A 57,434-nucleotide genomic window follows, 5' to 3' on the forward strand; every position below is an offset into this window, starting at 1 on the left:
AGCCTCGAAAGGCGGCCGAGTCACGAGAGCGGAGACCGGATCGCCGGCCAAGGATCGGATGGACGTCGCCTCGAGGGATGCTTCGACGGGAAGATCCGGCAGAAGTCCGGGGAGTCGTTCGGCGAGCATCGTCTTGCCGGCCCCGGGCGGCCCGAGGAGGAACAGGTGATGACCGCCCGCCGCAGCGATCGTGAGTGCCTCGATCGCTTCTTCGTTGCCCACGATGTCTGCCAGATCCAGCGAGGACGAGTCATCGTCGTCGGCCGCCGTCGCCGACACCTCCCAGGGTTCGACGGGCACGGGGTCGAGGTCCGAGCCGTGCGCGATCGCCGCTTCCCGCAGAGACGACACGGCCAGCACCTCGATGTCGGGCACGAGACGCGCCTCAGACTCGTTCGCCGCCGGCACCATCACGCGTCGCATCCCCGCCCGCGCGGCGCCGATCACGGCCGGCAGGACACCCGGCGTGGGTCGGAGCCTGCCGTCGAGCCCGAGCTCTCCGAGGTGCACCGTTCCGCCGACGGAATCCGCGGGGACGTCGCCCGCTGCTGCGAGTGCCGCCATGGCGATACCCAAGTCGAATCCGCCGCCGTGCTTCGGCAACGCCGCAGGCGACAGGCTCACGGTGAGCTTGCGGGACGTGATGGGTAGTCCGGAGTTCGCCGCCGCCGCTCTAACCCGATGGCGGGCCTCGCCGAGCGCGGCGTCCGGAAGTCCGATCACCCAGAAGCCGGGAAGACCGGGCGAGATGTCGGCCTCGATGTCCACGACATGCGGCGTGATGCCGACCAGTGCGATGCCGCGCGTGCGAGCGATGGCCATCAGCACACACCGACCAGATGCTCGATGAGCACCTGGGAGTCGGCGAGTCCCGGCGGAGCCAGCACGGCGACGGCGTCGATCCGAAGGCTGTCGGCCGCGCGTCCGGTTTCGTCGCACCACTGCGCGGCGAGGCGTCGCAATCGCGCGGCCTTGACGGGTGTGATCGCGTCGAACGGATGCCCGAACAGTGTCGACGATCGCGTCTTGACCTCGACGACCGCTACGGCTCCAGCCCGCTCGGCGACGATGTCGATCTCGCCCTGCGTGCAACGCCAGTTCCTCGCAAGGATCCGGTACCCCTGCTGCCTCAGATAACGGGCCGCGAGATCCTCGCCGCGCCGTCCCAGCTCATCCTTCTTCGCCATCGCTGCCTCCCCCGCCAGAGTGGCGCAGGGCGAAAAGGCGGATGACGCGGATGTGCCCTCTGCGAGACATCCCGCCAGAAGGGCAGGTTGTGGAGGACTAGTACGCGGCGGTCACGGACGAAGGTCGACCTCCGGACGGCCGATGCGTCGCGGACGGCTGCGCCGTCACTCGTCGAGCGCGAGCTCCTTCGGGAGCTCGAACTCCTTGCTGGAGAGCTCCTCGATGTTGACGTCCTTGAACGTCAACACTCGTACCGACTTGACGAAGCGGTCGGCACGGTAGACGTCCCACACCCAGACATCGTGCATGGTGATCTCGAAGTAGAAGTCGTTCGCGGTGTCCCGCCGCACGAACTCGACCTCGTTCGCCAGGTAGAACCGGCGCTCCGTCTCGATCACGTACTTGAACTGCGAGACGATGTCGCGGTATTCGCGGTACAGGGCCAGCTCGACCTCGCGGTCGTAGTCGTCGAATTCGTCCTCGTCCATTTGCGTCAGAGTCTACGCTGTGGCGCCGCGGCGTCAGGCCGCGCGCTCGGGGCCGAGCCATGGATGGCGCCAGCAGGCTCGCCCGATTCGAACTCGACGGTCTCGGCATCCGATGGGCCCATCTCGAGCACGTCGAAGGCCAGTTGCACCGACGTGCGCTCGGGCTTCAACCAGGTGCGGCGGTGCAACTCGTTCGGTCCCAACTGTCGGATCGCCTCGAAGTGCGCCTCGCTCGAATACCCCTTGTTGCTGGCCCAGGAGTAGCCGGGATGAACGGAATCCTGCTCGATCATGATCGCGTCCCTGTGCACCTTCGCGATGACGGATGCCGCCGCAACAGACGCGCAGGACTGGTCGGCCTTGATGCGCGACACGACAGGTACCTGCATCGGGAGGGCCCTGGAGAGGTAGTCGTAGTTGCCGTCCAGGATGATCGTGCTCGCCGTCAGCGCGGCTCCCGCCTCCTGCAACGCGGCGAAGGCTCGGGCACCGGCCATGCCGAGGCACGCCATGATCCCGTACGCGTCGATCTCCTCTGCTGAGGCGAGTCCGACGGCGTGGTGCCGAACCCACTTCATGCAGAGCGGGGCCAGCTCCTCGCGCTTCGGCTCGAGGAGCAGCTTCGAGTCGCGCAGGCCCTTCGGCCAGCGCCCCACCTGGGCGTCGACGACCACCATTCCCACCGCGACTGGCCCGGCGAGGGCGCCGCGGCCGACTTCGTCGCATCCGATGACGCTCATGCTGCCAGCCGAGTAGAGCTCGGCCTCGAAGCGGTAGTTGGGCACGACCGGACGCTTGCGCTTCGCCTGCTTCGTGCCTGCGGCGTTCGGGGTTCTGGTCGTCGTGCTGGCTGCCACGTCTTCGACGTTACTGCTTGTCGTCCTCGGCGCCGCGGAACACGTCGGGATAGTTCGAGAGCCAGGTCCAGTGGCTGATCGGCCAGCTGATCAGGATGGCGCGCCCCACGACATCCTTCTCCGGCACGAAGCCCTTGCCAGGCAGATTCTGGTTGCGGGAGGAGTCCTGGGAATCCCAGCGGTTGTCCCCCATGACCCACAGCTCGCCCTTGGGCACTGTCACATCGAAGTGGACGGATGCTGCATCGGTCTCGCCCGCCGCGAGCTTCACATACGGCTCGTCGAGCGGCGATCCGTTCACGCTCATCTGCCCGAGCGCATTGCAGCACGTGACCTTGTCACCCGGAAGGCCGATGACCCGCTTCACGAGGTGATCGTCGCTGTCCGGCGCCGCCAGTCCCACCAGCGAGAGGACCCACTCGATCGGATTGGTCGTCGACTTCTCGGTCGATGGCGGCAGCCATCCACCCGGGTCGGTGAAGACGACGACGTCACCGTGCTGGATGGGCATCAGGTTCGGCTCCAGCTCGTTCACCATGATCAGATCGTTGATCTGCAGGGTGTTCTCCATCGACCCCGACGGAATGTAGAACGACCGGACGATGAACGTCTTGATCAGGAACGAGACGAGGATGGCGACCAGCAGGATGATCACCAGGTCGCGCACGAAGAGCTTCACGCTGCGCTGACGCGACTGCTTCGCCGAAGTCGCGTGCCCTGACCCTGTCGGCAGAAAGTCGTCTGTCATCTGTCCCTGAGATCCCGCCGTTCGGTGGCCGCCCGTGCGGCGCCGAGGAGTTGCACCTGGCCGGCCGAACCCCGTTAAGCGGCCGAGCTCCCGACCCAGGATAAGGGATCGGGAGCTCGGAACCGGCTGCGAACCGCAGCCACGAAATAGGGTCTACGCGTCGCGCTTTTCCTTGATCTTCGCCTTCTTGCCGCGCAGCTGGCGGAGGTAGTACAGCTTCGCGCGACGAACGTCACCACGGGTCACGACCTCGATGTGGTCGATGACCGGCGAGTGCACGGGGAACGTGCGCTCGACGCCGACCTGGAAGCTCACCTTGCGGACGGTGAACGTCTCGCGAACGCTCTCGCCGCTGCGGGCGATGACGACGCCCTGGAAGACCTGGATGCGGGACCGGTTGCCTTCGGTGATGTTGACGTGCACCTTGACGGTGTCGCCCGGGCGGAACTCCGGGATGTCGGACCGCAGCGAAGCGGCGTCGACGGCATCGAGGATGTGCATGATAATTCGCTCTCTGCGCCCGCCACCGGTCGAGCACGGATCAAGTGGATGAAGTATGGGTGTGCGTGCCGCTCGCATCCGTCACGATCGGACGGAATGCAGTGCGTGACTCCCCGGAGGCAGAGCACGTGCCGCGGCACAGCTTTCTATTCTGCCATGAACGCGGTGGGGGTCCAAACCGGCTGAGTCCGGGCACGACGCATTCAGCATCCGTTCATCGGGTATCGAAGACGCGATCAGTGACCGGTCTCATGCACGATGATGACGCCCAGGTCTTCGGGCGGAGGCCTACGGCTCTGGGGCGTTCCGTATCCGCTCGATGCCTGCGCCATGGCGCCCGACACTCGTTCGCGCCACTCGCGCATCAGCTGCCAGACCGTGAGCCAGAACGTCGCCAGCCCGAGCACGACGGCCGCGATGCCGAAGACGACACCCGTTGCACCGAAGAAGCCGAGGCCGATGACGGCGAGATGGAAAGCGGCGGTGGCCACGACATCCCACCAACCGACGGCGCCGGTGGAGCGGACCGCCGGGCGCAGCCGGGTCAACCCGGCCAGCGTCGCCAGGAAGAGGAAGAGCACGCCTGCGCCGAGGAAGAGCAGGAAGAATCCACCGGGACCTCCGAAGACCCCGAATCCCACCATCAGCCAGAGCGGCAGCACGGGCACGGCGATGAGCTGCCACCTCAGAAGAGCTCTGCGCGCGATCATGCTGTCAGGTTAGGTGCGCCTTCGTGCGGATGGGCTGGGAAACCGTACGAGTTCGCCTACGGCGTGATCAGTCCTCGTCGAGCAGATCAGGGCGCACTCGCCGGGTGCGCTCCAGCTGCTGTTCGCGCCGCCAGCGTGCGATCTCACCGTGGTTGCCGCTGAGCAGGACCGGTGGAACGTCGAGGCCGCGCCAGACCGGAGGCTTCGTGTACGACGGATACTCGAGCAGCCCGTCCTCGTGCGACTCCTCCACCAGGCTCTGCGGATTGCCGACGACCCCGGGGATGAGCCGGGCGATGGCCTCCACCATCGCGATCACGGCGACCTCTCCCCCGTTGAGCACGTAGTCGCCGAGGCTGACCAGCTTGACCCTGGCGCGGGACCACGTGTGCTCGAACACCCGCTGATCGATGCCTTCGTAGCGTCCGCAGCCGAACACGAGGTGGCGTTCCTCGGACAAGTGGCGCGCCATGCGCTGAGTGAACACCTCGCCGGCGGGCGACGGGAAGATCACGACGGGGTCGTCGGCGGCATCGAGAGCGGCATCCAGCGCCTCTCCCCACGGTTCGGGCCTCATGACCATGCCGGCCCCGCCGCCGTACGGCGTGTCGTCGACCGTGCGGTGCCTGTCGTGCGTGAAGTCGCGCAGGTCACGCACGGTCAGGTCGATGATCCCGTTCTGCCTTGCCTTGCCGAGCAGCGAGACGTCGAGGGCATCGAAGATCGCGGGGAAGATCGTCACGATGTCGATGCGCACATCGACGAGTTTAGGCAGCCGGCGATCGCAGGCAGTCGCAACGCCCGTCAGCGCGGGGCATCCCGGTCAGCGCAGTGTCATGCCGCCCGCGGCATCCCGGTACCGGCGCACCACGAGTTCGACCAGCGGAGCCGGTGGTGTCACGCCAGGCACGAGGAGCGTGCGAGCGACCACATCGCCGCCGGATGCTGCGGCGAGATCGGCGAACATCCCCGGCGCGAGCAGATACGGTCCGACGAGCAGACGGGAGGAGGGATGCAGTCGACGCATCGTCTCCACCGCCGACGACAAGTGCGGTACTGCTGCCGTGAGGAATCCCGCTGTCACCTGGCGCTCCAACACGGATGCCAGGCGACGGCCCGTGTCGAGCACGTCGCGAACCGCACGGTGATCGCTCGATCCGGCCGCCGCGAGCACGACGACGTCGTCGTCGCGCAGCCCCGCCTGACGCAGCCGCATCGCCAGAAGGTCCATCACTGCGTCGTCGGGTACGAGGAGCTCCGAGACGCGCACCGAGCGTCCGGTGCTGGCGGCTAGTGCGTGTGCGAGTTCCGAGTGCACGCGGTATCCGGTGGAAAGGAGGAGTGGGACCACGACGGCCGAGCGATCCGGCCGCAGGCTGTTCAGAGCCTCGGACAGATCGGGCTGTTGGACGTCCACGAAAGCTGCAACGGCATCCACCCCGCCAAGGCGCGTCTCGACAGCGGCCTTCAGCTCGCCGACGGCGCGGCGTCCATCTGCATCGTTGCCGGAATGGGCCACGAGCACGAGGGCGGGCTGCAGGCTCGACGGCGCTGCTGAGGCGTCGCCCGGGCTGTCGGTCGTCAACGTCACTCGACTCCCCCGGCGACATCCTCGGCCGCGATGAGCCCTCTCCGTGCCACGAACGTCATCCGCCAGCCCCTCTCCGTGCTCACACGGTAGGCAGCGCGTATTTCGGCGTGCGGCCGAGGGTGTTTCGCGCGCGTGAACACGGCCGCACGCCGTTGACAGTGCCGTGTGGTGCACGGCGCGGGCAGTGCGCTGTGGCGTGATGCGGGCAGTGCGCTGTGGCGTGATGCGGCCGTCTGCATCCTCACGCGCGGGAGAGGATGCTCCCCACGTCGATCCCACCGGGCAGCGTCCCGTAGAGCGCTGCACGGTCCTGCCCGAGGCGGGAGGCGCAGAACGCGTCGGAGACGGCGTCCGGAGCGCCTGTGACGAGCACGGCCGCCTGCAGAGCGACCGCGAGGTCCTCGGCGAGACGGCGGGCGTCGAAGGCGACGTCATCCGGATCCCGTCCTGCTGCCGAGGCCAGCCGCGCGTCGATCGAACGGAGAGACTCAGCGAGCCGGCGGTCGGCCGACGCTGCGGACGCGAGCTCGTCGCGCACGGAGGCGACGGCGTCCGGTTCCCGCGCGAGCACCCGCAGGATGTCGAGAGCGATGACGTTGCCGGAGCCCTCCCACACGGCCATGACCGGTTGCTCACGGTAGCGCCTGGCCAGCGGATAGTCCTCGGTGTAGCCGTTGCCGCCGAGGCACTCGAGCGCCTCGTAGGCGTGGCCAGGGCCTCGCTTGCAGATCCAGTACTTGGCGACGGCCGTTGCGAGCCGGCGGTAGGCGATCTCGGCGTCGGAGGCGTCGTCGTCATGTGCCCGCGCCAGCCGCATGGCCAGTGCCGTCGCGGCCTCGGACTCGAGCGCCAGATCGGCGACGACATTGCGCATCAGCGGCTGATCGATGAGCGTGCGCCCGAATGCCGCACGGTGGCGCACGTGCCAGGCGGCTTCGGCGACCGACTGGCGCATGCCTGCCGCAGTGCCGAGCACGCAGTCGAGCCGCGTGCGGGCCACCATCTCGATGATCGTGCGGATGCCGCGCCCCGGCTCCCCGACGGCGTACCCCAGCGTCCCGTCGAAGTCGACCTCGCTCGACGCGTTGGAGCGGTTGCCGAGCTTGTCTTTGAGGCGTTGGATGCGGAACACATTGCGGCTGCCGTCGTCGAGAACACGCGGCACCAGGAAACAGCCGATGCCCGCGTCGGACCGACCGTCGTCGATTCGAGCGAGCACGAGGAATGCATCGCTCATCGGAGCGGAGCAGAACCACTTGTGGCCGGTGATCAACCAGGCATCGCCGGCAGGAACCGCCCTGGTCGTGTTGGCGCGTACATCGCTGCCGCCCTGCTTCTCCGTCATCGCCATGCCGAAGAGAGCACCTCGCTTACCCGGCACGAGGCGGCCGTCGTAGTCGCGGCTGAGGAGGCGCGGCATCCAGCTGACGGCGATGTCTGGCTGCTGTCGGAGCGCGGGGACGGCTGCGTGGGTCATCGAGATGGGGCAGGCGTGTCCCGGCTCGATCTGCGCGAAGAGCATGAAGGCGGCGGCGCGGGCGACGTTGGCACCCGGCCGAGGATCCGCCCACGCCGAGGTGTGTGCCCCGGAGGCGACGGCCGCGCCGATGATGCGGTGATACGAGTCGTCGTACTCGACCTCGTCGATGCGCACGCCGTGCCGGTCGAAAGCGTGGAGCACGGGCTCATGCACGTTCGCCAGCACCGCATCGCGCTGGAAGGCTGCGGACCCGACGTGGTCGCCGATCGTGGTCAGCTCGTCGAACGCCCAGGCCGCGTCGAAGCGGGCGACGCCCTCCACGAGGGGCGCGTTGGTCGTGAACTCGTTCAGTCCGACGCGATCCGGCGCCTGGTTGGCGACGTCGTGCGTGAGGTGCGGTGCCGGTTTCGCCATCGAAACCCGTCCTTTCGGCCGAAGCGGGAGCACTCCCATCCTCGCCCACCGGGCGGCCTCGGGATGCGCACTCGCGGCGCAACGGGACGCGCTCGGGTGGAGATCCGGAACGCGCACTCTCATGACCGGAGCCGTGCACTGTCGAAGCGGAGGCGCACTGTCGAGCGGAGAAACGCGCACCCTCAGGAGGACGAACGTGCACTCTCGGGAGGGAAAGGTGCACGGTCGCAGGCGGGGGCAGCCTCGGAGGAGTAACGCGCGCTCTCGGGAGGAGAAAGGCGCACCCTCGAGAGGAGGAACGCGCACCCTCGAGAGGAGAAACGCGCACCCTCGGGAGGAGGAACGGGCACCCTGGGGAGGGGGCGGGTCAGGAGGCGGCGGCCTCGATCTCTACGTAGCCGGAGACGACCCGCGTGCGGTACGTCGCGAGCGACGGACCGGACTCGCTGAGACACTCGCCCGTCTCGAGGTCGTAGACCTGCTTGAGCAACGGCGACGCGACGGTCGTGCGGTCGCCCTTGGATCCGACGATCCCGCGGGCGATCACGGGCGCTGCCGTCTTCGGATCGATGTGGTCGACCGCGTACAGCTCGCGGTCCCCCACTCGGAACAGCGCGACCTGGCGCTCCGCCAGCAGAACCGCCTCGCCCCATCCGGGCTCGAGGTCGTCCACTCGGCAGACACGGCTCCAGTTCCGCGATCGAGCAGCGGCGATCAAGCGAGCGGATGCCGTCTCCCTGGAGTCTGCGCGTTCGATCATCAGCGTCATGATGTCCTCGTTTCGTCTGCCTGCCGTAGGTCGGATGCCTCGGAGTCCGACCTGCTGGAACGTCAGCCGTCCTGTGCGTCGTTGCCGAGAGTACGAGCGCCGTGTTACGCGTGATCGCCCTCGTGTTTCGACGCGGTGAAGTCCTCCTCACCGCGGCTGCACGCAGGCGGAGGGGTGGCGTAATGACCGTTCACAGCCACGAAAGAAGGCCGAAACAACCCGTTCTTAGGCTCGCAACGTGCTTCAACGCATCGACCGGGAGGAACGCCATGGCGCCGACGAACCAGCCGAACACGAGTGACGAGCAAGGTGCAGTCGAGCAAGGTGCAGTCAAGCCGGCTGCGGTCGAGCAAGGTGCGGTCGAGCAGCGACGGGTCGTCGTCATCGGAGCGGGTCCCGCCGCACACCGGCTCGCCGATGCCGTCGCCGCCCGCGACGCCACTGCGAGGCTGCGCCTCACCGTGATCGGCGAGGAGGCGCACGCGCCCTATGACCGCGTGTCGCTCAGCCACCGGCTGCATGGTCCTGAGGACCTCACGTTGCAGCCGTCCGCGGTGTGGGAGGACGAGAGCATCCGGCTGCACGCGGGCGTGCGTGCGGTATCCATCGACCGTGACGCCAGGGTCGTGCAGACGGACGATGGTGCAGCGCATCCGTACGACGAGCTCGTGATCGCGACCGGATCGAGTGCGCCGGTTCCCGTAATCCGAGGCAGTGAACACGCCCGGGTTTACCGCACGATCGATGACGTGGATGCGCTCGTCGCGGAGTGCGCGGCGATCCGCGAGCGCACGGGCCGAGCGCCGAGGGTGCTCGTCGCGGGTGGCGGATTGCTCGGGCTGGAGGCGGCCGGAGGGCTCGCATCCCTCTCCTTCGACGGAGTCGGCGTCGAAGCCTCCGTCGTGCACTCCGGGAGCTGGCTCATGTCGGCTCAGCTCGACGAGGGAGCCGGCCAGGCGCTGTCTCGGCTGATCGCCGCCCGCGGCATCCACCAGCACCTCGGCACCCGGCCGCAGGAACTGCTCACGCGCGACGGTCTCGTGCACGCCGTCAAGCTGACGAACGGCGAGAGGGTGGACGCCGACGTCGTCGTCTTCGCGATCGGCGTCGCACCGCGCGACGAGCTCGCCCGTGACGCCGGGCTCGCGCTCGGCGAGCGCGGCGGGATCGTCATCGGCACGGACTGCCGCACGTCAGATCCGAACGTGTACGCGATCGGCGAGGTGGCAAATGTGTTCGGCCGCTGCGTCGGGCTCGTCGCTCCCGCGAACGCGATGGCCGAAACGGTCGCCGACAGGCTGCTCGGCGGCGACGCCGAATTCACGACCATCGACGATGCAACGAGCCTGAAGCTCTCCGGCATCGACGTGGCGAGCTTCGGAGACGCACTCGGGTCGACCGACGGCGCCCTCGAGATCGTCTACGCCGACCCGGCGCGGGGGCTCTACCAGAAGCTGGTGGTCTCCGACGACGCGAAACGGCTCCTCGGCGGCGTCTTCGTGGGCGACGCGGCGCCGTATTCCGCGCTGCGTCCGCTGCTCGGCCGTGAACTGGCGGCGGAGCCTTCGGCATATCTGTCCGCGGGTGGCGAAGTTCCGGACAGCGACCTGCCTGACGACGCGCTCGTGTGTTCGTGCAACAACGTGAGCGCCGGCGCCGTGCGCGCCGCTGTCGCCGAAGGCGGCGACGACGGGTCCGGATGCCACGACCTCGGCTCCCTGAAGGCGTGCACCAGGGCAGGCACGCAGTGCGGCTCCTGCGTGCCGCTCGTGAAGAAGATCCTCGACAAGGAGCTGACAGCGGCGGGCATCGCCGTCTCGCGGGCGTTGTGCGAGCACTTCCCGGTGAGCAGGCAAGAGCTGTTCGACGGGATCCGCGTGCTCGGCATGGTCTCGTTCGACGACATCATCGAACGATTCGGTACGGGACGCGGGTGCGACGTCTGCAAGCCGGCCGTGGCATCGATGCTCGCCAGCCAGCACGGCGGATACATCCTCGACGACGGCCGCGGCACGCTCCAGGACACCAACGACCGAGCGTTGGCGAACATGCAGAAGGACGGCAGCTACTCGGTCGTTCCGCGCATCCCTGGCGGCGAGATCACGCCGCAGAAGCTGGCCGTCATCGCCGCCGTCGCCGAGGAATACGGCTTGTACACGAAGATCACCGGCGGTCAGCGCATCGATCTCTTCGGGGCGCGTCTCGATCAGCTGCCGGACATCTGGCGCCTGCTCGTGGACGCGGGCTTCGAGTCCGGCCACGCATACGGCAAGGCGTTGCGCAACGTGAAGAGCTGCGTCGGATCCACCTGGTGCCGGTTCGGCGTGCAGGATTCGGTGGGCATGGCCATCCGGCTCGAGCTGCGGTACCGCGGGCTGCGGGCGCCGCACAAGCTGAAGATCGGCGTCTCCGGATGCGCGCGGGAGTGCGCGGAGGCCCGCGGCAAGGACGTGGGCGTGATCGCCACTGCCGAGGGCTGGAACCTGTACGTCGGCGGGAACGGAGGTCTGCAGCCGGCGCACGCGCAACTGCTGGCGACCGACCTGGACGACGAGACGCTGATCCGCTATATCGACCGGTACCTCGTGTACTACATCCGCACCGCGGACAGGCTGCAACGCACGGCGCGCTGGATCGAGGACATCGACGGCGGACTCGAGCACGTGCGCAGCGTCGTCGTCCACGACTCGCTCGGCCTGGCCGACGAGCTCGAGGCGACCATGCACCGCCACGTCGACGACTACCAGGACGAATGGGCGGCCACCCTCGCCGACCCCGATCGCCTGCGGCGGTTCCGCTCCTTCGTGAATGCGCCTGACGCGCCGGACACCGGACTCCCCCGCGTCGTCGAGCGCGGCCAGCTGCGTCCCGCTCGGGGCGACGAGACGGAGAATGTCGTCGGGCTAGGGATGCCGGCGATGCGACGGCCCGGCGGCGACCTCGAGTCCGCCGACGCCGAACGCAACGCCACCATGCTTGGCCGGGCCGGAGTGCTGACGGGGTCGGCCGGGGCATCGGGTATCGAGAACGGCGCCGAGGCATGAACGCGATGGGCGAGGTGACGCTCGTCGGCGGCGGCCCCGGCGACCTCGATCTCATGACCGTAGGCGGCATGAAGGCGCTGCGCGCCGCGGATGTCGTGCTGTACGACCGGCTCGCGCCGCACGAACAGCTTGGCGAGCTGGCGCCGGACGCGATACTGATCGACGTCGGCAAGCGTCCTGGGCACCACGCCGTCGAGCAACGCGAGATCGAACGGATGCTCGTGGAGCACGCCCGAACCGGATCCCGCGTCGTGCGCCTCAAGGGCGGCGACAGCTACGTGCTCGGTCGCGGCGGCGAGGAGGTCGCCGCCGCTCGCGCCGCCGGCGTCCCGGTTCGGGTCATCCCGGGCGTGACGAGCGCGACGTCCGTGCCGGCTGCGGCCGGCATCCCCCTGACGCACCGCGGAATGAGTCACCTCTTCACGGTCGTCTCGGGTCACGCGCCTCTCACGGACGACGAGCTGCTGCATCTCGCGGGGCTCGGCGGAACCATCGTCGTGCTGATGGGCGTCGGGACGCTGCCGTCGCTCGTCGCCGGACTGGCGCGTCACGGCATGGCGGCAACGACGCCCGTCGCCGCAGTGGAACGCGGCTTCACGGACGGGCAGCGCACCACCGTCTCCGACCTGCACGGTATCGTGACCGCCGCGGGTGTCGCGGGCGTCACCTCACCCGCCGTGATCGTGATCGGAGAGGTCGTGCGGCTCGCCGCCGACGGGGACGACGCTGCCGCCCGGCAGCTCGCACGAGCGCAGGAGTTCGCAGGACCATGACCGAGGACGGCGTCGAGACGACGGAGACCATTCCGGGCTTCCGTCCCGATCAGCTGCAGGGTTTCCGCATCGGCGTCACGAGCGACCGTCGCAGCGGAGACCTGATCGACGCGTTCGAGCGGCGTGGGGCTCAGGTGATCCATGCGCCCACCATCCGCATGGTGAACGCGGATGCCGACGACCCGGTCATCGCGGACACGCGGGCGATGATCGCGGCGCGGCCCGACATCCTGCTGGCGACGACGGCGTACGGCATCCGCCGCTGGTTCGAGGTGTCTGACGCGGCCGGGCTCGGCGAGGACCTCGTCGCCGCGCTGTCCAGGGCGGAGATTCTGGTGCGCGGCCCGAAGGCGCGTGGCGGCATCCGCGCTGCCGGGCTCGACGACGCCGGCATGAGCGACGAGGAGACGACGGCATCGCTCGTCGACCGCGTGCTCGCGTCCTATCCGCCAGGCCGGACGGTGGCGGTGCAGGTGCACGGCCGCATCGACGAGCCGCAGCTGGAGCGCCTGCGCGCAGCCGGACACCGGGTGCTCACCGTCGCTCCGTACAGCTGGCGCACGACCGACGACTCCGACCTCCGCGTGCAACGGCTGATCGAGGCCGCCTGCTCCGACCAGCTCGACTGCATCACCTTCACGAGCGCGCCGGCTGTGGAGGCGCTCTTCGACGCGGCGGATGCCCTTGGTCGTCGTGACGACCTCCTCGACGCGATGACGGAGCGCGTCGTGCCCGCCGTTGTGGGTCCGGTGACCGCCGCTCCGCTCCTAGCAGCGGGGCTGAGCCCGCTCCAGCCAGACCGGTTCCGGATGGGCGCCCTCATCCGTCTGGTCTGCGAGCACCTCGAGCGCACGGCGTCGGACGGCCTTCGCACACCGCACGGCCGCGTGCAGTTGCGCGGAACGGTCGTGCGGATCGGAGACCGTCGCGTCCCTCTCACGCCGGCGCAGGTCGCCGTCTTCGGGCCGATCTTCCGCGCTCGCGGCGCGGTCGTTTCGCGAGATCAGCTCTCGCGCATCCTCGTCGGCACCGTCGACGACCACGTGCTCGACATGGCGCTCAGCCGGCTGCGCACGGCACTGGGCGCCCCAGGCCTCATCACGACAGTGGTGAAGCGCGGCTACCGCATCGACGTGCTCGAGGCGTGACGCCGTCCGGCATCGAGCGGTCGCGGCGAGGTCTCTCCTCCACGACCTGAGTACCTCGAATCGCGATCAGTCGCCTGCTGGACGACGTGCTCGATCGATCATCAGACGCACGCCGCGACTGGCACCGGCGACCTTCAACTCCACCTCGGGGTGATCGCGCTGCCACACCCTGAAGAGCTCGTCGGCGAATCCCTGGCCGATGAGGTCGAGTCCCTCGAAGTCGAGGGTGACGGTCTCGAACTTCTCGAGCCCGGCGGCGAATCGCTTGGCCTCGCTGCGGCTGATGAAGTCGCCGGAGTACGTGACAAGGCTGATGCGTGGCTCGGTGCGGGTGAATCCGCCCAGACCGTCTTCGTCGACAGGAGCGAACTGCTCGAACACGGAGGTCAGTCCGCGATCGGTGTCCAGGTGAAGCCGCAGCGTCACGACCGTGCCTGCATTGCGGGAGGAGCCTGACGCGAACCTGTCGGTGCCCTCGGCCTGCGACGCAGCGAGCACGTATCCGTTGGCCGACACGGTGGCGTAGTCGACGGCGCGCAGCGTGAAGAAGAGCCCCTCCCCTGCGTGCCGATCCGGCGCCGTCGTGCGCTTGCCTTTCGTCAGCTCCACCAGGGCTGCCCCGGCGTCAGGGAGACCATGGCCTTTCCTGATCGTCTCGAATGCACCCACCCCGTCGTCGGCGATGCGCACGTCGATGATGCGGTCGCTGACGGCGGCACTGACCTCGACCAGGGTTCCGCTCGAGTGGTCGATGGCGTTGTTCACCATCTCGGTGACGGCGTAGGCGAGGATGCCGTGCGCGTTCTGCGGGATGTCCACCCCGACCTCGTCCCGCATCCTCCCCCAGACGAACGATTCGTCGAGACCGGCCAGGTCGAACGCGTCCGACCACCCGGGGCGAGCCGGAGTGGCGTGACGGAATGCCGCCCACTCGTTCAGCAGCACGCGCTCATCGAAACGGCGATGCCCACCCGCGGTGGTGGCGGAGGTGAGCACCCCACGGTCGGCGAGCGTGCGCACGTAGCTGGCGGAGATCCCGAGGAGTTCGGCGGCCTGCCCGATCCCGAGTTGCTTCTGATCGTCGATCACAAATCTATTATAGATTGCGAAGGCAAACCTGCACAGAAGCATCCGAAAGCTACTCTTGGCGCCTCGAAACCTACACAGTGTAGATTTCGGCGCATCGCCCGTGAGCCCAGTCGACGCGCGAATCGGGCCGCCTCGGCGTTCCGCACGCCTGGTCACCTCCTCGGACGCGATCCCGATGCCGCACTAACCCTCGCGGAAACATCCGGGTGCGTTCGGGGGTTTCCCCGATGGTGTCGCCGACCGGTCGGAGCGACGCTGGGTGCATGAACACTCTCGAACGTCCACTCGAAGGCCGTGTCATCGCCGGCGTCTGCGCCGCACTGGCTCGTCGCTTCGGCATCCGGCCTTTCACGGTGCGCCTGATCTTCCTGCTGTCCTGCCTCTTGCCCGGCCCGCAGTTCATCGCGTACCTGGCGATGTGGATCATCATCCCGGCCGAGCAGCGCCGTCCCGTCGTCGTCTAGGACGACGACCGCATCCGGATGACGGCGTCATTCCGCCCGGATCGACGCCCGACACCGGCCCCGACGGTCCGCCCCCACGCGGACCGTGGGGTGTGCGCTTCAGCCGTCGGCGCCGGACACTGCGCCCGTCTGCGACGTGACGCGGGCCAGACGTCCATGCGTACTCTGCTGTCTCGCACCCGAAGCATCGGCCGTCAGCGGGCCGGCAGCGGTCGAAGCTTGAAGATGAGGATGCCGAGGTACTTGTTCAGGACGGCCTGCTTGTGCGGATACCGGCGCCGGGCATCCTCGGAGAGCTGAGGCTCGATCGCCTGCTCGATCCAGAGCCCTGCCGCACTGAACAGATTGATCAGATCGGACACTGTGTAGGCCTGCTTCGTGAGTGCGATCCGGTCGTTCCAGTTGTCGTGGAAGTAGGTGTACGACGCGGTCGAGTAGTACTCCTCGCCGAGACTGGTCCCGTTCTTCTCGGCCCGCTCGACGGCGTAGCGGATCGGATGAGTCCTGGTGAGCAGGATGAAGCCGTCGTCGGCCAGCATCGCTCGCGCCGCCTGAAGCGTGCTGACAGGGTCTTTCGCGTACCCGATCGATTGCAGGAACGTGATCCGGTCGAACTTCCGGCCGGTCAGCGCGGGCACGGCATCCAGTTCGGAGAGATCCCCTTGGATGAGTTCCATGCCTGGCGGGGTGACGCTCACGAAGTTTCCGCTGATATCGACGCCGACGCAGTCCCTGGCGCCTGCCTCCACCAGTTCGGCCAGCTTCGCACCGTTGCCGCAGCCGAGATCGAGCACCGACCGCCCCGCGACGTCCCCGAGGAGGTCTCGCTGGGCGGGCCATTCGACCAGTCGATCCAGTGAGTCCTCCCTGGCACGGGCCAGCTCGTAGTCCTCGGCGAGCGCCAGCCACGGCAGGCTCGCATCTCCGGTGGACTGCCCTGCGGAACGCGTCGTCTCAGAAGGCTCGTCGGTGTGCGCCACACCGCAGAACATAGCCGATCGCTCGGCACCCGTCGCGCGCCCGAACACTCACCTCACCGTGAGCGGATGTGCTCGTGGGGACAACGTTCCACCGCGGTTACGGGCAGCGCGGTCCTCCGAAACAGCGCATTCGTACCGTCGGAACATCCCATTCGACGCGACAGCGCACAGCTGGAGGATGACATGACGGAAACCCTCGACGCCGCTCCATCCGCGAATCCGACGCAGCCTCTATCCAGCACGGCCGACGCGACGGCGGCCCGGCACACCGCCGCGATCGGCGCGTCGCTCACGCAGCGATCCGGCCGCTGGATCGATGGCTGGAATCCCGAGGATGCCATCCAGTGGGCCGCGCAGGGCCGGGCCATCGCCCGCCGCAATCTCGGCTGGTCGATCTTCGCCGAGTTCCTCGGATTCGTGGTCTGGCAGCTCTGGTCCATCGTCGTCGTGCTGCTTCCCGGAGCGGGATTCCACCTCAGCACGAGCGAGAGCTTCTGGCTCATCTCACTGCCCAGCCTCGTCGGGGCGACCCTGCGCATCCCGTACTCGTTCATGGTGCCGTTGTTCGGAGGGCGCAACTGGACCATCGTGTCGGCGGCACTTCTGCTCGTGCCGACGATCGGGCTCGCCCTCGCCGTCGGCAACCCTGCTACGCCCTTCTGGGTCCTCCTGACCGTCGCGGGTCTCGCCGGATTCGGCGGCGGCAACTTCGCCAGCTCCATGTCGAACATCACGTTCTTCTTCCCACAGCGTGAGAAGGGATGGGCGCTCGGCCTGAACGCGGCCGGCGGCAACCTCGGCGCCGCCGTCGCCCAGCTCGCGGTTCCGGTCGTCGTCGCGCTGACGGCGGGTGCCGGTCTCGGCCTCGGTATCGCCGGATGGATGTGGGTGCCTCTGATCGTCGTGGCCATGGTCGGCGCATGGAGGGGCATGAACAACCTGGCAAACGCGAAGACGGACTTCGCAGCATCCGCCTCCGCCATCAGAGAGCCGCACCTGTGGCTGCTCGCACTGCTGTACATCGGCACCTTCGGGTCGTTCATCGGCTTCGCTGGAGTGTTCCCGAAGCTCATCGCCGACCAGTTCCCGGCCTTCGCGACGATCCCGATCGGACCGGCGGCGATCTCTCTGGCGTTCCTCGGTGCCCTGGTCGGATCGCTCGCACGCCCGTACGGCGGACGCCTCGCCGACCGGTTCGGCGGCGCGGCGATCGCGGCGCTGTCCTTCGCCGCCATGGGCGTTGTCGCGTTGGCCGTCGTGCTCGCACTGCCGATCGGGTCTTTCTGGCTCTTCCTCGCCTTCTTCCTAGTGCTGTTCGTGGCCAGCGGCATCGGCAACGGTGCGACGTACCGCATGATCCCGACGATCTTCTTGGTCGCCAGCGGCGCATCCGGCCCTGACGACCGAGCTGCGCAGGACGCCCAGCGCCGGTCCGCCGCGGCGCTCGGCATCATCTCGGCGATCGGCGCGTACGGCGGATTCCTCATCCCTCAGGTGCTGAACCTCTCGTTCACCGCAACCGGCGGCTACGAGTCCGCCTTCCTCTGGTTCGTCGCCTGCTATGCGGTGCTCTTCGTGGTGACGCTCGCGGTGTACCTCAAGCCGCGCGGTCGGCTCGCCGGACACCGCATCTGATGCACGTTCTCATCGTGGGCGCCGGTCCGGTGGGCGCGCGGCTGGCAGAAGGCCTCCTGCCGGCCGTGCGGTCCGGCGTCGTCGAGGTCACCCTCGTCGGCGCCGAACCGGTTCCCGCGTACAACAGGGTGCTCGTGGCGGAACACGCCGTCGGCGGCATGAGCCTCGACGAGATGCTCGTGCACGACGTCGACGAGCTCGCGGATGCCGGTGCCGGCGTGCGCCTCGGCACCAGAGTCGTCTGTGTGGATCGAGACCGTCGCGCGGCGACCCTCGATGACGGATCCGTGGTCGCCTACGACCGGATCGTGTTCGCCACCGGCGCCAGGGCGAACATCCCCACCCTCGACGGAGTGCCGCGCACGGCTCGGGACGCCGCATCGCTGCGCCGAACCGACGCAGCCGCGACGGGCCTCGACGACCGCCTCCCCCGCGGCGTCACTGTCCTCAGGGACCTCGAGGATGCCGCCCGGGTCGCCGCCGCCGTTCAGGCCAGGCAGCGGGTCGTCGTGCTGGGCGCAGGCGTGCTCGGTCTGGAGCTCGCCCTCCTGCTCGCCGGAGCCGGGTGCGAGGTCGTCGTCGTCCACCACGGCCCCACCCCGATGCCGCGGAATCTCGACCGCGGGGCCGGACTCACGCTGGCCAGCTCCCTGCGGAACGCGGGCGTCGGCGTCGTGGCGCACTCCAGGGCAGAGGCCGTCGCGATGCGCCGCGACCCCGACACCGGCGAACCGCACTTCGATGCGCTCGTGACCGCGGACGGCAAGCACGTTCACGGAGCCTTGCTCGTACTCTCCTGCGGAGTGGGGGCGCGGAGCGAACTGGCGACGGCTGCTGACCTGCCCGTCGAGGCGGGAATCCTCGTGGACCGCACGATGACGTCGTGGACGGATCCGTCGGTGCACGCGATCGGCGACTGCGCGCACGTGGCCGATCCACCCGTGGACGCGCGCACGTGGCTCGAGGCCGGCGGGCGCGCGGGAGGCGGACCGAGCGGCCTCATCGGGCCGGGCTGGCAGCAGGCGGACTGGCTGGCAGCGAGGTTGACGGCCGAGGCATCCGGAATTCCGTTCGCGCTCGAACCACCGGACGAGCGCGCCGCGATCGTCATGCTCAAGGGCGAGAGCGTGGACTGCGTCGCCGTCGGCGACGTGACGCCGGAGCCGTGGGACCTGCTGGACGACGGCCGTCGAGTGGCGCAGTGGGCTGATCCCGAGCACGGCGGATACGTCAAGACCGTGACGAGAGCCGGCGTCCTCACCGGATTCGCGGCCGTCGGCATGCCGCGAACGGCCGCCGAGCTCACCCTCCTGTTCGAGCGTGGAGCCGAGCTGCCCGCCGACCGATCACTCGTGCTGAGGTTCGATGGCGTCGACCACGATCCCGCGGCCGAATCGTCGGCGATCACCCCTGACACCACGATCTGCTGGTGCAACGGCGTGAGCGCCGGCCGCATCGGCGAGGCGATCTCGTGCGGCGCAGCGACCGTGGCCGAGGTGGGCGGGGCGACCCGCGCGGGCACCGGGTGCGGTGGCTGCCGGGAACGTATCCAGGGCATCCTCGATGATCGCTCGCGCGCGGTCGTCGAAGTGTGAGACGAGAGAGAGACCATGACCATCGCCGACGCGACGCCCGTCGCATCCGACCGAAGCACTCCGCCCGAAGCCGACGGGCAGGGCATCGCGACCCACTGCCCGTATTGTGCGCTGCAGTGCGCGATGACCCTCACCCGGCCGGTGCAGCGCCTCGACGGTGCTCCGCTTCTCGACGTCGCTGGACGATCCTTCCCGACGAACCGTGGCGGTCTCTGCAAGAAGGGCTGGACGTCGCCCGTCGTGCTCGACGCTCCCGGACGTCTCACCGCACCTCTCGTCAGAGGTCCGGACGGCGAGTTCGTGGAGACGTCGTGGGAGGACGCTCTCGACCTGGTCGCGCACAGGATCCGCGACGCACAGGCGGCCGGAGGCCCGGACGCCGTCGGGGTGTTCGGCGGAGGCGGACTCACGAACGAGAAGGCCTACCAGCTCGGCAAGTTCGCTCGCGCAGCACTGCGCACGTCCCGCATCGACTACAACGGTCGGTTCTGCATGTCATCCGCGGCGGCCGCGGCGAACCGTGCGTTCGGCCTCGACCGTGGTCTGCCGTTCCCGGTGACGGATCTCGACGCAGCGCGCACGGTCCTCATCCTCGGATCCAACATGGCCGACACCATGCCTCCCCTGCTCGGGCACCTGGAAGGCGCACGTTCGAAAGGCGGCCTCATCGTGGTCGATCCGCGACGGTCGTCGACGGCCCGGCTCACCGAGGACGGAGCAGGGATGCACCTCGCCCCGGCGCCAGGGACGGATCTGGCTCTCCTCCTCGGCCTCGCCCACCTCGCGATCGCCGAACACCTCGTGGACGACGACTACGTCGGCTCCCGGACGACCGGCTTCGCCGCCTTTCGCCGCAGCGTCGTCGAGTGGTGGCCGGACCGCACGCAGTCCGTGACGGGTGTGCCGGCAGAGCGCCTTCGACAAGTGGTGCGTCGACTTGCGGAGGGCGAGGCGTACATCCTCACCGGCCGTGGCGTCGAGCAACACGCAGACGGCACCGACACGGCGACCGCTGCCATCAACCTCGCGCTGCTGCTCGGCCTGCCAGGCACGACGGGATCCGGCTACGGCACCATGACGGGTCAGGGGAACGGTCAGGGCGGCCGCGAACACGGTCAGAAGGCCGATCAGCTCCCCGGATACCGCTCGATCACCGACCCCTCGGCACGCGACCACGTCGCGGGCGTGTGGGGCGTCGAGCCGCAGTCCATTCCGGGGCCCGGCATCCCTGCAGTGCAGCTCCTGGAGACCGCGGGATCGGCGGCCGGCGTGCGGTGCCTGCTCATCCACGGCTCGAACCCGGTGGTCTCCGCGCCGAACGTCGAAGCGGTGCGCGCGGCGTTCGACCGCCTCGACACGCTCGTGGTCTGCGATTTCGTGATGAGCGAAACCGCGGCACGAGCGGATGTCGTGCTCCCCGTGACCCAGTGGGCCGAGGAGGACGGCACGATGACGAATCTCGAGGGCAGGGTCCTGCGTCGGCGTCGTGCCATCGATCCGCCGGGTGAGGCGCACAGCGAGCTGTGGATCCTCGCCGAGCTCGCCGGCCGGATCGCACCCGGCGTGCGATTCGACGACGATGCCGAGACCGTGTTCGACGAGCTCGGGCGGGCATCCGCCGGCGGAAGGGCCGACTATTCCGGGATCGACTACGGCATGCTCGACGGCGAGGAACCCGTGCACTGGCCGTATCCAGCGGGCGGAAGCTCGACGCCGAGACCCTTCGACCAGCGCTTCGCACATCCGGACGGCCGCGCACGCTTCGTGTCGGTGCGACGACGTCCGAATCCCGAGGCGCCGCGCGGATCCGAACAGCTGTGGCTGGTCACCGGACGGCTCCTCGAGCACTACCAGTCCGGCGCGCAGACCCGCCGCGTCGCCGAACTCGTCGCCGCCAGACCCCGGCTGGAGCTCGTGCTGCATCCTGCCGCGGCGGAGGCTCGCGGCCTCGCGGACGGTGATGTCGCGCTCATCGCGAACGACCGCGGACGCGTCACCGCGCCGGTCACGCTGGATGCCGGCATCCGCATGGACACGGTGTTCCTGCCGTTCCACTTCGCGGATGCCGACAGCGCGAACCTGCTCACGAGCGACGCCGTCGACCCCGTCTCATCAATGCCCGAGTTCAAGACCGCTGTCGTCACGGTGACCCGCGCCTGACCTGAACTGGCGACCACGCGTCTCGGCGAGGGAGCGCCCATCGTCCCGAGACGCCAGAAGCGCGTGCCCAGACCCGGGCCGGCCGTATTCAGGACATGCGGCGAGATGTCCCTGGTACGTCGACACGTGACCGGATGTCCTGAAATCGGCCGCTGCAAACGGACGGATCCGATGCACGGCTCAGCCAGGTCGACGGATGCCCGACCCCCGGCGCTTCAGACCAGCGACGTCAGACCAGCGACTTCAGCACATCGACCTCGGCGCCCGGCATGAACGCGTCGAATCCGTTCTCCAGCAACCACCGGATCGCGAGCAGGCATCTCACCGCCCACCATGCGCGGATGGCATCCACGTCGACGTCGACGTCGGCGCCGTAGCCGGCCACTACGTCGGCGAGTCGCTCCTCGTGGCCCAGCGTGAGCGTGGCGAGATCGAACAGGGCGTCGCCCGTGCCCGCCTCCGACCAGTCGATCACGCCGGTGACCCGGTCACCGTCGACGAAGACGTGTTCGACCTGGAAGTCGCCGTGCATGAACACCGGCTGCGAGGGCCGAAGCGCCGCATCGGCCATCCGACGGCCTCCTGAGACCAGCTCGGCCGGCAGGATTCCGCCAGCGGTCAGCGCCTCGCACTCGGCGTCCAGGCGCGATGCGACGTCGATCAGGCTCCGACCCTGCCATGGCGGCAGTGGCGCCTCGTGCAGCGCACGCGCGGCGGCGCCCGCCGCGGCCCACGCTGCAGGTGAGGCGACGGACGGCGCGCCGAGGTGGCCGAGCGGCTCTCCGCCGACGGCGGCCATCGCCAGCACCGGCGGGGTTCGCCAGAGGATGGTCGGTGTCGGGATCGGTGCGAGACGCATCGCCGCGACCTCACGGTCGCTCATGCTCTGGTCGGAATCGACCTTGAGAAACGTGTCGCCGACACGCAGGGTCGCGCGCTCGGAGTGCGCGACGACGACGGAGACTGTGTCCACGACGGCCATCCTCGCAGGACGCCGCCGTGGCGGGTGCTCAGTCGGCCGATTCGTCCGAATGTGCCGAGGCTGCGGCCTCGTCGGGCTCAGCGGATGTCGCCGACACGTCCAGCGGCTCGCTTGCGGAATCGTCGGTGACGTCGTCGTCGTCATCCGTCTCGGGGATCTCCTCGAAAAGCCCGGTCGGCGGGGTGACGGTGACGGTGCCGGCCTTCACGTCGACCTCGGGCACGATGGCCGAGACGAACGGCACGAGAACCTCACCCGATCCCGTCTTCACGGCCAGCAGATCCTGCGCGGGAAGGTGGTCGACGCGGGCGATGGTGCCGACCTCGACGCCGTCGCGCAGCACGCGCAGGCCGACGAGCTGGTGGTCGTACCAGGCATCCTCTTCGACGGAGTCGTCCTGATCCACCCAAAGGATGGCCTTGACCAGCGTCTCCGCCTCAGTGCGGTCGCCGACGCCCTCGAAGAAGCCGACCGCGTGCCCGTTGTACCAGCGCAGCTCCGCCAGAGTGAGGGTCTTGCCGTGCCACTTCGATCCCGAAGGGACCTGGAGCGAGAACTCGGCACCTGGCACGAATCGGTGCTCAGGATCGTCCGTGAAGAGTTCGAGCTTGATGGCGCCCTTGAGACCGTGCGCCTTGGTCAGTCTGCCGACGCGAAGCTGCTGCTTCGGCTGATTCGGCTCCGATCGCGTCCCGCTCACCGCGTCAGTCGATGAGATCGACGCGGACGCGCTTGCCATCGGCCAGCGCGCTGACGACGGTGCGCAGGGCCTTCGCCGTGCGGCCGGATCGTCCGATGACCCGGCCGAGGTCCTCGGGGTTCACACGAACCTCGAGGACCTCGCCGCGCGGAGATTCCTTCGCCACGACGTGGACATCGTCGGGATGATCGACGATGCCCTCGACCAGATGTTGCAGAGCAGGTGCGAGCAAGGTGATTACGCCTCGGTCGTCTCGTCGGCGGACGCGTCAGCCTCCGGCTCGGCCTTGGGGGCCGGCTTCTCGGACTTCGGCTTGAGCACCGGCTTCTTCTTCTCGTCGGCGACGAACGCGACCTTGGCCTCGGGCGCCTTCACGGTGCTGACGGCGTTCTTGTCGCCCTTGAAGGTTCCCCAGTCGCCCGTGAGCTTGAGGATGGCGAGCACCTGCTCGGTCGGCTGGGCGCCGACGCCGAGCCAGTACTGCGCGCGGTCCGAGTCGACCTCGATGAACGAGGGGTTCTCGGTGGGGTGGTACTTGCCGATCTCTTCGATGACACGACCGTCGCGCTTGGTGCGCGAGTCGGCGACGACGATGCGGTAGTAGGGGGCGCGGATCTTTCCGAGCCGCTTGAGGCGGATCTTGACAGCCACAATTCTCCAGGTGAGTTTGAAATGTTTCGCGCGAACTGACTGCCGAGGGCGTGGGGCACACGCGGCAGGAGGTCTGATGGAGAGCCGCAGCACGGTCTGATAGAGGGTCGTCCCGTGCGGACTCGACCCACCATTCTTGCAGATTCGGCCCTCGAACGATAATCCGTCCGCGCGGGGAGCCTGTCTCCTACCGTGATTCGCTTCGGCACCGCAAGCGATGGCGTCGAGCGCCGATCACGGTCATGATGGGCGCAGGCGCGGCCGCATCGCGGTCGAAGACGGTGAGGGGGACCGATGCGCATCGATTTCGCAGCATCTGATCGCTCGACGATCGGCATCGAGTGGGAGCTGGCGCTGGTGGATCGGGACACCGGCGACCTCGTTCAGATCGCCGACCAGGTGCTGCCGCTGCTCGGTCCTGGCGACGGCAGCGAGCATCCGCAGATCACACACGAACTGCTCCTGAACACCATCGAGCTCGTCAGCGGCGTGCACAGGAGCGTCCCGGATGCCGTGGCCGACCTCGAGGAGCTCCTCGCCCGGGTGCGCGCCGCGACCGACCCGCTCGGAGTCGAGCTGATGTGTGCCGGCACCCATCCCTTCGCCCAGTGGTTCGATCAGAAGGCGACGCCGTCGGAGCGCTACGAGCACCTGCTAGAACGCACGCAGTGGTGGGGCCGCCAGATGCTCATCTGGGGCGTTCACGTGCATGTGGGCATCGAGGACCGCGACAAGGCGCTGCCCATCTTGAACGGACTGCTCACGTTCTCTCCGCACCTGCAGGCGCTCAGCGCGTCGAGCCCGTTCTGGGCAGGTGTCGCGACGGGATACGCCTCCAACCGCGCCCTCATGTTCCAGCAGCTGCCCACCGCCGGTCTCCCGTGGCGGCTCGAGCGGTGGGCGGACTACGAGGACTACGTGCAGGACCTGATCACCACCGACGTGATCCGGGACTACAGCGAGGTGCGCTGGGACATCCGTCCGTCTCCCCGCTGGGGCACCGTCGAGATGCGCGCGTGCGACGGCGTGTCGACGGCCACCGAGCTCGGCGCGCTGGCGGCGCTCATCCACTGCCTGGTCGAGCGGATGTCCAGCCAGCTCGACCGTGGAGAGCAGCCCCTTGCCCTCCAGCCGTGGTTCGTGCGCGAGAACAAGTGGCGCGCGGCGAGGTACGGCATCGACGCGGACATCATCCTCGATCCCGGCGGCGCTCAGGGAGCCGTGGCTGACGGCCTGCACGAACTCGTCACGGAGCTCGCTCCGACGGCCGAGCGCCTCGGCTGCTCGGCCGAACTCGACGACGTGCGAACCATCCTCGGCAAGGGGGTCAGCTACCAGCGGCAGCTCGCCGTCGCGGAAGCGAACGGCGGCAGCCTTCCCGCAGTCGTCTCCTCCCTCACGAAGGAGCTGCGGAGCGGGCTCGGCTGATCGCTCGGAGGTGCTTCGACGGATACTCAGCGAGGAAGCGCGTCGAAGGGCGCTTCGCTCGCTCAGCGAACCAGCGGGAGGCCGCGAGCGAGCGTGATCAGCGGCGGCCGAAGAGCTTCTGCACCGCGGCGAGGTCTTCGCCGCTCGGTGCCTTCTGGCCACCGAGCCCGAAGCCCGATCCGCCGGAGGTCTCCGCACCTGTCGACGGCTTGACACCGGATGCCAGCGCCGCGTTCTCCGCCGCGCGCTTGGCCGGGTTGCCCGACCGCGACGACTTGCCCTTCTTCTGCTGGAGCTTGCGTCCGCCGTAGCCCGCACCGGGGATCGGTCCCATGCCCGGCACGTTCGGAACGCCGCCCTTGGCGACGGTCTTCATCACCTTCGAGGCCTGATCGAAGCGTTGCACGAGCTGGTTGACATCCGTGACGGTCATGCCGGAGCCCCTCGCGATGCGGAGCCGACGGGACCCGTTCAACAGCTTCGGATTGTGTCGCTCCGATGGCGTCATCGACTGGATGATCGCCTCGGTGCGCACGATCTCCTTCTCGTCGAACTGGTCGAGCTGCTGACGCATCTGGCCAGCGCCGGGCAGCATGCCGATCATCTTCTTGATCGAGCCCATGTTGCGCAGCTGCTGCATCTGCTTCAGGAAGTCGTCGAGCGTGAAGCTGTCGGTCGCGAACTTCTCGGCGACCTTGCGGGCTTCCTCCTCGTCGAAGGCCTCCTGCGCCTGCTCGATCAGGGTGAGAACGTCACCCAGGTCGAGGATGCGGCTCGCCATACGATCCGGGTAGAACGGCTCGAAGTCGTCGAGACCCTCACCCGTCGACGCGTACATGATCGGCCTGCCGGTCACGGAGGCGATCGACAGGGCGGCACCGCCTCGCGCGTCGCCGTCGAGCTTCGAGAGCACGACGCCCGTGAAGTCGACACCCTCCTGGAAGGCGCGCGCCGTGTTGACCGCGTCCTGACCGATCATCGCGTCGATGACGAACAGCACCTCGTCGGGGTTCGTCGCCTTGCGGATGTCCGACGCCTGCTTCATGAGCTCGGCATCGATGCCGAGCCGGCCGGCGGTGTCGATGATGACGACGTCGTACTGCTGACGCTCGGCCTGCTTGACGGCATCCTTCGCCACTCGCACGGGATCGCCGACGCCGTTGCCGGCCTCGGGCGCGAACACCGGGACTCCGGCCTGCTCTCCGACGATCTGGAGCTGGTTCACCGCGTTGGGACGCTGCAGGTCCGCCGCCACCAGCATGGGCGTGTGGCCGTCCTTCTTCAGCCACTTGGCGAGCTTTCCGGCCAGCGTCGTCTTGCCTGCGCCCTGGAGGCCGGCGAGCATGATGACCGTCGGCGGGTTCTTCGCGAACTCGAGCCGACGCTGCTCGCCGCCGAGGATGGCTATCAGCTCCTCGTTGACGATCTGCACAACCTGCTGCGCCGGATTCAGCGCCTGGTTGACCTCATCGCTGAGGGCGCGCTCGCGCACCGTCGCGGTGAACTGCTTGACGACGTCGAGCGAGACGTCCGCTTCGAGCAGCGCGCGACGGATCTCGCGGACGGTGCCGTCGACATCCGAAGCGGAGAGCTTGCCCTTGGTGCGGAGGTTCCTGAAGGTCTCTGTGAGACGGTCGGAGAGAGTGCCGAAGGTAGCCATGGTGGGTCAATCGTAATGCGCGCTGGAGCTTGAAAGCGGAGGCCACCCCTGGCCTCCGCCGCGACGCCAGCGCCGTTGGCCGTCTCGGCCGTCGGTTTGCCAGCGGATTCTCAGGTCTGCCCGTCGTCGACCGCGACCACGTCGCCGCGGTCGTCGAAGCTCACCTGGAGCACGGCATCCGTCTCGTCCGGATCGATCGAATAGGTGAAGACGGCGAACGCGTCGTCGTCTTCCGTGTGGTCGGGATGCAGCGCCACCTGCAGCAGCTGCAGTGAGCGCAGCACGTCCATCGCGATGTCGCCCGAGTTGTGCACGAGCAGATCGAGCAGCGACTCCCCCATGTCGTCGACCCGCTGGTCGATGTACTGCGTCGTGACAGACTCGCGCTGGCTCAGCTCGGCGATGAGCGCGTCGCGAGCACGGGAGTCGAGACCCTCGAGCGAGCGGATGACGGCTGCAGCGGCATCCAGTCCGCTCTCGGCGACCGCAGCCGCGTCATCCGCGGTGAGGGTGACCTCGACGGCCTGCTCCCCCACGTCGACGGTCTCCGACCAGTACAGCCCGCCGGACGAGTCCTCGTCGACGACGCCGAAGAAATCGTGTTCGATGGCCACCGTTGCTCCCCTGTCGATGTGTGGTCGGTCGATCCGGTTCAGCCGACCAGCTGCTGGGCGAAGACGTGCGGCGTGAATCCGGTGAGATCGCCGATGCCCTCGCCCTGGCCGACGAGCTTGATCGGCAGGCCCGTGCGCTCCTGTACTGAGAGCACGAATCCGCCCTTGGCGGAGCCGTCGAGCTTGGTCAGCACGAGACCGGTGACTCCTGCGTGCTCGATGAAGGCCTGCGCCTGCGCGAGACCGTTCTGTCCCGTCGTCGCGTCGAGCACGAGGAGCACCTCGGCGATCGGCGCCTGCTTCTCGACCACGCGCTTGATCTTCGACAGCTCGTCCATCAGGCCGCCCTTGGTGTGCAGGCGGCCGGCGGTGTCGATGATCACGATCTCCGTTCCGGTGTTCTTGGCGTACTCGATGGTCTGGAATGCGACGGATGCCGGATCCTGCCGCTCCTGCTGCGGCCGCACGATCTGCGCACCCGCTCGCTCGGCCCAGGTGGCCAGCTGCTCGACCGCCGCTGCGCGGAACGTGTCGGCCGCACCGACGACGACGGATCGCTCGTAGCCGCGCAGGAACCGTGCGAACTTGCCGATCGTGGTCGTCTTGCCCACGCCGTTGACGCCGACGACCAGCACCACCGCCGGACGCTCGGAGAGATGCAGGGTGGGGTCGAAGCGGGCGAGGCGCTCTTCGATGGTCTCGCGGAGCATCCGCTGGAAGTCCTTCGGATCGGTGGTCGCGTAGCGGTCCACCTTCTCGTGCATCTCCTCGACGATGGCATCGGTGACGTCGGGGCCGAAGTCGGCAGTGATCAGTGCCGTCTCGAGGTCGTCCCACGTGCTCTCGTCGATGGTGGGTTTGACGAACATGCCGCGCAATGCGCCGGCGAGCGACCAGGAGCGTTCAGCCATGTCTCAACGATAGGGGCGATTGAGGCTCGGGGTGCGAGCTCGCTCGCGCCGCGGACCTGATCGGCCCCCTGACCCGCGCAGCCGCGACACGGGGATCAATCGGTGTGGACCCGCACCCGGGACGATGTCGGGGGTGCCGAATAGGTTCGCACCATGCAGACACCCTCCGCGCTCCATGACGTCCGCGCTCGTCTGGCCGGCGAGCTCCTTCTTCCCGACGACGACGGATACGACACGGAACGCCTCGCCTGGAACCTCGGGGTCGACCAGCGTCCGACAGCGGTGGCCGTGCCGGCGGATGTCGCCGACGTGCAGGCCGTCGTCCGTGCGGCAGCGGCGGCGGGGCTCGGCGTGCTCACCCAGCCCAACGGGCACTCCGCCGGGCTCGACCTCGACGACATCGTGCTGATCAGGCCTCGCGCGTTCGACGAGATCTCGGTCGACGTCCCTGCACGCACGGCCCGAGTCGGAGCCGGAGTGAATTGGGGTCCCGTCCTCACCCGTCTCGACGCGACGGGTCTCATCGCCCTCGCGGGCAGCAACCCCGAGGTGAACGTCGTGGCGTATTCCCTCGGCGGAGGACACTCGCTCTTCGGGCGCACATACGGCCTCCAGTCGCCTGCTGTCACGGCCGTCGAGCTCGTGGATGCGTCCGGCGAGTTCGTGCGCGTCACCGAGACGAGCGATCCCGAGCTGATGTGGGCGCTGCGCGGCGCCGGATCCCTGTTCGGCGTGGTCACGGCCATCGAGTTCTCGCTGTTCGACGGCGACGAGCTGTACGGCGGCAAGCTCACGTTCGCGCCCGCTGACGCCGCCCGACTCCTCGCGACGACGTTCGAGGTCGCGCAGTCCGAACCGACACTCGGTCTCTCGTTCGGCATCATCGCGTTCCCCGACGCACCCGTCGTGCCCGAGCCGATCCGCGGCAAGACGCTCGCGTCCGTCGACGTGCTGCACATCGGCGGCGCGGACTCCGGCGCGCCCCTCCTCGACCCGTTGCGCGCCATCGGCACGCCGATCGCCGACACGACGCAGGTGTTCGGCATCGCCTCCGTCGCCGCCATCGCGGCGGAGCCGACCGAGCCGATGGCGTACTTGGATTGGAGTGCGACGTCCAGCGGATACGACACCGGGTCGGCGGAGGGCCTCCTCGCGGCCTTCGGCGAGGCGAGCGCACGAGGCGTCACCCGCCTCGAGGTGCGGCCGTTCGGCGGCTCTCTGCTGCGCGGCGATCGCACTCGCGCGGTCGCCGCGCGCGTGGATGCTCCGTCCTACCTGGGCTCCAGCGTGATCGCTCCGAACGCCGCGGCACTCGAGGGAGCTGACGCCGCGTTCGATCCCCTGCGTGCGGCCGTGGCCACCACGCCGGCAACCGGCAATGTGCCGACGCTTCTCGATCACCACTCGACACTGGCCGACTCGTTCGACGCGGATGCCATCGCACGACTCAGCGCACTGAAGGACGCCAGGGATCCGAACGGCGTGATCCGATCCGGACGGCGCCTTCCGGCGTAGCTTCGCGGTCCGCCTGCCTCTCGTGCCGCACGGGCCGGGGTCAGGCGGACTGGCGTTCGTCCTCGGCTTCGAGAGCGCGGACGTCCTCACGACCACGGGTGTTCTCCCGGGTGCTGGCGTCCCGCTCCTCGACTCGTTGCCCGACGACCGCCGACACGCCGTCCTGCCGCATGGAGACACCGTAGAGCGCGTCTGCGATCTCCATCGTGCGCTTCTGGTGGGTGATCACGATGAGCTGGCTGTCGGCGCGCAGATCCTCGAAGGTCGTCAGCAGCCGGCCGAGGTTCGCGTCATCCAGCGCCGCCTCGACCTCGTCCATGATGTAGAAGGGGCTCGGCCGGGCCTTGAAGATGGCGAGCAGGAACGCCACGGCCGCGAGCGAACGCTCGCCGCCGGACAGCAGCGACAGACGCTCGATCTTCTTGCCAGCAGGACGCACGGACACCTCGATGCCCGTCGTGAGCAGGTCGTCCGGATCCGTGAGACGGATGCTGCCGCTGCCTCCGGGGAACAGCACGGGGAAGACCTCGGAGAACGTACGTCGGGTGTCCTCGAACGCGTCAGCGAAGATGCCCTGCATCCGCTCGTCGATGTCCGCGATGATCGTCAGGAGATCCTTGCGCGTGTTCGTGAGGTCGGTCAGCTGCTCAGTGAGGAACTTGTGCCTCTGCTCGAGCGCCGCGAACTCCTCGAGCGCCAGAGGGTTCACGCGACCGAGCCTCGCGAACTTGCGCTCGGCATCCTGCAGCCGCTTCTCCTGCTCTGCTCGCACGAACGGACGCTCTTCGCCGTCCTCGGTCTCCGGGGGGATCGGCGCCTCTGGGCCGTACTCGGCGACGAGCACGTCTTCCACGAGCCCGAGCTCGTTGCCTGCACGCTCCAGCAGGCCGGAGAGGTGCAGCTTCTTCTCGTAGATCTGAAGCTCGAGGCCGTGCACGCTCTCGCTCACGGCGTGGAGCCTGTCGCGCAGGGATGCCTCATCGCGGCGCAGCGCGACGAGCTCCTCGTTCTGGCCCGCGCGCGCCGCCTCGGCCGCGGCGAGTTCCGTGCGTGCCTGGCTCACGGAGCGATCGACGGAGTCGAGCACCTTCGGCAGGGCGGAGATGACTCGCTCCGCAGCGGCCACCTGGTGCCGTCTGATGACCTCGCGGCGAGCGGCCTCCGCCGCCGCAGCACGCTCCGATCCCAGCCGTCGCACGAGGGAAGCGGTGCGCGCCTCTTCGGCCCGCACGCGCTCCCGAGCGGTCTCCGCCGCGAGTCGCGACTGCACCTCTGCCTCACGGCACGCCTCGAGCCTCGCGGACACCGCGTCCCTCTCGCTGACGTCGAGGATCGGTCGCGGCTTCGACGCATGGGTTTCGTGCGCGCGTTTCGCGGCCGCTGCGGCGTGATCCGCCTCCTCGACCTTCGCCTCGGACTCGGAGATCCCGCGCGCGATGCGCTCTGCTTCGGCGTTCGCCGCCTCGAGCTGGGCGGTGAGCCTGCTGGACTTCTCCGACTGCTCGGCCAGCTGGGCGTCGTACGCGCGCAGCTGCGTCAATGCCGCAGCGGATGCCTGTTTCGCGGCCTGCAGAGCGTCTCGCTGCCCGTCGTGCTCGGCCTTGGCCGTCGCGATGGCGGTCTCCAGCTCCTCGAGGCGAGTGGCGGCGGCGTCCCGCTCGGCCAGCAGCTCGATGCGGCCCGCGCCCTTGCCGGATCCACCCCTCAGCGTGTGAGCGGACAGCACCTCGCCGGTGCGGGTGACGAGCACGATTTCAGTGCCCTCGAGACCTTCCCAGACGCGCTGGGCGTCGTCGAGATCGTCCACGACGGCGACATTCCGCAGCAGTTCGCGGATGCCGGGGGTCCCAGCCAGCAGCAGCCCGTCGGCCGGGCGCGCGGTGTCGGGCAGCGCAGAACCCGACAGCACGGCATCTGCGGATTCGATCCGTGCGGAACCGGATCCGGATCCGGATCCGCCTGCGGCTTCCCCTTCCAGCACGAGTTCGATCGAGCCGAGATCCTCCGCGCCGGCGTACCTGGCCGCATCGACGGCCGCATCCCGGTCGGCGACGACGACGGCATCCGCGAGGGACCCCAGCGCTGCACCTATCGCCGTCTCGTATCCCGGCTCGACCTTGATGGTGTCGGCGACCCGTGCCTTGACCCCGGTGCGTCCTGCTGCGAGCAGCGCGGCGGACCCGTCACGAGCCTCCAGTGCCCGACCGAGCGCGGTGACCTGGCCGGACAGCGCGTCACGCTCGCGCTCCAAAGCGCGCAACTCGTCACGGAGCCGCTCGATCTCGCCCTCCGCCTCGAAGACGGATGCCTGGGCCAGCTCGTACGCTTCTGCCAGCTCGCCCTGAGCGTCCGGTCCGAGCGGCGAGTCGCCTTCGCTGTCGGCCAGCGCTTCCTCCGCGACCGCGCGCCTCTGGTCTGCGGCCTCGAGCTGGTTGCGCTGGCGCAGAGACTCCCCGCGAAGTGCGGCGAGACGTTGGGCGGCGGCGTCCACCTGGCCTGCCAGCTTGGTGAGCTCCAGGTCGTGCTGCGACACGAGGGCGCTCTGTGCGGCGATCTGCTCGTCGAGGGCGTCGAGGCGGCCGCGCGCGGCTCGGGTGGCGGTCTGCGCGGTGGCGACAGCGGCATCCGCTGCGCCCACGCCGTCGCGGAGCAGAGCGGTCTCGGCCTTCGACGCCTCGATCATGTCGGGTGTCACGGTGCGTGCGGACTCGCTGAGCTCGCCCTGCGAGCCGAGCAGCGCCAGCCGCTGGTTCGCAAGCGTGAAGAGCGAGCGCAGACGCTCCTGTGCCGACTCGAGCGCGAACGCGGTGCGACGCGCGGCGTCGACGGCGTCGCCGACCTGCTCCTGCTCGATGCGCGAGATGCGCAGCTGCTTCTGCTCGAGCTGCTCCTGCAGCACGATGCGCTCGCTGTGCCGTTGCGTCTCATCGCGCGAGTAGTCGCCGAGTGCCGCGCGCAGGCCGACCACCTCGTCGGCGAGCAGTCGCGCGCGGGCATCACGCACGACAGCGGCGATGGTCTGCGCCTCCCGCGCCACTTCGGCCTGGGCGCCCAGCGGCTTCAACTGGCGGCGGATCTCCCCGGCCAGGTCGCTCAGACGCGTGAGGTTCGTCTGCATCGCCTCGAGCTTGCGGAGGGTCTTCTCCTTGCGCCTGCGGTGCTTGAGGATGCCGGCCGCCTCCTCGATGAAGCCACGACGGTCGTCTGGGCTGGCGTGCAGAACGGCATCCAGCTGCCCCTGTCCGACGATGACGTGCATCTCACGGCCGAGACCGGAGTCGCTGAGGAGTTCCTGCACGTCGAGCAGCCGGCACTGCTTGCCGTTGATCGCGTACTCGCTGCCGCCATTGCGGAACAGAGTGCGACTGATCGTCACCTCGGAGTACTCGATCGGCAGGGCGCCGTCCGAATTGTCGATGGTGAGCGTGACCTCAGCGCGTCCCAGCGGTCCGCGCGTCGACGTGCCGGCGAAGATGACGTCTTCCATCTTGCCGCCGCGCAGCGTCTTCACACCCTGCTCGCCCATCACCCAGGCGAGCGCGTCGACGACGTTGGACTTGCCGGACCCGTTGGGTCCGACGATGCAGGTCACACCTGGCTCGAAGGCGAACGTGGTCGGCTGTGCAAAGGACTTGAAGCCCTTGAGCGTCAAGCTCTTCAGATGCAACCGCCGCCCCCTTCACAGATCCGTGGCCCGAACTGCTCGCCGCGAAGCCGTCTCTACGGTACCCGACAGCGGTGCTCGGTCCGGGCAGCGGGATAGGGTAGTCGGCTGATTGGCACGACGGCGGGTCGACGCGAACGCCGTCCGGACAACCGGGGGAACAGCAGTGACAGCTCACATGCGCGTGACGATCGACCGAGTGGCGTTGCCGGCGTCAGCCGATGATGCCGACGCGACGGACTTCCGCGACTTCGTCGACGTCGGGAACGCCTGCTCCCTCGACCTGTGGGGATCAGACGACTTCGTGTACGACGCGGCCGATCAGCTCGCCTGGTTCAGGCCGAGCGAGTTCAGCATGCGGATGCTGTACCTCGCGCGCCTCGACGGCCTTGCTGTCGGCCGCCTGCTCATCCGCCTTCCCCTCGACGAAGACGCGACCGGTGCGGAACTCGAGGTGCTGGTGCTGCCGACGGCGCGGCGGCATGGGATCGGATCCGCCCTGCTCGCGCAGGGCGAGAGCGTGGTGGCCGATGGCGGACGCGTGGACATCTCCGTGTTCACAGAACACCTGCTCGACGGCATCCGCCCCGACGCGGCGGTCGTCGAGGCGGCGGACGGCGATGTCGGCCTCCCGGAGGACGATCCCTTCGTGCGGTTCGCCGTCTCCCACGGCTACCGCCTCGGCCAGGTCGAAGTCGTCAGCGAGCTCGCGCTGCCTGCGGCATCCGCTCGCATCGAGGATCTTCGAGCGGATGCCGTCGCGCACGCAGCCGACTACGAGTTGTGCAGCTGGTTCCCGCACTGTCCAGACGACCTCGTCGACAGCTACGCCGCCGCCATCGAACGCATGACGACCGACGTGCCGCACGAAGGGATCGCCGTGGACACCGAGAAGTGGGACGCCGCCCGTGTACGGGCGATCGAGCAGCGCGGCATCGATCGTGGCAAGCCGTGGCTCACCACCGCCGCGATCAGTCGCGCAGACGGCCGCCTGGCCGGCTACACCGAGCTCGAGATTGCGGATGCCTCACCCGTCGTCGAGCAGGGCGACACGCTCGTCACACCCGAGCACCGAGGGCACCGCCTCGGGATGCTCATGAAGCTGCACAACCTCGACCGACTCGCCGACGTGGCACCCCACGTTCGCCGGGTGATCACGTGGAACGCCGAGGAGAACGGCCCGATGCGCGCCATCAACGAGGCGATCGGCTTCCGCACCAACGCCTTGACCGGCAACTGGCAGAAGACCCTGGGATAGTCCTCACGCCCCGCTGGTCGCCGTCGACGACGGCGTGCCGGTGGGAGTGGAGGTCGAAGGAGCCGCTGCGGGCGATGACGGGCTCGGCGACGAGGACGATCCGGTTCCGGAGCTCTTCGATCCGTTCAGCCGCGTCACGCACCGGTCGAGACGCGTCTTGAGCTTGTCTGAGACATCCTTCACCCGGTCGCCGTAGCCACCCGACTCCGCTTTCGTCAGGATCGCTTCGAGGTCGGAGGCCCGGCTCGAGCCGCTCGCGGCCTTCGCCTTCTTCAGGTCGCTGCTGAGCGAAGACGGCAGTCTGTCCCAGGCGTCCACGACGCCGTCGAGCTTCTTCTTGTCCTTCGCCGCGGCCTGGATCGCCGCTCCGTACCCGCCGGACTGCGCCTTGGAGAGCACCTTCGCCAGGGCATCCTTCTTTGCCGACGCCGACGACTGCTTGTGGGCGGCGGCGATGTCGCTGCGCATCGCGGACGGCAGCCGGTCGTAGTCGTGGCGGAGCACCAGCAGATCGACGCCGCACCAGGTCGCCGGCGAAGCGTGCGGGGTGGAGGCGGCCTGTGCCGACGCCGCGGCGGGCAGCGGCGCGGCGGCCACTCCCCCGATGACGGCGAACGCGACGGCCGCCCCAGCGGCGGCGAGGCTCAGCCTTCCGATGCGACGAGGAGCCGCTCCGGCGTCATGGTGGCCCGAATCGGCCCCCGGGATGCTGGTCGTTCCTGTCCTGATGATCCGCGTCTCGTGCATGACGGCTCCTTGTCGTCGTCGCGAGCGATGCCCGTTCCGGTCGCTCTCGTGTCCGCTCGACGACTGCGCCGCCGAGGTGATGTCTTGACGAGTCTGCGGTGGCCGTGTGCGGCATCCGTCGCGCGCATGTTCGGGGAATGTAAGGGTTCGCTGTGACAGAGGTCCGCGCGGATGACTTCGCAGCTTGGATCGCTTGAATGAGCGGCATGGATGCTCAGGTCGGACTCGTCGTCATCGTGGAGGACGAGCACGCCATCGCCGACGTGGAGCGTCTCTATCTGACGCGCGCCGGATTCGGTGTGGAGACGGTCGCAGACGGTGCAGCCGCGATCGGCGTGATCAGGGCTCGCCGGCCGGTAGCGATCGTGCTCGACGTCGGCCTGCCGGGCATGGACGGCATCGAGCTGTGCCGCCGCCTGCGAGCCGAGGACGACTGGACGCCGATCATCTTCGTGACGGCCCGCGACGACGAGATCGAGAAGCTCGTCGCACTCGAACTCGGCGGAGACGATTACCTCACCAAGCCGTTCTCGCCGCGCGAACTGGTCACCCGGCTGAAGGTCGTGCTCCGGCGCACCCATGGCCCCGCATCGAGGAACGGTATAACGCTCGGTGCGCTGACCCTGGATCCGGATCGGCGCTCGGCGACGCTCCGCGGTGCGGACCTCGTGCTCACGGCGACGGAGTTCGATCTGCTCGCGTACTTGGCCCGTTCGCCGGGCCGGGTCTTCACGCGGGAGCAGCTCCTGGCATCCGTGTGGGGTCAGGCAGACTACGCATCAGGCCGCACGGTCGACGTGCACATCGCCCAGCTGAGGTCGAAGCTGGGTGCCGGCTCGGGCATCCGCACGGTGCGCGGCGTCGGGTACGCGCTGGACCAGCCTGCGGATGTCGCATCCCATGCGGTCCGATCGGCCGTCTGACGTGCGCGCCGCAGGCCGCTTCAGGCTGCTGCCCCGCACGCTCGTCGGACGCATCGTGTTCACGACGGTCATCGTCGCCGTCGTGGCCGTGGTCGTCGCGGGCGCCGTGTCCTTCGGCCTCGTGCGCACGGCATCGCTCGGCGACGCCCGCACGGTGGCCGCGTCCCTCGCCGACGAGTTGGCCACGCTCCCGCAGAGCACGCTCGATCGGCGCGCCGCCGAGGCTCCGACGGGGTCGGGTCAGCCGAAGATCGCCGTGATCGAGCCCAGCGGCACCGTCGTGGGATCCGTCGGTGTCGTGCTGCGCCCGAAGGTGCAGAAGAAGCTGGCGACGGGATCCACCCTCTCAACGACCATCGACATCGGCGGCCATCGATACATCGTCGAGGCCAGGCCCACATCGGCGGGCGGGACGGTCGTGGTGGCTCGATCCGTGGCATCCGTCGACGCACAGGTTTCGGCAGTCGCCGGGCAACTGGTCGTCGCGCTGCTCATCGGGCTGGCCATCGCGCTGGCCGCCGGATTCCTGCTCGCCAGAGCGGTCTCACGTCCGCTCTCGCGTACGGCGGGCGCCGCGCGGCGACTCGCCGCAGGTGAACGCAACGTCGAGTTGCCGCAGTCGGGAACGGTCGAAGTCTCCGACGTGGTGGACGCCCTCGCAGAGCTGGACACGGCACTCACGGTCAGCGAGGCGCGCCAACGCGAGTTCCTGCTCTCCATCTCGCACGACCTGCGCACTCCGCTCACCGCGGTGCGCGGCTACGCGGAGGCGCTGGCGGATAGCATGATCCGTCCGGACGAACTGCGCGATGTCGGCTCGACGATGCTCGCCGAGACGCGCCGTCTCGACCGTTTCGTGGCCGACCTGCTCGAGCTGGCCCGCCTCGAGGCGCACGATTTCCCGCTGGAACTCGGACCGGTCGATGTCGCTGCCGTGCTCGCCGAGGCGGCAGCCGCATGGCGCGCCGTCGCAGAGTCCGGCGGCGTCGCCCTGACGACGACCGTGCCATCGGGTCTGGTCGCCGGGACCGACGCGCACCGGCTTCGCCAGGTGATCGACGGCCTGCTGGAGAACGCACTGCGCGCGACCCCGGCGGGCGGGTTCGTGACGATCACCGCGCGGCCGGACCTCCCGAAGCTTGCGCCCTCCGCGACTTCGGGAGGAGTACGCATCACGGTGGCGGACTCGGGGCCGGGGCTCACGGCATCCGATCGCGACGTCGCTTTCGAACGAGGTGCGCTGCACGGCCGCTATCGCGACTCTCGACCCGTGGGAACGGGACTCGGGCTCTCGATCGCACAGCGCCTGACGGCCAGGCTCGGCGGCGAGCTGCGCGTGGTCGCGCCCCGGCAGGACGCGCCCGCCGGAAACACGGCCGCTACGGGAGGTGCAGCCTTCGAGCTCGTGCTCCCGGCCGCAGCAGCACCATCCCGGTAGTCGAAGCGACGATGCGCCTCGGCTCGATCGCAATGCTGCCGGGCACGCCACGTCCATGACGCCTTCACGCGAACGGTCGCAGGCGTCTCAGTTCGCCGCCGTCCTCGGCGTACGAATCCGCTGGCACCGCGGGCAATAGTGCGACGACCGGTTCATGAACGCAGCCCGCACCATCGGCGTGCCGCACCGAGGGCACGGCAGTCCCTGCCGCCCGTACGCATTGAGACTGTGCGCGAAGTACCCGGACGCCCCGTTCACGTTGACGTACTGCGCATCGAAGCTCGTGCCGCCCTCCGCGAGCGCCTTCTGCAGCACCGCCCGCACCTCGAGCAGGAGCTCCTTCCCCTTGCGTGTCGACAAGGTCGCGGTCGGCTGGTCGAAATGGATGCGGGCGGCCCACAGCGCCTCGTCCGCGTAGATGTTGCCCACCCCGCTGATCAGCGTCTGGTCGAGCAGCGCCCGCTTCACGGCCGTGCGTCGTGACGACAGCGCGCGGAGAAAGGCGGCGTCATCGAACGCCGGATCCAGCGGATCGCGCGCGATGTGCGCCACCTGACTCGGCACGGCCGCGAGCGCCACGCCATAACCGCCTGCCGCGCCGTCCGGCGTCCCAAGGAGTCGGTCGACGGCGAGCGAGCCGAAGGTGCGCTGGTCAACGAAGTGGACAGCGAGCTCGCCGTGCAGCGGATGCTCCAGCACCAGTCGAACGCGCGCATGCCGTTCCAGAGGTGCTCCCGCTTCGCGCAGCAGCACCTGTCCGCTCATCCCGAGGTGCAGCAGTAGCGCATCCTCGGCGGATCCGCCTGACACGGCATGAACCGAAGATCTCGCGGATGTCGCGGATCGCACCTCGAGCGGCAGCCACAGGAACTTGCCCCTGCGCGCCGCGCCGAGCATCCGCCGGCCGGTGAGGAGATCGGAGAGGTTGCCGCGCGAGGGATCGTGCCTGGTGAGTGCGCGCTCGTCGAGCACGTCGACGGAGGTGATCAGCGATGAGGTGACGGCCGGTTCGAGACCCGCTCGCACCACCTCAACCTCGGGGAGCTCTGGCACCGGAACGATCGGCGTTGGCCATCGACCACGCTTTCAGCGCGGCGGCCATCTCGGCGTTCTTCTTGCTCGTCCCCTCACCGGAGGCAGTGACGAGGCCTTCAACGATGACGGTGGCGTGGAAGGTCTTGTTGTGGTCGGGACCCGTGTCGGTGACCAGGTACTGCGGCGGCGGGGCGTCGTTGTGCGCCGCCAGCTCCTGCAGGCTGGTCTTGGGGTCCATGGCCGCGCCGAAGCGGTCGGGGTCGTCGAGGAGCGGCTCGATGAGCCGCAGCACGAGTGCGGTCGCGACGTCGCCTCCCGCATCCAGGTAGACGGCGCCGATGATGGCCTCGACGGTGTCGGCCAGGATCGACGACTTGTCGGCCCCGCCGCTCTGGAATTCACCGCGACCGAGCAGCACGTATGCACCGAGGCCGATGCCGCGCGCCACTTCGGCGAGCGCGACGCTGCTGACCAGTGACGCGCGGCGCTTGGCGAGTTCGCCCTCGTCGAGCCGCGGATAATCGCGGTACAGCTTCACCGTGACGGCCTGGCCGAGGATCGAGTCGCCAAGGAACTCGAGGCGCTCGTTGTTCGGAATGCCGCCGTGCTCGTACGCGTATGAACGATGCGTGAGGGCGAGCTCGAGCAGTTCAGGATCGATGCTCACACAGAGCCGGTCCTGCAATTCCGCTGGATCGGCCGATTCCTCCGAAGCACGACTCAGGCGCGCATCGTTGTCGATGCGCGCCTGGGGCTCCGCACGCCGTTCGGCGTCCGGCACGTGACTAGACGTCGGCGACCTTGCGGCCCTTGTACTCCAGGAACAGCGGGGTACCGGCCGAGTCCTCGACGACCTTCGCGTGATGCGGAAGGCTGTAGGTCACCTTGCCGTTCTCGACGGTCTTGACGAGGTTGGGAACCTCCGCCTTCCACTGCGAACGACGGGCGTGCGTGTTGGCGCGCGACTTCTTCCGCTTGGGAACAGCCATGTCTCTACTCTTCTCTGTCTGGGGAGCCGGCCCGACCAGCATTGCTGTTCTCAGCACTACTGCCCTGGCCGACGGCGTCATCGGAAGCCGGGAATTCCGCGAGCGCAGCCCATCGTGGATCGATGGTCTTCGTGGGTTCGCGATCCGGCAGATCGGCCAACCGCTCGCCGGTCTCGGGATCGAGACCAGGGCAATCCGGTCGGCACACCGGCTGGAACGGCAATGACAACACCACCGCATCCCTGACCAGAGGTTCAAGATCCACGTGGTCGTCGTGAACCTCGAAGTCAAAAGCTTCCCCAGAAGAATACGCGAAAAGCTCCTGGAAGTCGACTTGGACGGGCTCGCTAATGTCGATCAGGCATCGCCCGCAGACGCCCTTGGCGACGGTGGACGCTTCGCCGGAGACCAGGACGCCCTCGTGAACGGACTCCAGTCGCACGTCCAGCTCCAGCGCCTCGCCTGCGTCAACGCTGATGAGGCCCTCGCCGAGTTTGTCAGGCACGTCGATGGTCAGCGACTCCTCGCGCATCTCGCCTGGGCGGTGCAGGAGGTCGCGCACATTGACGGAGTACGGATTACGAACGGCGGCAGACACGAACGACGATTCTACCCGTCGGACCGCGACGTCGCCGGGCTCCGCAACCGCCCTTCGAACAGCGAGATGGGAACGAGAGTCGCGCGCATCCGCTGGGCCAGGCCTGCGGTCGCGGCGATGGCTCCGACCACCGTCGCAACATCGTCGGCGAGCACGGGATCGGCCCAGACCGTGTCGGGAGACCCGAACCGCTCCTCTTCGAGGGCAGACAGCAGTTCGGCCAGCGCGGCCGTGGCGTCCTGGCGCTGGACGGCATCCGGATTCGCCTGCGGCGCGTCTTCCCACGTGCGCCGCAATCGGTCGGCGAAGGCCCTCGGCGTCTCCGTCGACGGCGCGGCCAGTCCGAGATCGAGAGCGGATGCGCGCAGCTCGGCCCACGCGTCCGACGCGTTCCCTGCTCCGTCGCGCACGTCCGTGAGGCGCCGTCTTCTCAGGTTCCGCCTCAGGAGCGCGGGCGTGATGAGCACGCCGAGGATGATCAGCACGACGGCGGCCACGCTCGTGCTCGACGAGATCGCCTCCGTCGTGGCCTGAGCGCTTGAGACCGTGGTACCCGGCGCGTCGGTCGCGAACCGCTTCTGCGGCGCCGTCGTCGACGGCCCGGTCGGCGTGTCCGTCGGCTGCGGCGTCGCCCCCTGGGCGGTGCTGTACGACGGGACCGTGCCGCGGCCCACTGTCGGCTCGAAGGGCGTCCAACCGACGCCGGGGAAGTACAGCTCCGGCCACGCGTGCAGGTCGTCCGAGCTCACCTCGTAGTCGGACGCCTTGCCGGTGGTCCCCGTCTCATTGCCCGGAAGGTATCCGACGGCGATGCGGGCCGGGATCCCGAGGTCGCGGGCCATCAGCGTCATCGCGGCGGCGAAGTGCACGCAGTAGCCGGCCTTCTGCTTGAGGAACGTGGCGACGGTGCCGGGGGTGTCGTCGTCGTATCCGCCGTCCTTCGGCGCATTCAGGGAGTACCGGAATTCGCCGTCATGGAAATACGCCTGCAAGGCGACGGCCTTGTCGTACGGGGTGAGGGCATCGGCGGTGACCGCCAGGGCGGTGGAGCGGATGATCGCCGGCGAGCCGGACGGCACCAGCAGATCGGCGTCGACCGATGCCGGATAGTTCTCCCCCGCGTCGCGGAGCTGTTGCGGCGTCGGCTGCACCGTCTTCGTGGTCACGGTGTAGTTCTGTTCGTCGGTGGTGGAGGTGTAGCCGGAGATCGTGAGGTCGTTCTGCTCCCAGCCCCAGCTGCCGTTGAGCCCTGACACCTTCTGCACGGGGTACGGTGCCGGCAGCCACTGGCTCGTCAGGTTGTGCACCTGGACGGTCGTCGTGGCCTTCGCAGTCTTCACGTGCTTGCTCAGGCCGGGCACATCGTCGATCGACGTCTCCGAGCTGAAGAATGTGGACTTCGACCTGGTGTGCCGCCAGATCTCTCCCGAGAACGTGTCCAGCGTCGTCATGCGCAGGTATGCGGGCGTCGATGCCGTGGTCGAGTAGTCGATCACCGTCACCGGCACCGGCCTCCTGAGGTCCGCCCCGAGGTCGATGAGCGCGCTCACGCCCTGTCCGAAAACGACGCCGGCCGACGGGATCGCCTGCCGACCCACCTGCTGGAAGCCCGGCGCCGTCGTGCCGATCACGAGCGCCACCACGATCGCGCCCGCCGCGATGGCGATCGAGGTGCCGAGCTCCGCTCCGGAACGGCGGGTGCGGCGCACATCGGCGCGCAACAGCAGCAGGTAGGCGATGAGGCAGAGCACAAGGGCGAACGGCGAGATTCCGCCGTCGAGCAGGGCGGCCGGGGCCAGCAGCGCCGCGATCACCACCACGCCGACGAGCGCCGGCCTGCGCAGCACGATGGCGACGAGATCAGACGTCCATGCGATCACGCCGCCCGACACGACCATCAGGAACAGGAACTCCGGGAGCGGATCCGCCGGAACACCCTGGTTGTAGAACGAGAGCTGCGCCTTGGCACTCAGGCGCACGAACTCCGCAACGGTCGCAGGTGTCGGCAGGAAGCCGAACAAGGCCGTCTGCGGGGCGAAGAGCCCGGTGACGAGCAGCACGAGGGCGGCCATGGAGAGGATCGGGGCGAGAGAGCGCGGAAGGCGCGTTGCGCGGCATCCGGCGGACACGCCCAGCACGACAACGGACGCCAGCAGAAGTTCCAGCCACCAGGCTGCGCCGGTGATCAGACCACCGAGCGCGACGGTCAGCGCCGCCATCACGGCCAGGAGGGACAGGCTCAGGCGGAGGTCGTCCACCCTGGCCCTTGCCTGCGTACGGCCGGATGCCGGGCGCTGGTCCCACGACGACCCGCCGCGCGGGCTTTCCCCGCCACCGATTGCACCCGCCGTCCCGTTCGCGCGCGTCGGCCGCGCTGTCGTGTCAACCACGGCGCGCCACCCGTGAGCGAATCCCTGCGTGCTGCCACGCCACGGCCGGTGAATCGCCCGGCTGCACGGCCACGCAGTCCCAGCCACGCCGCTCGTAGTAGTCCCACAGCTGCTGGCGCTCCCCCACGAAGAAGACCACGGCCGGATCGCAGAGCATGCGCAGCCCGGCGACCGCGGCGAGTTCGTCGTGATCCCCGTCGACGACGATCACGAACACCGGCACCGCCTGCGGATTGCGCCGCAGCGCAGCACCGAGCACACCGGCGGCATCCGTCGACTCGCCTGGATGCTGGCTGATGCCGGCGAGTCCGTTGAGCAGCGAATACGTGCCGCTCGGCGGGTCGTATGACGACACCGGCAGACCGGAGAGGCCTGCGCGGCCGGCACCGGAGCGTCCCTGCAGCTGGATCGGCGACGTCTCGGCCACGCCGAGCACGAAGCCCTGATCGATGAGGTGCGCACCGACGGATGCCGCGAGATCGACCGCCGTCTCGAATCGTGCGGAGTCGTCGCCGTGCGGATGATGGTGACCGTTCCGGCGTCCGGCATCGGTGTCGAGCAGCATCCACGTCTCGGGGTTGCTGCGCGGTTCCTCCTGCCGGACCATGAGCTTGTCGTGACGCGCTGTCGCCCTCCAGTGCACCCGCCGCATCGGATCGCCCGGCCGGTACTCACGCGCGATCAACTCGTCGGCATTCGGGATGCTGTGCTTCACGAGCTCGTGCTCGTATCCCTCGCTCCGCGACAGGTCGAACTCGCCGTCACCGAGATCAGCGATGCGCGGGACGACGATCAGGGGCTTCGCGGCGCCCACCGCGTACCTGCACCGCACCAGCCCGAACGGATCAGTGCGCTCGAGCAGCAAGGGACCCGCCGCATACACGCCTCGCCCGTGCGTGCCCATCGAGTACGTCACAGCCACGGTGTCGGACCGGTCCCTGCTGGCCAGCGCGTGCTCGCCGAGCGGAGGAAGCGGAGCGAAGCCGGATGCGGTCAGCCCTGGAGGGAGGGCATCCCGCCAGCGCAGCGTCGGAGTGCGACGGTTCGACTCGTTGCGCACCGTCACCCGCGCCCTGGCCTTCTCGCCGGCGGTCACGACATCGGATTCGAAGATCCTGTTGACGCTGACCCACGGCCGGTCGATGGTGACGGCGATCGCGGCGGCCAACGGCAGGAGCAGGAGGACGATGCCCAGCACGAGCAGGTCGACGCGGCCGAAGACCGCTGCTCCGACCATCGCCAGGACGCCCGCGATCGCCAGCCCGGCTCCACGCCAGGTCGGCCTCGGCCGCTGCGCTGCGGACCGGGAACGTGCGGCTCCCATGATGCTTCAGGCTACTTCGGCTGCCCCGTCGGCACCGGAGTGGCGGCGACGATGCGGGTGACGACCTCGGCGAGCACGGCGGCTCTCTCGTGATGCTGCCCCATGGCCCTGCTGGTGGGCAGCAGCCGGTGCGCCAGCACGGGCACCGCGAGCGCATCGACGTCGTCGGGAAGCACGAAGTCGCGGCCATCGAGCGCGGCTCTCGCCTTGGCCGCTCGCACCAGCTGGAGCGTCGCACGCGGGCTGGCGCCAAGGCGCAGATCCGCGTCGTCGCGGGTGCCGTGCGCGATGGCGACGGCGTACTGCTTGAGGGCGTCGGATGCGAACACCCGTCTGGCGAGCGCCATCATCTCCCGCAGACGGTCGCTGGTGACGACGGCGCCGATGCGCGACAGCGGACTGGAGGTGTCGCGCCCCGTGAGCATCTCGATCTCGGCCTGCTCGTCGGGATAGCCCATAGCGATCCTCGCCATGAACCTGTCCCGCTGCGCCTCCGGCAGCTCGTACGTCCCTTCCATCTCGACCGGGTTCTGCGTCGCTATCACGATGAACGGGTCAGGGAGCGGGTAAGTGGAACCGTCGACGGTGACGTGGCGCTCCTCCATGCACTCCAGCAGGGCGGACTGGGTCTTCGGGGAGGCGCGGTTGATCTCGTCGCCGATGACGATGTTCGCGAACACCGCGCCCGGCTTGAACTCGAAACGGCGCTCAGGCTGGTTGTAGACGGACACCCCCGTCACATCGGAGGGCAGCAGGTCCGGCGTGAACTGGATGCGGCTCACGCTGCAGTCCACCGACTTGGCGAGTGCCTTGGCGAGCATCGTCTTGCCGACGCCAGGCACGTCTTCGATGAGCAGATGGCCCTCGGCCAGCAGCACGGTGAGCGCGACGCGCACCGCTTCGTGCTTCCCGTCGATCACCGCCTCGACGTTCGAGGCGATCTCGTCGGCCGCGGCACGCAGTTGGTCGGGAGTGATGGTCGGTTCGGTGTCGGAGAGCTCGGCCACGGCATCCGTGGGGTGCTTGGTCGGAAGACTGTTCATAGCTCCTGCAGATAGTCGTATACCGAACGGGGTACGTACGGGCTCACGTCGCCGCCCAGCGCGGCGACCTGACGCACCAGCGAAGACGACACGTGCGCATTCGCCGGATTGGGCAGCATGAAGACCGTCTCGACACCGGCCAGATCGCGATTCACGATCGCCATGGGCGTCTCGTACGACACATCGACCTGCGAGCGGACGCCCTTGATGAGCGCGTTCGCCCCGACATCCGTGCAGTAGTCCACGAGCAGCCCGACGCTCCAGGCTGCAACGAGGATGTTGCCGGGCATCCGCTCGTCCGCGATGGAACGCTCGATGAGCGCGACACGCTGCGAGATCGGGAGCATCGCCGACTTGTCCGGGTTGTGCACGACCAGCACGTGGATCTCGTCGAACAGGCGCGCCGCGCGCGCGATCACGTCGAGGTGACCCAGCGTGACGGGGTCGAACGAACCAGGGACAACGGCGATCCTGCTCATAGGTCTTCAGAATAGCGGTGAGGCGTTATCAGATTGTTGCCCTCGTCGGCACACTCGCAGGGGATGTTCGGGGAGTGCTCGAATGCGCATCCCGCGTCGCCGACCGCCGTCAAGCGCGGGCCAGGAAGTCCCTCGAGCGGTCGGTGAGCCGGTCGGCGATGGCGGATGCCAGTGCCGGGTGCTCGTGCAGCACCGGGTCGTGTTCGAGCACTGCGGCGGCATCCGCTCGTGCCTGCTCGATCACGGCGCCGTCGCGGGCGACGCGCAGCAACCGCAGCGAGGATCGGCCGCCCGACTGGTTGCTGCCGAGCACATCGCCCTCGCGACGCAGTTCCAGGTCGGCCTCTGCCAGTTCGAATCCGTCAAGGGTCGCTGCAACCGCGTCGACCCGCTCTCTGGCGAGACTCCCGGCCTCGGCTGTCGTGACGAACAGGCACAGGCCGGGCACGCCGCCACGGCCGACTCGTCCGCGCAGCTGGTGCAACTGCGATACTCCGAAACGGTCCGCGTCGAGCACGATCATCGCCGATGCGTTCGGCACGTCGACACCGACCTCGATGACCGTCGTGGCCACGATGAGGTCGAGCGCACCGGCGGCGAAGGCGCGCATGACGGCATCCTTCTCGTCGGCGGGCAGTCGTCCGTGCAGTGCCGCCACCCTCTTACCGGCGAGCAACGGATTGGCCTGCACCGCGGCGAGAGTCTGCTCGACGGAGGCTACAGGGGTCGCCGATGGCGCGTCATCCGCGTCGTCGATCAACTCGCCGGCGTCGTCCTCCGCCTCCTTCGCACTGATCGCGGGGCAAACGACGAAGACCTGATGTCCGGCCGCGATCTCCTCCGACGCCCGCTCCCAGATGCGGTTCTCCCAGCGCGGATGCTCTGCCAGCGGCACCACGAAGCTCTCGATCTTCTGCCTGCCTGCCGGCAGCTGGGCGATCGTCGAAACGTCGAGGTCGCCGAACACCGTCATCGCGACGGTCCGCGGGATGGGCGTCGCCGTGAGCACGAGCTGGTGCGGAGGTGTCGCGGCCTTGCCCCGGAGCACGTCACGCTGCTCGACGCCGAACCTGTGCTGCTCGTCCACCACCACGAGTCCCAGATCGAAGAACGACACGGCGTCACCGAGCAGCGCATGCGTGCCGACCACGATCTGCGCCTGACCGCTGACGGCCCGCAGCATCGCCTTCTTGCGCTCGGACGCGGTCAGTCGGCCGGTGAGCAACGTCGGCATGAGCTCGGCGGCGAGATCCGGTCCGAGGGACGCCACGATCGAACGCAGGTGCTGCGAGGCGAGCACCTCGGTGGGCGCCAGGAAAGCCGATTGACCCCCGTTGTCCGCGACCTGCAGCATCGCCCGGAGCGCCACCACGGTCTTGCCGCTGCCGACCTCGCCCTGCACGAGACGGTTCATCGGGACCGGCTGGGCCAGGTCGTGCTCGATCTGCTCCCCCACCGCCTCCTGGTCGGCGGTGAGCTCGAAGGGCAGGTGCGCGTCGAGGCGGGCAGCGTAGCCATCGGGAACGGGCATCCGCGCCGTGGCGGCCGTCGCACGGAGGCGCTCCCGTTCCTGGAGGAGCGCGGCCTGCAGCACGAACGCCTCCTGATACCGCAGTGTGTCCCGGGCACGACGCCAGTCGGCGTCGTTGGTCGGCATGTGGATGCCACGCAGCGCCGCCCCGAACTCCTCGAGTCCGTGCTCACTCGCGACGTCCCGGGGAACGGGGTCGGCCACCTGCGCGAGGTGCGGGAGCACTTCGCGCACCACACGCGCGATCTTCCAGCTCGGCAGCGTTCCGCTGGCCGGATAGATCGGGATCGGCTGGCTCTGCCATGCCTCGAAGTCCGGTGTCGAAGGGGCCGGGATGGAGGAGCCGTTGCCGGCGGTGTCGTCGAAGAGCTCGTAGTCGGGATGCGTCAGCTGCAGCGATCCCTTGTAGCGGTTCACCTTGCCGGCGAAGATGCCTCGCCTGCCCGGCACCAGTTCGTTCGCCCGCCAGGCCTGGTTGAAGAAGGTGAGGGTGATGAGTCCGGTGCCGTCCGAGATGGCCACCTCGAGGATGGATCCCCTGCGCTGCCTCATCGGCCGCGTGCCGCACTTCTTCACCTCGGCGACGATCGTCACGTCTTCGCCGGCCGGCAGCTCGGCGAGTGCCGTCAGCTCTCCGCGGTGCGCGTAGCGGCGCGGATAGTGGGTGAGCAGGTCTCCGACCGTTCGGTGTCCGAAGGCGCGCGCGAACGCCGCAGCCTGGCGTTCGCCGATCGCGGTGGTCAGGGGCGTGCCGAGCGCGACGGGCGCGGTCTGCGTCGCCGATCCCTCGTCCGTCATGGATCCAGGCTAGGGGCCACAGCCGACGATCGGGGCGTCACGGCCTGCGGATAGCCTCGTAGGCATGACGCGCATCGTCTCCGGGTTCGCCGGATCCCTCGGTCTGAGCGTTCCCAAGTCGGGAACCCGCCCGACGAGCGACCGCGTGCGCGAGGCGATGTTCTCGGCACTGGAGTCGATGGATGCCGTGCGCGGCATGCGCGTGCTCGACCTCTATGCCGGTTCCGGTGCGCTCGCGCTGGAGGCCGTCAGCCGAGGGGCGGCATCCGCCGTGCTCGTCGAGCAGAGCGCGCAGGCCGCTGCGGTGTGCCGAGCCAACGCGGCGGCCGTGCTGAAGTCCGCTGCGAAGGCGGGCAGCGGCATGCGGCCACGCATCGACGTGCGGCAATCGTCGGTGCGATCGTTCCTGGCCCATGCGGGCGGTACGGCGGTCGACCTCGCGTTCCTCGATCCGCCCTATGACGTGCGCGAGTCCGAGCTCGCCGATGTGCTCGCATCGTTGACCCCGCTTCTCGATGCGGATGCCGTCGTGCTCGTCGAGCGAAGCGGCCGCTCCCCCGAGCCGACCTGGCCGAACGGTCTCGAGCCGCTGCGCAAGCGCTCGTACGGCGAGACGGCGGTGTGGTTCGCTCAGCCGGCGACACCGTCCCATCCGGAGTAGGGATCCCAGCCACCGGCTCCCCGATACGGGCGCCCGTCAACGCTCACCCGCACGAGCCCGGCTGATCCGTCCTCGCCGGACCCGCCCGCCCCGGTGTCGGTCGCGTCGGAAGACAACACCCGCCCGATCACGCGGAACGGGTCGGGCAGCACGGAATCCGGTGGGAAGCAGGCCAAGAGTGCGTGATCCTCGCCGCCCGACAGTGCGAGCGCGGGGTCGTCGCCGAGTGCGGAAGCGTGGAGGTCGATCCGTACGCCGGACGCTGTCGCGATCCGAGCCGCATCCAGGGCCAGTCCGTCGCTCACGTCGAGCATGGCCGTCGCACCCGCGAGCGCCGCCGCCGGACCGGCCTGGATCGGTGGTACGGGACGACGCTGCAGCGCCACGTCGGGGACGCGAGAGGCGACGGATGTCGCGCGTGCGGCATCGGGAACTCCGTCGTCGTCGACCCCATCGGCGAAGAGCGCACGGAGTCCGGCCGCTGCGCGTCCCATCGTGCCGGCGTGCGCGACGACATCGCCCGGTCTGGCGCCGGACCGGAGCACCGGTGCCCGACCCTCCAAGTCGCCGAATGCCGTGACGGCCAATGTGAAGACCTCCGAAACGGACAGGTCGCCGCCGACGACTCCGCTCCCCGGCGCGAGCACCCCGCAGGCGATGCGGAGGCCGTCCGCGATCTGCTCGAGCACAGCGACCGGCGTCTCGTTCGGCGCAGCGATCGCGACCACGAGTGCTGTCGGACGGGCGCCCATAGCCGCGACGTCGGAGAGGTTGGTGGCGGCGGCCTTCCAGCCGATGTCCTCCGGCGTCGACCACGCCCAGCGGAAGTCGGGACCGGCGATCATCATGTCCGTCGTCACGACATACCTGCCGTCGGGGGCGGCGAGGACCGCAGCATCGTCGCCAGGGCCGATGATCGTCGCCGAGGAGTCCGGCAGTCGCGGGAAGATGCGGCGCAGCGCAGCGAGCTCCCCCACCTCGGCGAGGGTGCCGGCGACGTCGTCGTCGAGTGGTCCTTCGCCGTGGATGCCACGCCCGGAATGCGCCATGCCTGTCACGTTATCGCGACGCACGACGCTCCTCCGATCGATCGGCTGCGCCTCACGCGCGGGAGCATCCGTCCAGGGCTCTCCCCATTGCCGCGGATATTCTGAACTCGATGCCCTCCCACCGCCCCCGCCGGCTCGTCGCCGCCCTCGTCGCCTGTTCCGCAGCCCTTCTGCTCGCCGCGTGTGCGCCCACCGTCGCGCTGAATCCGGCGGCGGACGCCAACGACCCGCGCTGTGCTGACGTGATCGTGCATCTGCCGGACACCGTCGCAGACAAGACCAAGCGCGAGACGAACGCTCAGGCGACAGGCGCATGGGGTGATCCTGCCGTCGTCCTCCTGCGTTGCGGCGTCGCTCCGATCGGCCCGACTGCGAAGCCGTGCATCACCGTGAACGGCATCGACTGGGTTCTGGAGAACGATCCGGCGTCGCCGTCGCTGCGCTACATCACGTTCGGCCGGATCCCGGCGACCGAGGTGGTCATCGCGCACGGCAAGAACGGCGTCACGGATGCTGCCGTGCTCCCCGCCCTTGCAGATGCCATCGGCGCGATCCCGCAGCAGAAGCAGCAGAAGTGCCTCGACACCTCCGATGTGACGTCTCCGACAGGCACTCCGACCGCGGCACCGCCTGCGACCTCCACCCCGACGCCGACGCCGACACCGACGAACTGATCCGCTCGCGCACGCGGAGGAACACGTGCGCGAGGCACTCCCGAGTTGCTGCCAGGATGAGGGCGGCACGAGTAGGGAGCGGACATGGCGACGGAACGGGACGCACTACGGATCTTCGGGACCATCCCGCGCGCGAAGCTGATCCTGACCGCCCTGTACAGCGTGCAGATCCTCGCGGCCGCCTTGCCGCTGGCGACAGTCGTCGTCTTGAAGTCGGTGATCGACTCGCTGTCGGCCAAGGGTGCCGGCATCGGCGATGTGCTGGGCGAGTTGACGTGGCTTCTCGTGCTGAGCCTGCTGAGCGTTGCGGCAGAGTTCGGCGCTCGACTGCTCGGCAATCTCGCGGCCACCGAGCTGACCGGCCGGCTTCAACTGCAGATGTACGACCGTCTGGTGACGATGCCGCTCGCGTTCTTCACGACGACCAAGACCGGCGCACTGGTGAGCCGACTCACCAATGACGCCAGCGCGACTCAGGATCTGCTCGTGTCCGTCATCCCGACCACGATCTCCAGTTCGGTGACCATCGTCGGCACCGTCGTCATCCTCTCGACGATCGATCTGCGACTGATCGCGCTCGGCGTCGTGATCCCGATCTGTCTCATCTTCATCAGGCGCGCTGAAGCGCGGATCAATGCGATGGCCACGGCATCCTTCGACGCACTCAAGGACCTCTCCTCCGACATAGACAGCACGCTGAGCTTCGAGGGCGTCGCTCTGGCGAGGGAGAACGGCCAGGTATCCCGTGAACGAGGACGCTTCGTTGCCGGCGCCCGCACGATCATCCGCACGACGCGGATCCTGAACGGCTGGGCGGCGAGCACGAACGCGTACTACGGAACGGCCTTCGCCCTGATGACGACGGGCGCCATCGCGGTCTGCGCGTTCCTCAAGGCCACGGGAACCTTCGAGATCGGGACCCTGGTGCTCGTCATACTGTACGTGCAGCAGTTGCAGCGACCCGTGCAGTCGCTGATCGGCACGAGGTACCCGCGCTACCGCGCTCGGGCGGCGCTCGATCGCTGCCTCGACGTGATCCGGTCGTCGATCCAGCCGGCGAAGCCGACGAGCGAATCCGATCTGCTCGTGCCCTCCCCCGTCGAGTCCCTTCTTCCCGGCCCGGTGCTCGAATTCGAGGGCGTGTCGTTCCGGTACCCGACGGTGTCCAGTTACGCGATCCCCGGGCTCTCGCACGCGGGCAACGCCATCAGCATCCCCGGGCTTCCGCTCACCTGGCTGGAGAACGCCGGCCCGAGCCCGACGGACGACCAAGCTCGCCCGCTCGCCCTTTCGGACGTCTCGTTCTCGATCGCTCCCGGCGAGTTCGTGGCGGTGGTCGGGCGATCCGGCGCGGGCAAGAGCACACTCGCGTCGCTCGCCGTCGCACTCGACCTCCCGTCGGGAGGCGATGTCCGGATCGGCGGGCGGTCTACGGCAGCGCTTCCCGATTCGACAGTGGCCGCCCGGGTCGCTCACATCAGTCAGTCGACGTACGTGCTGCACGAGAGCATCCGCGCGAATCTGCTCTACGCGAGCCCCGCAGCGGATGAAGCCGAGATGCTGCGAGCACTGGAATTGGCTCAGTTGGCGGAGCTCATGGCTAATCTGCCGGACGGGATCGACACGGTGGTCGGCGAGAAGGGACACCGTCTCTCAGGTGGCGAGGCGCAACGGCTGGCCATCGCCCGGGCGATCCTCAAGAAACCGACTCTCGTCGTGCTCGACGAACCGACTGCGCATCTGGATGCCATCACAGAGAGCGTCATCAAGACGGTCCTGCTCACCGAGTTCAGTCAGCTGGCGGTTCTGATGATCGCCCACCGGCTGTCGACGATCATGGATGCGGACCGCATCATCGTCATGGAATCCGGCCGCATCATCGAGCAGGGGACGCACCGCACGCTGAGCGGACGACCCGACGGCCGCTATGCACGACTCATCGAGGCGCAGCGCGAGGCGGCAGGGTAGAAGCGGCCTTCCCGACGCTTGCGCCGGCGACGACGAACGGCCCGGGCACGTCCATCATGGACATGCCCGGGCCGTTCGTGACGTCGCTTAGGGAATCAGGTCCGTCAGAGGGCGCGAATGTTCGTCGCCTGCGGGCCCTTCTGGCCCGCCTCAGTGTCGAACTCGACCTTCTGGCCCTCTTCGAGGTTGCGGTATCCGCCCCCGGTGATGGCCGAGAAGTGAGCGAACACGTCGGCGCCGCCGTCGTCAGGCGTGATGAACCCGTAACCCTTGTCGGAATTGAACCATTTGACCGTGCCAGTGGCCACGATTGTCTCTCTTTCGTATCGGCGCTTCATTGCGGAGAACGCACCCTGCGTCTTCCGTATTCAGCCGACTGTAGTTTTTTCCACCAACACGTAGGTTCGGGTGATGGAGCTTCGAGCCTAGCGCGTGCGTGGCCCTGCATCCTCCGCACGACGATGGGCGACGAGCGGGATCGCACTGCTCTAGGGTACCCGGACGCAGCTACCGGGACCACCATTCGTTCGCAGAACGTCTCGGCGCGTCCGGTGGGAGCATGAACGGCCGCCCGTTCGGGATGCGGCCGGCGGCGCGACTTGTGGCAGGACAGCCCGATCAGCGACGCTGGAGCGCGAGGTCGATCAACTCGTCGATGAGTTCCGGATAGCTGAATCCGGACTCCTGCCACACCTTCGGGAACATCGAGATGGGGGTGAAGCCCGGCATGGTGTTGACCTCGTTGATCACCCAGCCGTCGTCCGTCAGGAAGAAGTCCACCCTTGACAGTCCGCCGGCGTCGATCGCCTGGAACGCACGCACCGCCAACGCCTGCATCTCGGCGAGCTGATCGTCTGTGAGGTCGGCAGGGCAGACCAGGTCGACGCCGGGCGCGCCGAGGTACTTCGCCTCGAAGTCGTAGAACCCGCGCGTCGACACGACGATCTCACCGGCCACGGATGCCCTCGGCGCCTCCCCAGGACGTGCCCCGAGGACTCCGATCTCCACCTCGCGACCCACGACCGCCGACTCCACGAGAGCCTTGCCATCCTCGGCGAACGCCACCTCGAGCGCGTCGCCCAAGCCTTCAGCAGAGGTGATCTTCGTCACGCCAACGCTGGATCCGGCTCGCGCCGGCTTCACGAAGAGGGGCGAGCCGAGCGTGCGCACGCGGTCTGCCACCGCATCCTGCCCGCGCTCCCATTCCTCGCGGGTCACCGTGACCCACGGCGCCACCTGGATGCCCGCGGCCTGCAGCACAGTCTTCGTGTAGTGCTTGTCCATGCCGAGGGCACTGCCCAGAACACCGGATCCGACGTAGGGGATCCCGGCCAGCTCGAGCAGCCCCTGGATGGTGCCGTCCTCGCCCCACAGCCCGTGCAGGATGGGGAACACGACGTCCACCTCGCCGAGCGACGTGACGACGCCGTCGCGCTCGACGGTCAGCTCCCGCGAGCGCACCGAGTCGGGCCAGCGCACACGACTGCCGTCGTCGCGCACCTCGGGGAGGGCATCCGGGTCCAGTGCGAACGCAGCTGGGTCGTCGCGTTCGAGCACGAACGACCCGTCACGCGTGATGCCGACGGGGATGACGTCGTACCGGTCGCGGTCAAGCGCCCCGAGTACCCCGCGCGCCGTGGCGCAGCTGATCGAATGCTCGCTCGAACGCCCGCCGAAAAGTAGCACGAGGACGCGCTTGTGAGTCATCCGTAGTCCTTTCACCCCGAGGGGTGTCGTCCGTGGTGAGGTGGGGGGCCAGATCCGCAGGTGCAAGCGTACCGGCTAGGACCTGCCCCACCTGCTCGACGATGGGCATCTGCACGCCCTTCGCCTTCGCGAGGGCGAGGATGGGGGCGACGGATGCCAGTCCCTCCGCGGTCTGATTCATCTGCTTGACCACTTCGGCGAAGGCGTAGCCCTGGCCGAGGAGCCTGCCGGCGGTGTTGTTGCGCGACAACGGAGACTGGCAGGTCGCGATCAGATCGCCTAGTCCTGCCAGCCCGGCGAGGGTCTCGCGCTCGGCACCGTGCGCCACCGCGAAGTCGGTCATCTCGACCAGCCCGCGCGTGATGATCGACGCCTTGGTGTTCTCGCCGTATCCGACGCCATCGACGATGCCGATGGCGACGGCGATGAGATTCTTCAGGACGCCGCCGAATTCGGTGCCGATGACATCCGTGTTCACGAACGACCGGAAGTAGGGGTTGCGGGCAGCGAGTGCCACCTCGTGGGCCGTCTCGATACTGCTCGAGGAGACCACGGCGGCTGTCGGCTGCTTCTTGGCGATCTCCAGGGCGAGGTTGGGGCCGGATGCCACGGCGATGCGATCCGGATCGATGCCGAGCACTTCAGCGATCACCTCGCTCATGCGCAACCCGGTGCCCTTCTCAACCCCTTTCATGAGGCTGACCACGGGGATGTCCGGCGGCAGCGCCGGCTCGACGGCGATCAGGTTCTCACGCAGCGTCTGGCTCGGAACGGACACGAACACCTGGTCGGCACCGCGCAGCGCCGCCGCGAGATCGGATGATGCGGTGAGGTTGCGCGGCAGGTTGATGCCCGGCAGGTACTGGCTGTTGCGTCGCGCCTCGCGGATCTCCCGTGCCGCCTCTGGCCTGCGGGCCCACAGGGTCACGTCGGATCCGCCGTCCGCCAGCACCTTGGCGAACGTGGTCCCCCAGCTGCCTGCCCCGAGCACTGTGACGCGCCGTGCAGGCGCCGGCCTAGCCCTCAAAGCGCCCCGTCTCACTCTGGGCGTGCTCGGACGGATCCCAGCGCTTCTCGGGCGCCTTCTCCCCTCGCAGGGCCTCCAGCTCGTGCGTGATGGCGCGCATGATCGTTTCCGTCGCCTCGTTGAGCACGGTCGCGGTCATCGGCTTGCCCCTGAACGCGTCGAGGTCCACCGGCTTGCCGATCGAGAACGTGATCTTCTTGCGCGGGAACAGGCTGATCTTCTTGGAGTAGCGTGCCATGATCTGCTGCGTTCCCCAGTGCGCGACGGGGATCACCGGGATGCCGTAGTCCAGCGCGATCCGCGCCGCTCCCGTCTTGCCGCGCATCGGCCACAGGTCGGGGTCGCGAGTGAGCGTGCCCTCTGGATAGACGACGACGATGTAGTCCTCGTCGACGATGTGCTGCGCCTGAGCGACGGGAGCACCTCGTCCGCCATGGCTGCGGCTCACCGGAACCTGACCGGACGACCTGAGGAACCAGCCGACGACCGGAACCTTGAACAGGCTCTCCTTGGCGAGGAACCGTGGCTGACGACCGTGGCGCCACAGCATCGAGCCCACGACGAGCGGGTCGATCTCGCTGTAGTGGTTCGGGGCGATCACGAACGATCCCTCGAGCGGCAGGTTCTCCTTGCCGCGCACCTTGAACGACGAGATCGTTCCGATGAGGGGCACCACGATGCCGGCTCCCACCCAGAACACGCTCGGGCGGAACGTCTCCTTGCGGATCCGGCGCTTCTTCGGGGAACGGTCGGCCGGCTCGAGAGCGGCATCCGGGACGTCGGGTGTTTTCGGCACCCGCCCATTATCCGCTATGCCGTATGCCGCTCCGGATCGAGGACGGCCCGGGGTGTCGGCCGCGTGCTAGTCCTCCAGCTGGAAGTCGGCGCCGAGCTGTTCGAGCTTGCCGATGAAGTTCTCGTAGCCGCGGCTGATGATGCCGACATTGCTCACCGTCGACGTGCCGTTGGCCGTCAAAGCGGCGATGAGGTGGCTGAAGCCCCCACGCAGATCGGGAACCTCGACATCCGCGGCGTGCAGCGTGGTCGGACCGGAGATGACCGCGGAGTGGTCGAAATTGCGCTGACCGAAACGGCACGGATGACCGCCGAGGCACTCCTTGTGGATCTCGATCGTCGCTCCCATGTCCACCAGGGCGTCCACGAATCCGAAACGCTGCTCGTACACGGTCTCGTGCACGATGGAGACGCCGCGCGCCTTGGTGAGGGCGACCACGAGCGGCTGCTGCCAGTCCGTCATGAAGCCGGGGTGCACATCCGTCTCGATGACGACCGGCTTGAGCTCCCCACCCGGGTGGTAGAAGCGGATGCCGTCGTCGTCGATGTCGAACGCGCCGCCGACCTTGCGGAACACGTTGAGGAACGTCAGCATCTCGGCCTGACGGGCACCCCCGACGAAGATGTCGCCCTCGGTCGCCAGCGCGGCGGCAGCCCAGCTGGCGGCCTCGTTGCGGTCGAACAGCGCCGTGTGGCTGTAGCCGGTGAGGCGCTGAACGCCCTCGATGCGGATCACGCGGTCGGTGTCGACCGTGATGATGGAGCCCATCTTCTGCAGGATGTTGATGAGGTCCATGATCTCGGGCTCGATCGCCGCACCGCGCAGCTCGGTGATGCCCTCGGCCTTGGTGGCCGTGAGCAGCACCTGCTCCGTTGCGCCCACGCTCGGGTACGGCAGCTCGACCTTGGCGCCGTGCAGCCCGTTCGGCGCGGTCATGCGGATGCCGCTGGGCAGCTTCTCCACAACCGCGCCGAACCGGCGCAGCACCTCGAGGTGGTAGTCGATCGGACGGTCGCCGATGCGGCATCCGCCCAGGTCGGGGATGAACGCCTCGCCGAGCGCGTGCAGCAGCGGTCCGCAGAAGAGGATCGGAATGCGGCTCGAGCCGGCGTGGGCGTCGATGTCGGCCATGTGGGCGCTCTCCACGCCCGTCGGGTCGAGCAGCAGCACGCCCTCTTCAGGACCGTCGGTCACCTTCACGCCGTGGATCTCGAGCAGGCCGCGGACGACCCGGACATCG

Annotated in this window: 52 protein-coding genes (2 of these 52 only partly in view); 15 read left to right on the forward strand and 37 right to left on the reverse strand. The window is 68.6% G+C overall.

Annotation, left to right across the window (positions count from 1 at the left end; all coding sequences use genetic code 11):
- From HII28_RS03540 to nirD, 11 genes are all read right to left on the reverse strand, one after another.
- Positions 1-822 carry the 5' portion of a YifB family Mg chelatase-like AAA ATPase gene (locus tag HII28_RS03540; RefSeq protein WP_170024146.1) on the reverse strand. The gene continues 717 nt to the left of window position 1, outside the view, so the window shows 822 of its 1,539 coding nt (coding positions 1-822); it begins with the start codon at positions 820-822; its stop codon lies beyond the left edge, outside the window.
- Positions 822-1,187 carry a YraN family protein gene (locus tag HII28_RS03545; RefSeq protein WP_170024147.1) on the reverse strand — a complete coding sequence of 122 codons (366 nt, stop codon included), beginning with the start codon at positions 1,185-1,187 and terminating at the stop codon, positions 822-824. The genes HII28_RS03540 and HII28_RS03545 overlap by 1 nt, the downstream gene beginning before the upstream one ends.
- Before the next feature lie 165 nt (positions 1,188-1,352).
- Positions 1,353-1,676: a DUF2469 domain-containing protein gene (locus HII28_RS03550; RefSeq protein ID WP_170024148.1), complete on the reverse strand. Its 324-nt coding sequence runs from the start codon at positions 1,674-1,676 to the stop codon at positions 1,353-1,355.
- Positions 1,677-1,681: 5 nt separating this feature from the next.
- Positions 1,682-2,533 carry a ribonuclease HII gene (locus HII28_RS03555; protein ID WP_346769168.1) on the reverse strand — a complete coding sequence of 284 codons (852 nt, stop codon included), beginning with the start codon at positions 2,531-2,533 and terminating at the stop codon, positions 1,682-1,684.
- 10 nt (positions 2,534-2,543) lie between these two features.
- Complete coding sequence (gene lepB / locus HII28_RS03560) at positions 2,544-3,281, reverse strand: signal peptidase I (protein ID WP_170024149.1); 738 nt, start codon at positions 3,279-3,281, stop codon at positions 2,544-2,546.
- A 153-nt stretch (positions 3,282-3,434) separates the two neighbouring features.
- Positions 3,435-3,782, reverse strand: coding sequence for a 50S ribosomal protein L19 (gene rplS, locus HII28_RS03565; protein ID WP_170024150.1), 348 nt, complete (start codon positions 3,780-3,782; stop codon positions 3,435-3,437).
- 236 nt (positions 3,783-4,018) lie between these two features.
- Positions 4,019-4,492 carry an MFS transporter gene (locus HII28_RS03570; RefSeq protein ID WP_170024151.1) on the reverse strand — a complete coding sequence of 158 codons (474 nt, stop codon included), beginning with the start codon at positions 4,490-4,492 and terminating at the stop codon, positions 4,019-4,021.
- Between the two features lie 67 nt (positions 4,493-4,559).
- Positions 4,560-5,249 (reverse strand): tRNA (guanosine(37)-N1)-methyltransferase TrmD, encoded by a 690-nt coding sequence (trmD, locus tag HII28_RS03575; RefSeq protein WP_170024152.1) that lies wholly within the window; start codon positions 5,247-5,249, stop codon positions 4,560-4,562.
- A 66-nt stretch (positions 5,250-5,315) separates the two neighbouring features.
- Complete coding sequence (locus tag HII28_RS03580) at positions 5,316-6,083, reverse strand: CbiX/SirB N-terminal domain-containing protein (RefSeq protein ID WP_346769169.1); 768 nt, start codon at positions 6,081-6,083, stop codon at positions 5,316-5,318.
- Between the two features lie 241 nt (positions 6,084-6,324).
- A complete protein-coding gene (locus HII28_RS03585) occupies positions 6,325-7,977 on the reverse strand; it encodes an acyl-CoA dehydrogenase family protein (protein ID WP_205864552.1) in 1,653 nt (550 codons plus the stop codon).
- A gap of 367 nt (positions 7,978-8,344) precedes the next feature.
- A complete protein-coding gene (gene nirD, locus HII28_RS03590) occupies positions 8,345-8,746 on the reverse strand; it encodes a nitrite reductase small subunit NirD (protein ID WP_170024154.1) in 402 nt (133 codons plus the stop codon).
- A 269-nt stretch (positions 8,747-9,015) separates the two neighbouring features.
- On the opposite strand from nirD, the gene nirB reads away from it, so the two are divergent.
- The 3 genes from nirB to HII28_RS03605 are packed head-to-tail and all read left to right on the forward strand — an operon-like array spanning position 9,016 to position 13,711.
- The gene (gene nirB, locus HII28_RS03595) at positions 9,016-11,790 is read left to right on the forward strand and encodes a nitrite reductase large subunit NirB (RefSeq protein WP_170024155.1); all 2,775 of its coding nucleotides are present in this window, start codon (positions 9,016-9,018) and stop codon (positions 11,788-11,790) included.
- A complete protein-coding gene (gene cobA, locus HII28_RS03600) occupies positions 11,787-12,563 on the forward strand; it encodes a uroporphyrinogen-III C-methyltransferase (protein ID WP_170024156.1) in 777 nt (258 codons plus the stop codon). Before nirB ends, cobA begins: the two co-directional genes overlap by 4 nt.
- Positions 12,560-13,711: a uroporphyrinogen-III synthase gene (locus tag HII28_RS03605; protein ID WP_170024157.1), complete on the forward strand. Its 1,152-nt coding sequence runs from the start codon at positions 12,560-12,562 to the stop codon at positions 13,709-13,711. The genes cobA and HII28_RS03605 overlap by 4 nt, the downstream gene beginning before the upstream one ends.
- 66 nt (positions 13,712-13,777) lie before the next feature.
- Here the strand turns inward: HII28_RS03605 and HII28_RS03610 are convergent, their stop codons facing one another.
- Positions 13,778-14,800 carry a DUF4325 domain-containing protein gene (locus tag HII28_RS03610; protein ID WP_170024158.1) on the reverse strand — a complete coding sequence of 341 codons (1,023 nt, stop codon included), beginning with the start codon at positions 14,798-14,800 and terminating at the stop codon, positions 13,778-13,780.
- 263 nt (positions 14,801-15,063) lie between these two features.
- On the opposite strand from HII28_RS03610, the gene HII28_RS03615 reads away from it, so the two are divergent.
- Positions 15,064-15,264 (forward strand): PspC domain-containing protein, encoded by a 201-nt coding sequence (locus HII28_RS03615; protein ID WP_170024159.1) that lies wholly within the window; start codon positions 15,064-15,066, stop codon positions 15,262-15,264.
- 194 nt (positions 15,265-15,458) lie between these two features.
- Here the strand turns inward: HII28_RS03615 and HII28_RS03620 are convergent, their stop codons facing one another.
- Positions 15,459-16,244: a class I SAM-dependent methyltransferase gene (locus HII28_RS03620; RefSeq protein ID WP_346769170.1), complete on the reverse strand. Its 786-nt coding sequence runs from the start codon at positions 16,242-16,244 to the stop codon at positions 15,459-15,461.
- 183 nt (positions 16,245-16,427) lie between these two features.
- Here HII28_RS03620 and HII28_RS03625 point away from each other — a divergent pair, with 183 nt between their 5' ends.
- From HII28_RS03625 to HII28_RS03635, 3 genes are all read left to right on the forward strand, one after another.
- The gene (locus HII28_RS03625; protein ID WP_170024161.1) at positions 16,428-17,879 is read left to right on the forward strand and encodes an MFS transporter; all 1,452 of its coding nucleotides are present in this window, start codon (positions 16,428-16,430) and stop codon (positions 17,877-17,879) included.
- Positions 17,879-19,474 carry an FAD-dependent oxidoreductase gene (locus tag HII28_RS03630; RefSeq protein WP_170024162.1) on the forward strand — a complete coding sequence of 532 codons (1,596 nt, stop codon included), beginning with the start codon at positions 17,879-17,881 and terminating at the stop codon, positions 19,472-19,474. The genes HII28_RS03625 and HII28_RS03630 overlap by 1 nt, the downstream gene beginning before the upstream one ends.
- 123 nt (positions 19,475-19,597) lie before the next feature.
- Positions 19,598-21,634, forward strand: a complete 2,037-nt coding sequence (locus HII28_RS03635; protein WP_240977479.1) for a molybdopterin oxidoreductase family protein — start codon at positions 19,598-19,600, stop codon at positions 21,632-21,634.
- 229 nt (positions 21,635-21,863) lie between these two features.
- Here HII28_RS03635 and HII28_RS03640 read toward each other — a convergent pair whose 3' ends face one another.
- The 4 genes from HII28_RS03640 to rpsP are packed head-to-tail and all read right to left on the reverse strand — an operon-like array spanning position 21,864 to position 23,967.
- Complete coding sequence (locus tag HII28_RS03640) at positions 21,864-22,616, reverse strand: phosphotransferase (RefSeq protein WP_205864553.1); 753 nt, start codon at positions 22,614-22,616, stop codon at positions 21,864-21,866.
- Between the two features lie 28 nt (positions 22,617-22,644).
- A complete protein-coding gene (gene rimM, locus HII28_RS03645) occupies positions 22,645-23,355 on the reverse strand; it encodes a ribosome maturation factor RimM (RefSeq protein ID WP_170024165.1) in 711 nt (236 codons plus the stop codon).
- Entirely contained in the window at positions 23,321-23,548 is a 228-nt protein-coding gene (locus HII28_RS03650) for an RNA-binding protein (RefSeq protein WP_170024166.1), read from the reverse strand. Before HII28_RS03650 ends, rimM begins: the two co-directional genes overlap by 35 nt.
- Before the next feature lie 5 nt (positions 23,549-23,553).
- A complete protein-coding gene (gene rpsP / locus HII28_RS03655; RefSeq protein ID WP_170024167.1) occupies positions 23,554-23,967 on the reverse strand; it encodes a 30S ribosomal protein S16 in 414 nt (137 codons plus the stop codon).
- A 294-nt stretch (positions 23,968-24,261) separates the two neighbouring features.
- Between rpsP and HII28_RS03660 the strand changes: the two genes are divergently transcribed.
- The gene (locus tag HII28_RS03660; RefSeq protein ID WP_170024168.1) at positions 24,262-25,395 is read left to right on the forward strand and encodes a glutamate--cysteine ligase; all 1,134 of its coding nucleotides are present in this window, start codon (positions 24,262-24,264) and stop codon (positions 25,393-25,395) included.
- Between the two features lie 97 nt (positions 25,396-25,492).
- On the opposite strand, the gene ffh is transcribed toward HII28_RS03660, so the two are convergent.
- The 3 genes from ffh to ftsY all read right to left on the reverse strand — a co-directional run bounded on the left by ffh (position 25,493) and on the right by ftsY (position 28,580).
- On the reverse strand, positions 25,493-27,055 hold the full coding sequence (gene ffh / locus HII28_RS03665; protein WP_170024169.1) for a signal recognition particle protein: 1,563 nt from the start codon (positions 27,053-27,055) through the stop codon (positions 25,493-25,495).
- 110 nt (positions 27,056-27,165) lie between these two features.
- Complete coding sequence (locus HII28_RS03670; protein ID WP_170024170.1) at positions 27,166-27,669, reverse strand: DUF2004 domain-containing protein; 504 nt, start codon at positions 27,667-27,669, stop codon at positions 27,166-27,168.
- Positions 27,670-27,707: 38 nt separating this feature from the next.
- Positions 27,708-28,580, reverse strand: coding sequence for a signal recognition particle-docking protein FtsY (gene ftsY, locus HII28_RS03675; RefSeq protein WP_170024171.1), 873 nt, complete (start codon positions 28,578-28,580; stop codon positions 27,708-27,710).
- 153 nt (positions 28,581-28,733) lie between these two features.
- Between ftsY and HII28_RS03680 the strand changes: the two genes are divergently transcribed.
- A complete protein-coding gene (locus tag HII28_RS03680) occupies positions 28,734-30,095 on the forward strand; it encodes an FAD-binding protein (protein ID WP_170024172.1) in 1,362 nt (453 codons plus the stop codon).
- Between the two features lie 40 nt (positions 30,096-30,135).
- On the opposite strand, the gene smc is transcribed toward HII28_RS03680, so the two are convergent.
- Positions 30,136-33,762, reverse strand: a complete 3,627-nt coding sequence (smc, locus tag HII28_RS03685; protein WP_170024173.1) for a chromosome segregation protein SMC — start codon at positions 33,760-33,762, stop codon at positions 30,136-30,138.
- A gap of 163 nt (positions 33,763-33,925) precedes the next feature.
- Here smc and HII28_RS03690 point away from each other — a divergent pair, with 163 nt between their 5' ends.
- Positions 33,926-35,017 (forward strand): GNAT family N-acetyltransferase, encoded by a 1,092-nt coding sequence (locus HII28_RS03690; RefSeq protein ID WP_170024174.1) that lies wholly within the window; start codon positions 33,926-33,928, stop codon positions 35,015-35,017.
- Between the two features lie 3 nt (positions 35,018-35,020).
- Here the strand turns inward: HII28_RS03690 and HII28_RS03695 are convergent, their stop codons facing one another.
- The gene (locus tag HII28_RS03695; RefSeq protein ID WP_170024175.1) at positions 35,021-35,764 is read right to left on the reverse strand and encodes a hypothetical protein; all 744 of its coding nucleotides are present in this window, start codon (positions 35,762-35,764) and stop codon (positions 35,021-35,023) included.
- 206 nt (positions 35,765-35,970) lie between these two features.
- On the opposite strand from HII28_RS03695, the gene HII28_RS03700 reads away from it, so the two are divergent.
- Together HII28_RS03700 and HII28_RS03705 are read left to right on the forward strand one after the other, a co-directional pair.
- Positions 35,971-36,687: a response regulator transcription factor gene (locus HII28_RS03700; protein ID WP_240977227.1), complete on the forward strand. Its 717-nt coding sequence runs from the start codon at positions 35,971-35,973 to the stop codon at positions 36,685-36,687.
- The gene (locus tag HII28_RS03705; protein ID WP_170024177.1) at positions 36,665-38,125 is read left to right on the forward strand and encodes a HAMP domain-containing sensor histidine kinase; all 1,461 of its coding nucleotides are present in this window, start codon (positions 36,665-36,667) and stop codon (positions 38,123-38,125) included. The genes HII28_RS03700 and HII28_RS03705 overlap by 23 nt, the downstream gene beginning before the upstream one ends.
- 87 nt (positions 38,126-38,212) lie before the next feature.
- On the opposite strand, the gene mutM is transcribed toward HII28_RS03705, so the two are convergent.
- The 9 genes from mutM to HII28_RS03750 all read right to left on the reverse strand — a co-directional run bounded on the left by mutM (position 38,213) and on the right by HII28_RS03750 (position 48,312).
- On the reverse strand, positions 38,213-39,178 hold the full coding sequence (gene mutM / locus HII28_RS03710; RefSeq protein ID WP_170024178.1) for a bifunctional DNA-formamidopyrimidine glycosylase/DNA-(apurinic or apyrimidinic site) lyase: 966 nt from the start codon (positions 39,176-39,178) through the stop codon (positions 38,213-38,215).
- Positions 39,156-39,827, reverse strand: coding sequence for a ribonuclease III (gene rnc, locus HII28_RS03715; RefSeq protein ID WP_346769171.1), 672 nt, complete (start codon positions 39,825-39,827; stop codon positions 39,156-39,158). Before rnc ends, mutM begins: the two co-directional genes overlap by 23 nt.
- Before the next feature lie 118 nt (positions 39,828-39,945).
- Entirely contained in the window at positions 39,946-40,149 is a 204-nt protein-coding gene (gene rpmF, locus HII28_RS03720; protein ID WP_146318687.1) for a 50S ribosomal protein L32, read from the reverse strand.
- A 4-nt stretch (positions 40,150-40,153) separates the two neighbouring features.
- Entirely contained in the window at positions 40,154-40,681 is a 528-nt protein-coding gene (locus HII28_RS03725) for a DUF177 domain-containing protein (RefSeq protein ID WP_170025940.1), read from the reverse strand.
- A 77-nt stretch (positions 40,682-40,758) separates the two neighbouring features.
- Positions 40,759-43,137 (reverse strand): DUF3488 and transglutaminase-like domain-containing protein, encoded by a 2,379-nt coding sequence (locus HII28_RS03730; protein ID WP_170024179.1) that lies wholly within the window; start codon positions 43,135-43,137, stop codon positions 40,759-40,761.
- Positions 43,130-44,461, reverse strand: coding sequence for a DUF58 domain-containing protein (locus tag HII28_RS03735; RefSeq protein WP_170024180.1), 1,332 nt, complete (start codon positions 44,459-44,461; stop codon positions 43,130-43,132). The genes HII28_RS03730 and HII28_RS03735 overlap by 8 nt, the downstream gene beginning before the upstream one ends.
- A gap of 11 nt (positions 44,462-44,472) precedes the next feature.
- Positions 44,473-45,504, reverse strand: coding sequence for a MoxR family ATPase (locus HII28_RS03740; RefSeq protein WP_170024181.1), 1,032 nt, complete (start codon positions 45,502-45,504; stop codon positions 44,473-44,475).
- Positions 45,501-45,983, reverse strand: coding sequence for a pantetheine-phosphate adenylyltransferase (gene coaD / locus HII28_RS03745; RefSeq protein WP_170024182.1), 483 nt, complete (start codon positions 45,981-45,983; stop codon positions 45,501-45,503). Before coaD ends, HII28_RS03740 begins: the two co-directional genes overlap by 4 nt.
- Positions 45,984-46,092: 109 nt before the next feature.
- On the reverse strand, positions 46,093-48,312 hold the full coding sequence (locus HII28_RS03750; protein WP_170024183.1) for an ATP-dependent DNA helicase RecG: 2,220 nt from the start codon (positions 48,310-48,312) through the stop codon (positions 46,093-46,095).
- 64 nt (positions 48,313-48,376) lie between these two features.
- On the opposite strand from HII28_RS03750, the gene HII28_RS03755 reads away from it, so the two are divergent.
- Positions 48,377-48,973, forward strand: a complete 597-nt coding sequence (locus tag HII28_RS03755) for an RsmD family RNA methyltransferase (protein WP_170024184.1) — start codon at positions 48,377-48,379, stop codon at positions 48,971-48,973.
- Here the strand turns inward: HII28_RS03755 and thiL are convergent.
- Positions 48,943-50,022 carry a thiamine-phosphate kinase gene (gene thiL / locus HII28_RS03760; protein WP_170024185.1) on the reverse strand — a complete coding sequence of 360 codons (1,080 nt, stop codon included), beginning with the start codon at positions 50,020-50,022 and terminating at the stop codon, positions 48,943-48,945. The two genes, HII28_RS03755 and thiL, sit on opposite strands and share 31 nt — an antisense overlap.
- Positions 50,023-50,132: 110 nt before the next feature.
- Between thiL and HII28_RS03765 the strand changes: the two genes are divergently transcribed.
- The gene (locus HII28_RS03765) at positions 50,133-50,696 is read left to right on the forward strand and encodes a DUF3515 family protein (RefSeq protein WP_170024186.1); all 564 of its coding nucleotides are present in this window, start codon (positions 50,133-50,135) and stop codon (positions 50,694-50,696) included.
- 84 nt (positions 50,697-50,780) lie between these two features.
- Positions 50,781-52,664: an ABC transporter ATP-binding protein gene (locus HII28_RS03770; protein ID WP_170024187.1), complete on the forward strand. Its 1,884-nt coding sequence runs from the start codon at positions 50,781-50,783 to the stop codon at positions 52,662-52,664.
- A gap of 104 nt (positions 52,665-52,768) precedes the next feature.
- On the opposite strand, the gene HII28_RS03775 is transcribed toward HII28_RS03770, so the two are convergent.
- The 5 genes from HII28_RS03775 to murA form a co-directional block, all read right to left on the reverse strand.
- The gene (locus tag HII28_RS03775) at positions 52,769-52,972 is read right to left on the reverse strand and encodes a cold-shock protein (RefSeq protein WP_346769172.1); all 204 of its coding nucleotides are present in this window, start codon (positions 52,970-52,972) and stop codon (positions 52,769-52,771) included.
- Positions 52,973-53,282: 310 nt separating this feature from the next.
- Entirely contained in the window at positions 53,283-54,371 is a 1,089-nt protein-coding gene (locus tag HII28_RS03780) for a D-alanine--D-alanine ligase family protein (RefSeq protein ID WP_170024189.1), read from the reverse strand.
- Positions 54,274-55,398, reverse strand: coding sequence for an NAD(P)H-dependent glycerol-3-phosphate dehydrogenase (locus tag HII28_RS03785; RefSeq protein WP_205864554.1), 1,125 nt, complete (start codon positions 55,396-55,398; stop codon positions 54,274-54,276). The genes HII28_RS03780 and HII28_RS03785 overlap by 98 nt, the downstream gene beginning before the upstream one ends.
- Positions 55,388-56,194, reverse strand: coding sequence for a lysophospholipid acyltransferase family protein (locus tag HII28_RS03790; RefSeq protein WP_346769173.1), 807 nt, complete (start codon positions 56,192-56,194; stop codon positions 55,388-55,390). Before HII28_RS03790 ends, HII28_RS03785 begins: the two co-directional genes overlap by 11 nt.
- A 66-nt stretch (positions 56,195-56,260) precedes the next feature.
- Positions 56,261-57,434: the 3' portion of a UDP-N-acetylglucosamine 1-carboxyvinyltransferase gene (gene murA / locus HII28_RS03795; protein ID WP_346769174.1), read on the reverse strand. It continues 197 nt past the right edge of the window; only the last 1,174 of its 1,371 coding nucleotides appear in the window; the start codon falls outside the window, past its right edge — the gene reads right to left on this strand; the stop codon is at positions 56,261-56,263.

The organism is Planctomonas sp. JC2975 (assembly GCF_012985205.1).
In the GTDB taxonomy this organism is placed as follows: Bacteria; Actinomycetota; Actinomycetes; order Actinomycetales; family Microbacteriaceae; genus Humibacter.

Coding starts and splice junctions, on each gene's coding strand:
- HII28_RS03545 (WP_170024147.1), bottom strand. CDS start 1,187: ATGGCGAAGAAGGATGAGCTGGGACGGCGCGGCGAGGATCTCGCGGCC.
- HII28_RS03550 (WP_170024148.1), bottom strand. CDS start 1,676: ATGGACGAGGACGAATTCGACGACTACGACCGCGAGGTCGAGCTGGCC.
- lepB (WP_170024149.1), bottom strand. CDS start 3,281: ATGACAGACGACTTTCTGCCGACAGGGTCAGGGCACGCGACTTCGGCG.
- rplS (WP_170024150.1), bottom strand. CDS start 3,782: ATGCACATCCTCGATGCCGTCGACGCCGCTTCGCTGCGGTCCGACATC.
- HII28_RS03570 (WP_170024151.1), bottom strand. CDS start 4,492: ATGATCGCGCGCAGAGCTCTTCTGAGGTGGCAGCTCATCGCCGTGCCC.
- HII28_RS03585 (WP_205864552.1), bottom strand. CDS start 7,977: ATGGCGAAACCGGCACCGCACCTCACGCACGACGTCGCCAACCAGGCG.
- nirD (WP_170024154.1), bottom strand. CDS start 8,746: ATGACGCTGATGATCGAACGCGCAGACTCCAGGGAGACGGCATCCGCT.
- nirB (WP_170024155.1), top strand. CDS start 9,016: ATGGCGCCGACGAACCAGCCGAACACGAGTGACGAGCAAGGTGCAGTC.
- cobA (WP_170024156.1), top strand. CDS start 11,787: ATGAACGCGATGGGCGAGGTGACGCTCGTCGGCGGCGGCCCCGGCGAC.
- HII28_RS03605 (WP_170024157.1), top strand. CDS start 12,560: ATGACCGAGGACGGCGTCGAGACGACGGAGACCATTCCGGGCTTCCGT.
- HII28_RS03615 (WP_170024159.1), top strand. CDS start 15,064: ATGAACACTCTCGAACGTCCACTCGAAGGCCGTGTCATCGCCGGCGTC.
- HII28_RS03625 (WP_170024161.1), top strand. CDS start 16,428: ATGACGGAAACCCTCGACGCCGCTCCATCCGCGAATCCGACGCAGCCT.
- HII28_RS03630 (WP_170024162.1), top strand. CDS start 17,879: ATGCACGTTCTCATCGTGGGCGCCGGTCCGGTGGGCGCGCGGCTGGCA.
- HII28_RS03635 (WP_240977479.1), top strand. CDS start 19,598: ATGACCCTCACCCGGCCGGTGCAGCGCCTCGACGGTGCTCCGCTTCTC.
- HII28_RS03640 (WP_205864553.1), bottom strand. CDS start 22,616: ATGGCCGTCGTGGACACAGTCTCCGTCGTCGTCGCGCACTCCGAGCGC.
- rimM (WP_170024165.1), bottom strand. CDS start 23,355: ATGGCAAGCGCGTCCGCGTCGATCTCATCGACTGACGCGGTGAGCGGG.
- HII28_RS03660 (WP_170024168.1), top strand. CDS start 24,262: ATGCGCATCGATTTCGCAGCATCTGATCGCTCGACGATCGGCATCGAG.
- ffh (WP_170024169.1), bottom strand. CDS start 27,055: ATGGCTACCTTCGGCACTCTCTCCGACCGTCTCACAGAGACCTTCAGG.
- ftsY (WP_170024171.1), bottom strand. CDS start 28,580: ATGGCTGAACGCTCCTGGTCGCTCGCCGGCGCATTGCGCGGCATGTTC.
- HII28_RS03680 (WP_170024172.1), top strand. CDS start 28,734: ATGCAGACACCCTCCGCGCTCCATGACGTCCGCGCTCGTCTGGCCGGC.
- HII28_RS03695 (WP_170024175.1), bottom strand. CDS start 35,764: ATGCACGAGACGCGGATCATCAGGACAGGAACGACCAGCATCCCGGGG.
- HII28_RS03700 (WP_240977227.1), top strand. CDS start 35,971: ATGGATGCTCAGGTCGGACTCGTCGTCATCGTGGAGGACGAGCACGCC.
- HII28_RS03705 (WP_170024177.1), top strand. CDS start 36,665: ATGCGGTCCGATCGGCCGTCTGACGTGCGCGCCGCAGGCCGCTTCAGG.
- rpmF (WP_146318687.1), bottom strand. CDS start 40,149: ATGGCTGTTCCCAAGCGGAAGAAGTCGCGCGCCAACACGCACGCCCGT.
- HII28_RS03725 (WP_170025940.1), bottom strand. CDS start 40,681: ATGCGCGAGGAGTCGCTGACCATCGACGTGCCTGACAAACTCGGCGAG.
- HII28_RS03735 (WP_170024180.1), bottom strand. CDS start 44,461: ATGGGAGCCGCACGTTCCCGGTCCGCAGCGCAGCGGCCGAGGCCGACC.
- HII28_RS03740 (WP_170024181.1), bottom strand. CDS start 45,504: ATGAACAGTCTTCCGACCAAGCACCCCACGGATGCCGTGGCCGAGCTC.
- coaD (WP_170024182.1), bottom strand. CDS start 45,983: ATGAGCAGGATCGCCGTTGTCCCTGGTTCGTTCGACCCCGTCACGCTG.
- HII28_RS03750 (WP_170024183.1), bottom strand. CDS start 48,312: ATGACGGACGAGGGATCGGCGACGCAGACCGCGCCCGTCGCGCTCGGC.
- HII28_RS03755 (WP_170024184.1), top strand. CDS start 48,377: ATGACGCGCATCGTCTCCGGGTTCGCCGGATCCCTCGGTCTGAGCGTT.
- thiL (WP_170024185.1), bottom strand. CDS start 50,022: ATGGCGCATTCCGGGCGTGGCATCCACGGCGAAGGACCACTCGACGAC.
- HII28_RS03765 (WP_170024186.1), top strand. CDS start 50,133: ATGCCCTCCCACCGCCCCCGCCGGCTCGTCGCCGCCCTCGTCGCCTGT.
- HII28_RS03770 (WP_170024187.1), top strand. CDS start 50,781: ATGGCGACGGAACGGGACGCACTACGGATCTTCGGGACCATCCCGCGC.
- HII28_RS03780 (WP_170024189.1), bottom strand. CDS start 54,371: ATGACTCACAAGCGCGTCCTCGTGCTACTTTTCGGCGGGCGTTCGAGC.